59 protein-coding genes (2 of these 59 cut by a window edge) are annotated in these 57,671 nt (G+C 38.5%); 30 read left to right on the forward strand and 29 right to left on the reverse strand.

What is annotated here, in order from left to right; translation table 11 throughout:
• Both DBR40_RS13780 and DBR40_RS13785 read left to right on the forward strand, forming a co-directional pair.
• On the forward strand, positions 1-1,751 hold the 3' portion of the coding sequence (locus tag DBR40_RS13780; RefSeq protein WP_124560329.1) for a DUF3857 domain-containing protein. Its footprint begins 217 nt before the window's first position; 1,751 of the gene's 1,968 nt are visible here — the last part of the coding sequence; its start codon lies beyond the left edge, outside the window; it ends in the stop codon at positions 1,749-1,751.
• Between the two features lie 6 nt (positions 1,752-1,757).
• Positions 1,758-3,665 carry a DUF3857 domain-containing transglutaminase family protein gene (locus DBR40_RS13785; RefSeq protein WP_124560330.1) on the forward strand — a complete coding sequence of 636 codons (1,908 nt, stop codon included), beginning with the start codon at positions 1,758-1,760 and terminating at the stop codon, positions 3,663-3,665.
• Here the strand turns inward: DBR40_RS13785 and DBR40_RS27130 are convergent.
• The gene (locus tag DBR40_RS27130; protein ID WP_255420107.1) at positions 3,649-3,771 is read right to left on the reverse strand and encodes a hypothetical protein; all 123 of its coding nucleotides are present in this window, start codon (positions 3,769-3,771) and stop codon (positions 3,649-3,651) included. The genes DBR40_RS13785 and DBR40_RS27130 overlap by 17 nt on opposite strands.
• A gap of 394 nt (positions 3,772-4,165) precedes the next feature.
• On the opposite strand from DBR40_RS27130, the gene DBR40_RS13790 reads away from it, so the two are divergent.
• On the forward strand, positions 4,166-4,951 hold the full coding sequence (locus DBR40_RS13790; RefSeq protein ID WP_124560331.1) for a murein L,D-transpeptidase catalytic domain family protein: 786 nt from the start codon (positions 4,166-4,168) through the stop codon (positions 4,949-4,951).
• Here the strand turns inward: DBR40_RS13790 and DBR40_RS13795 are convergent.
• Entirely contained in the window at positions 4,948-5,391 is a 444-nt protein-coding gene (locus DBR40_RS13795) for a hypothetical protein (protein WP_124560332.1), read from the reverse strand. The two genes, DBR40_RS13790 and DBR40_RS13795, sit on opposite strands and share 4 nt — an antisense overlap.
• A gap of 415 nt (positions 5,392-5,806) precedes the next feature.
• Between DBR40_RS13795 and topB the strand changes: the two genes are divergently transcribed.
• Positions 5,807-7,660, forward strand: a complete 1,854-nt coding sequence (gene topB, locus DBR40_RS13800; RefSeq protein WP_124560333.1) for a DNA topoisomerase III — start codon at positions 5,807-5,809, stop codon at positions 7,658-7,660.
• A gap of 163 nt (positions 7,661-7,823) precedes the next feature.
• Here topB and DBR40_RS13805 read toward each other — a convergent pair whose 3' ends face one another.
• The 9 genes from DBR40_RS13805 to DBR40_RS13845 form a co-directional block, all read right to left on the reverse strand.
• Positions 7,824-8,033, reverse strand: a complete 210-nt coding sequence (locus DBR40_RS13805; RefSeq protein ID WP_124560334.1) for a response regulator transcription factor — start codon at positions 8,031-8,033, stop codon at positions 7,824-7,826.
• 243 nt (positions 8,034-8,276) lie between these two features.
• Positions 8,277-10,190: an AAA domain-containing protein gene (locus DBR40_RS13810; protein ID WP_124560335.1), complete on the reverse strand. Its 1,914-nt coding sequence runs from the start codon at positions 10,188-10,190 to the stop codon at positions 8,277-8,279.
• Positions 10,191-10,315: 125 nt separating this feature from the next.
• On the reverse strand, positions 10,316-10,699 hold the full coding sequence (locus DBR40_RS13815) for a DUF3037 domain-containing protein (RefSeq protein WP_124560336.1): 384 nt from the start codon (positions 10,697-10,699) through the stop codon (positions 10,316-10,318).
• Positions 10,677-11,468, reverse strand: coding sequence for a HipA family kinase (locus tag DBR40_RS13820; RefSeq protein ID WP_124560337.1), 792 nt, complete (start codon positions 11,466-11,468; stop codon positions 10,677-10,679). The genes DBR40_RS13815 and DBR40_RS13820 overlap by 23 nt, the downstream gene beginning before the upstream one ends.
• 178 nt (positions 11,469-11,646) lie before the next feature.
• Complete coding sequence (locus DBR40_RS13825; protein WP_124560338.1) at positions 11,647-11,835, reverse strand: hypothetical protein; 189 nt, start codon at positions 11,833-11,835, stop codon at positions 11,647-11,649.
• 367 nt (positions 11,836-12,202) lie between these two features.
• Positions 12,203-12,745 (reverse strand): isopentenyl-diphosphate Delta-isomerase, encoded by a 543-nt coding sequence (idi, locus tag DBR40_RS13830; protein ID WP_124560339.1) that lies wholly within the window; start codon positions 12,743-12,745, stop codon positions 12,203-12,205.
• A complete protein-coding gene (locus tag DBR40_RS13835) occupies positions 12,746-13,582 on the reverse strand; it encodes a phytoene/squalene synthase family protein (RefSeq protein ID WP_124560340.1) in 837 nt (278 codons plus the stop codon).
• Positions 13,566-14,483: a MerR family transcriptional regulator gene (locus DBR40_RS13840; protein ID WP_233603891.1), complete on the reverse strand. Its 918-nt coding sequence runs from the start codon at positions 14,481-14,483 to the stop codon at positions 13,566-13,568. Before DBR40_RS13840 ends, DBR40_RS13835 begins: the two co-directional genes overlap by 17 nt.
• A gap of 155 nt (positions 14,484-14,638) precedes the next feature.
• Positions 14,639-14,917: a hypothetical protein gene (locus DBR40_RS13845; RefSeq protein WP_039472406.1), complete on the reverse strand. Its 279-nt coding sequence runs from the start codon at positions 14,915-14,917 to the stop codon at positions 14,639-14,641.
• A 293-nt stretch (positions 14,918-15,210) separates the two neighbouring features.
• On the opposite strand from DBR40_RS13845, the gene DBR40_RS13850 reads away from it, so the two are divergent.
• The 9 genes from DBR40_RS13850 to DBR40_RS13890 all read left to right on the forward strand — a co-directional run bounded on the left by DBR40_RS13850 (position 15,211) and on the right by DBR40_RS13890 (position 21,909).
• Positions 15,211-15,951 carry a LytR/AlgR family response regulator transcription factor gene (locus DBR40_RS13850; RefSeq protein WP_124560342.1) on the forward strand — a complete coding sequence of 247 codons (741 nt, stop codon included), beginning with the start codon at positions 15,211-15,213 and terminating at the stop codon, positions 15,949-15,951.
• Positions 15,952-16,052: 101 nt separating this feature from the next.
• Positions 16,053-17,150, forward strand: a complete 1,098-nt coding sequence (locus DBR40_RS13855; protein ID WP_158674052.1) for a sensor histidine kinase — start codon at positions 16,053-16,055, stop codon at positions 17,148-17,150.
• A gap of 148 nt (positions 17,151-17,298) precedes the next feature.
• The gene (locus tag DBR40_RS13860; protein ID WP_124560344.1) at positions 17,299-18,054 is read left to right on the forward strand and encodes a LytR/AlgR family response regulator transcription factor; all 756 of its coding nucleotides are present in this window, start codon (positions 17,299-17,301) and stop codon (positions 18,052-18,054) included.
• A gap of 110 nt (positions 18,055-18,164) precedes the next feature.
• A complete protein-coding gene (locus DBR40_RS13865) occupies positions 18,165-18,527 on the forward strand; it encodes a response regulator transcription factor (protein WP_124560345.1) in 363 nt (120 codons plus the stop codon).
• A gap of 10 nt (positions 18,528-18,537) precedes the next feature.
• Entirely contained in the window at positions 18,538-19,164 is a 627-nt protein-coding gene (locus tag DBR40_RS13870) for a hypothetical protein (protein WP_124560346.1), read from the forward strand.
• Positions 19,165-19,293: 129 nt separating this feature from the next.
• Entirely contained in the window at positions 19,294-20,667 is a 1,374-nt protein-coding gene (locus tag DBR40_RS13875) for an exonuclease domain-containing protein (RefSeq protein ID WP_124560347.1), read from the forward strand.
• 19 nt (positions 20,668-20,686) lie between these two features.
• Positions 20,687-21,025, forward strand: a complete 339-nt coding sequence (locus DBR40_RS13880) for an MmcQ/YjbR family DNA-binding protein (RefSeq protein WP_124560348.1) — start codon at positions 20,687-20,689, stop codon at positions 21,023-21,025.
• 99 nt (positions 21,026-21,124) lie between these two features.
• Complete coding sequence (locus DBR40_RS13885) at positions 21,125-21,448, forward strand: ArsR/SmtB family transcription factor (RefSeq protein ID WP_124560349.1); 324 nt, start codon at positions 21,125-21,127, stop codon at positions 21,446-21,448.
• 26 nt (positions 21,449-21,474) lie between these two features.
• Positions 21,475-21,909, forward strand: a complete 435-nt coding sequence (locus DBR40_RS13890; protein ID WP_124560350.1) for an SRPBCC domain-containing protein — start codon at positions 21,475-21,477, stop codon at positions 21,907-21,909.
• 48 nt (positions 21,910-21,957) lie between these two features.
• On the opposite strand, the gene bioA is transcribed toward DBR40_RS13890, so the two are convergent.
• The 3 genes from bioA to DBR40_RS13905 are packed head-to-tail and all read right to left on the reverse strand — an operon-like array spanning position 21,958 to position 24,678.
• Positions 21,958-23,247: an adenosylmethionine--8-amino-7-oxononanoate transaminase gene (gene bioA / locus DBR40_RS13895; RefSeq protein WP_124560351.1), complete on the reverse strand. Its 1,290-nt coding sequence runs from the start codon at positions 23,245-23,247 to the stop codon at positions 21,958-21,960.
• A gap of 5 nt (positions 23,248-23,252) precedes the next feature.
• Complete coding sequence (locus DBR40_RS13900; protein WP_124560352.1) at positions 23,253-23,705, reverse strand: NUDIX domain-containing protein; 453 nt, start codon at positions 23,703-23,705, stop codon at positions 23,253-23,255.
• On the reverse strand, positions 23,692-24,678 hold the full coding sequence (locus tag DBR40_RS13905) for a cation diffusion facilitator family transporter (protein WP_124560353.1): 987 nt from the start codon (positions 24,676-24,678) through the stop codon (positions 23,692-23,694). Before DBR40_RS13905 ends, DBR40_RS13900 begins: the two co-directional genes overlap by 14 nt.
• 112 nt (positions 24,679-24,790) lie before the next feature.
• On the opposite strand from DBR40_RS13905, the gene DBR40_RS13910 reads away from it, so the two are divergent.
• Entirely contained in the window at positions 24,791-25,987 is a 1,197-nt protein-coding gene (locus DBR40_RS13910) for a pyridoxal phosphate-dependent aminotransferase (protein ID WP_199748344.1), read from the forward strand.
• 288 nt (positions 25,988-26,275) lie between these two features.
• Here DBR40_RS13910 and DBR40_RS13915 read toward each other — a convergent pair whose 3' ends face one another.
• Positions 26,276-27,520, reverse strand: coding sequence for an ABC transporter permease (locus DBR40_RS13915; protein WP_124560354.1), 1,245 nt, complete (start codon positions 27,518-27,520; stop codon positions 26,276-26,278).
• Positions 27,521-27,720: 200 nt separating this feature from the next.
• Here DBR40_RS13915 and queA point away from each other — a divergent pair, with 200 nt between their 5' ends.
• Together queA and DBR40_RS13925 are read left to right on the forward strand one after the other, a co-directional pair.
• Positions 27,721-28,770, forward strand: a complete 1,050-nt coding sequence (queA, locus tag DBR40_RS13920) for a tRNA preQ1(34) S-adenosylmethionine ribosyltransferase-isomerase QueA (protein WP_124560355.1) — start codon at positions 27,721-27,723, stop codon at positions 28,768-28,770.
• Between the two features lie 75 nt (positions 28,771-28,845).
• Positions 28,846-29,514 (forward strand): 2-C-methyl-D-erythritol 4-phosphate cytidylyltransferase, encoded by a 669-nt coding sequence (locus DBR40_RS13925; protein ID WP_124560356.1) that lies wholly within the window; start codon positions 28,846-28,848, stop codon positions 29,512-29,514.
• 92 nt (positions 29,515-29,606) lie between these two features.
• On the opposite strand, the gene DBR40_RS13930 is transcribed toward DBR40_RS13925, so the two are convergent.
• From DBR40_RS13930 to DBR40_RS13955, 6 genes are all read right to left on the reverse strand, one after another.
• On the reverse strand, positions 29,607-29,765 hold the full coding sequence (locus tag DBR40_RS13930) for a lmo0937 family membrane protein (RefSeq protein ID WP_124560357.1): 159 nt from the start codon (positions 29,763-29,765) through the stop codon (positions 29,607-29,609).
• Between the two features lie 343 nt (positions 29,766-30,108).
• A complete protein-coding gene (locus DBR40_RS13935) occupies positions 30,109-30,330 on the reverse strand; it encodes a DUF2795 domain-containing protein (RefSeq protein ID WP_010603503.1) in 222 nt (73 codons plus the stop codon).
• An 86-nt stretch (positions 30,331-30,416) separates the two neighbouring features.
• On the reverse strand, positions 30,417-30,965 hold the full coding sequence (locus tag DBR40_RS13940; RefSeq protein WP_124560358.1) for a cob(I)yrinic acid a,c-diamide adenosyltransferase: 549 nt from the start codon (positions 30,963-30,965) through the stop codon (positions 30,417-30,419).
• 68 nt (positions 30,966-31,033) lie between these two features.
• Positions 31,034-31,792 (reverse strand): ABC transporter ATP-binding protein, encoded by a 759-nt coding sequence (locus DBR40_RS13945; protein ID WP_124560359.1) that lies wholly within the window; start codon positions 31,790-31,792, stop codon positions 31,034-31,036.
• A gap of 105 nt (positions 31,793-31,897) precedes the next feature.
• Complete coding sequence (gatC, locus tag DBR40_RS13950; protein ID WP_124560360.1) at positions 31,898-32,188, reverse strand: Asp-tRNA(Asn)/Glu-tRNA(Gln) amidotransferase subunit GatC; 291 nt, start codon at positions 32,186-32,188, stop codon at positions 31,898-31,900.
• A 1-nt stretch (position 32,189) separates the two neighbouring features.
• Complete coding sequence (locus tag DBR40_RS13955; protein ID WP_124560361.1) at positions 32,190-32,915, reverse strand: lysophospholipid acyltransferase family protein; 726 nt, start codon at positions 32,913-32,915, stop codon at positions 32,190-32,192.
• A 170-nt stretch (positions 32,916-33,085) separates the two neighbouring features.
• Between DBR40_RS13955 and trpS the strand changes: the two genes are divergently transcribed.
• From trpS to kdsB, 4 genes are all read left to right on the forward strand, one after another.
• Entirely contained in the window at positions 33,086-34,084 is a 999-nt protein-coding gene (gene trpS, locus DBR40_RS13960; RefSeq protein ID WP_124560362.1) for a tryptophan--tRNA ligase, read from the forward strand.
• Positions 34,085-34,161: 77 nt separating this feature from the next.
• Positions 34,162-34,776 (forward strand): deoxynucleoside kinase, encoded by a 615-nt coding sequence (locus DBR40_RS13965; protein WP_025144984.1) that lies wholly within the window; start codon positions 34,162-34,164, stop codon positions 34,774-34,776.
• Between the two features lie 40 nt (positions 34,777-34,816).
• Positions 34,817-35,017 carry a DUF5808 domain-containing protein gene (locus DBR40_RS13970; protein ID WP_124560363.1) on the forward strand — a complete coding sequence of 67 codons (201 nt, stop codon included), beginning with the start codon at positions 34,817-34,819 and terminating at the stop codon, positions 35,015-35,017.
• 1 nt (position 35,018) lies between these two features.
• Positions 35,019-35,774 carry a 3-deoxy-manno-octulosonate cytidylyltransferase gene (kdsB, locus tag DBR40_RS13975; protein WP_124560364.1) on the forward strand — a complete coding sequence of 252 codons (756 nt, stop codon included), beginning with the start codon at positions 35,019-35,021 and terminating at the stop codon, positions 35,772-35,774.
• 69 nt (positions 35,775-35,843) lie between these two features.
• Here the strand turns inward: kdsB and DBR40_RS13980 are convergent, their stop codons facing one another.
• Positions 35,844-36,797, reverse strand: a complete 954-nt coding sequence (locus tag DBR40_RS13980) for a bifunctional helix-turn-helix transcriptional regulator/GNAT family N-acetyltransferase (protein ID WP_124560365.1) — start codon at positions 36,795-36,797, stop codon at positions 35,844-35,846.
• Between the two features lie 88 nt (positions 36,798-36,885).
• Between DBR40_RS13980 and DBR40_RS13985 the strand changes: the two genes are divergently transcribed.
• The 8 genes from DBR40_RS13985 to DBR40_RS14020 all read left to right on the forward strand — a co-directional run bounded on the left by DBR40_RS13985 (position 36,886) and on the right by DBR40_RS14020 (position 50,012).
• Complete coding sequence (locus tag DBR40_RS13985; RefSeq protein WP_124560366.1) at positions 36,886-37,446, forward strand: DUF3575 domain-containing protein; 561 nt, start codon at positions 36,886-36,888, stop codon at positions 37,444-37,446.
• 42 nt (positions 37,447-37,488) lie between these two features.
• Positions 37,489-38,031 (forward strand): hypothetical protein, encoded by a 543-nt coding sequence (locus tag DBR40_RS13990; RefSeq protein WP_124560367.1) that lies wholly within the window; start codon positions 37,489-37,491, stop codon positions 38,029-38,031.
• 139 nt (positions 38,032-38,170) lie between these two features.
• Positions 38,171-40,942 carry an outer membrane beta-barrel protein gene (locus tag DBR40_RS13995; protein WP_124560368.1) on the forward strand — a complete coding sequence of 924 codons (2,772 nt, stop codon included), beginning with the start codon at positions 38,171-38,173 and terminating at the stop codon, positions 40,940-40,942.
• Between the two features lie 6 nt (positions 40,943-40,948).
• Positions 40,949-41,710 carry a GLPGLI family protein gene (locus DBR40_RS14000; RefSeq protein WP_124560369.1) on the forward strand — a complete coding sequence of 254 codons (762 nt, stop codon included), beginning with the start codon at positions 40,949-40,951 and terminating at the stop codon, positions 41,708-41,710.
• A gap of 161 nt (positions 41,711-41,871) precedes the next feature.
• Complete coding sequence (locus DBR40_RS14005) at positions 41,872-43,488, forward strand: CTP synthase (RefSeq protein WP_124560370.1); 1,617 nt, start codon at positions 41,872-41,874, stop codon at positions 43,486-43,488.
• Between the two features lie 20 nt (positions 43,489-43,508).
• Positions 43,509-45,308 (forward strand): membrane protein insertase YidC, encoded by a 1,800-nt coding sequence (yidC, locus tag DBR40_RS14010; RefSeq protein WP_124560371.1) that lies wholly within the window; start codon positions 43,509-43,511, stop codon positions 45,306-45,308.
• Positions 45,309-45,661: 353 nt separating this feature from the next.
• Positions 45,662-48,514 (forward strand): prolyl oligopeptidase family serine peptidase, encoded by a 2,853-nt coding sequence (locus DBR40_RS14015; RefSeq protein ID WP_124560372.1) that lies wholly within the window; start codon positions 45,662-45,664, stop codon positions 48,512-48,514.
• Between the two features lie 217 nt (positions 48,515-48,731).
• Complete coding sequence (locus DBR40_RS14020) at positions 48,732-50,012, forward strand: nucleoside recognition domain-containing protein (protein WP_124560373.1); 1,281 nt, start codon at positions 48,732-48,734, stop codon at positions 50,010-50,012.
• A gap of 74 nt (positions 50,013-50,086) precedes the next feature.
• Here DBR40_RS14020 and DBR40_RS14025 read toward each other — a convergent pair whose 3' ends face one another.
• From DBR40_RS14025 to DBR40_RS14035, 3 genes are all read right to left on the reverse strand, one after another.
• Complete coding sequence (locus DBR40_RS14025) at positions 50,087-50,329, reverse strand: hypothetical protein (RefSeq protein WP_124560374.1); 243 nt, start codon at positions 50,327-50,329, stop codon at positions 50,087-50,089.
• 100 nt (positions 50,330-50,429) lie between these two features.
• The gene (locus tag DBR40_RS14030) at positions 50,430-50,870 is read right to left on the reverse strand and encodes a PaaI family thioesterase (RefSeq protein WP_124560375.1); all 441 of its coding nucleotides are present in this window, start codon (positions 50,868-50,870) and stop codon (positions 50,430-50,432) included.
• Positions 50,871-51,083: 213 nt separating this feature from the next.
• Entirely contained in the window at positions 51,084-53,540 is a 2,457-nt protein-coding gene (locus DBR40_RS14035) for a TonB-dependent receptor (protein WP_124560376.1), read from the reverse strand.
• A gap of 188 nt (positions 53,541-53,728) precedes the next feature.
• On the opposite strand from DBR40_RS14035, the gene DBR40_RS14040 reads away from it, so the two are divergent.
• Together DBR40_RS14040 and DBR40_RS14045 are read left to right on the forward strand one after the other, a co-directional pair.
• On the forward strand, positions 53,729-53,932 hold the full coding sequence (locus DBR40_RS14040) for a KOW motif-containing protein (RefSeq protein ID WP_124560377.1): 204 nt from the start codon (positions 53,729-53,731) through the stop codon (positions 53,930-53,932).
• 183 nt (positions 53,933-54,115) lie between these two features.
• Positions 54,116-54,964 (forward strand): hypothetical protein, encoded by an 849-nt coding sequence (locus tag DBR40_RS14045; protein WP_124560378.1) that lies wholly within the window; start codon positions 54,116-54,118, stop codon positions 54,962-54,964.
• A 66-nt stretch (positions 54,965-55,030) separates the two neighbouring features.
• Here DBR40_RS14045 and DBR40_RS14050 read toward each other — a convergent pair whose 3' ends face one another.
• The 4 genes from DBR40_RS14050 to DBR40_RS14065 all read right to left on the reverse strand — a co-directional run.
• On the reverse strand, positions 55,031-55,852 hold the full coding sequence (locus tag DBR40_RS14050) for an SDR family NAD(P)-dependent oxidoreductase (RefSeq protein ID WP_124560379.1): 822 nt from the start codon (positions 55,850-55,852) through the stop codon (positions 55,031-55,033).
• A 151-nt stretch (positions 55,853-56,003) separates the two neighbouring features.
• Positions 56,004-56,585: a TetR/AcrR family transcriptional regulator gene (locus DBR40_RS14055; protein WP_124560380.1), complete on the reverse strand. Its 582-nt coding sequence runs from the start codon at positions 56,583-56,585 to the stop codon at positions 56,004-56,006.
• A gap of 88 nt (positions 56,586-56,673) precedes the next feature.
• Positions 56,674-57,375: a DUF2461 domain-containing protein gene (locus tag DBR40_RS14060; protein WP_124560381.1), complete on the reverse strand. Its 702-nt coding sequence runs from the start codon at positions 57,373-57,375 to the stop codon at positions 56,674-56,676.
• A gap of 71 nt (positions 57,376-57,446) precedes the next feature.
• Positions 57,447-57,671, reverse strand: the 3' portion of a protein-coding gene (locus tag DBR40_RS14065; protein ID WP_124560382.1) for a sensor histidine kinase. It continues 1,041 nt past the right edge of the window; the window shows 225 of its 1,266 coding nt (coding positions 1,042-1,266); the start codon falls outside the window, past its right edge; the stop codon is at positions 57,447-57,449.

The following is a 57,671-nucleotide window of genomic DNA, read 5'->3' on the forward strand; positions in this document are numbered from 1 at the left end:
TAAAAATGAAAATCTACAATAAAGAGGGTTTTAAAGAAGCCAATATTGTGATTCCAATGTATAAGGATGACAGCCGCGAAGAAACCATCAGCGATTTAAAGGCCTCGACCTTTAACTTAATCGATAACAACTTCGTTGAAACCGTAATGGAGAGAAAAGCTGTTTTTACCGAAAACCGATCTAAATATACCCGCTTAACCAAATTTACCCTTCCCAATTTGAAAGAAGGCTCGGTAATAGAATACAGTTACATTTTAAAATCGCCAAACCTTTTCAATTTTAAAACCTGGGAGTTTCAGGGCGATATCCCTAAAGTAAATAGCGAATACCTGGTTTATATTCCCGGAATTTATAACTATAACGTTTCGTTACGCGGTTTTCAAAAACTTACCGATCAAAAAGTAGAGCTGAGCAAAGAATGCCTGCGCTTATCCGGTGCCGCTATTGATTGTTCAAAAATCACCTACCTCATGAAAAACATTCCTGCTTTTATTGAGGAAGATAACATGACGGCTCCGAGTAATTTTAAATCTGCTATTTATTTTGAGCTTTCCGATGTACAGAATTTAAACGGAGGCAAAACTTCTTATACCAAAACCTGGAAAGATATCGATCACGAGCTATCAACCGATAAATCGTTGGGTTCTCAAATGAAAAGGAAGGATCTTTTTAAAGACCTCATTCCAGTAATTACCAAAGGCACAACAGACGAGCTCGAAAAAGCAAAAGCTGTTTTTAATTATATCAAAAAACAAATTAAATGGGATAATTATTACGGAAAATACTCGGTCGATAACATTAAAAAGGCACTCGAAACACGTTCGGGCAACGTAGCAGATATCAACCTGAGTTTAATTGCAGCGCTTTCTGCCGCTGATTTAGATGCCGAAGCCGTTATTCTTTCTACGCGCGATAACGGAACGGTAAATAAACTTTATCCGGTAATGAGCGATTTTAACTATCTGGTTGCCAAAGTAAATATTGGCGATAAAAGTTATCTGCTGGATGCTACTGAGCCACTTTTACCATTCGGACTATTACCATTAAGGTGCATTAACGATCAGGGCCGTGTAATTAACCTCAAAAAACCTTCGTACTGGATCGATTTAAAAGCGAGCATGAAATCGGTTACCAATTATATCCTTTCGGGAAAAATGACTACCGATGGCAAAATTGTAGGCACGCTTACTACCCATTCAATGGGCTACTCTGCCTTCAATAAAAGACGCGATATTTTACGTTACACATCGCCGGATGAATATGTAGAAAAACTGGATGAACGCTTAACGCGGATTAAAATACTGGAACACCAGATTTCGAACCTGGACAGTGTAGAAAACATGTTAACAGAAAAATATGAGGTTGAGTTTACCATAAACGATGGTTCTAATCAGAACCAGTTTTACTTTAGTCCATTTTTTATCAATCCGGTTTCTAAAAATCCTTTCAACTTAAATGAACGTACTTATCCTGTTGATTTGGGTGCCGGATCGGACGAGCGCATTACCATGAATATTACTTTACCGGCCAAATACCAGTTACTGGAAAAACCAAAAGACATGGCTATTGCCTTACCAAATAATGGCGGCAGGTACTTATTGCAAAGCAAATTAGAAGAAGACAACATTAGCTTAAGCCAGATTTTTCAGTTTAACAATGCCATTTACCAGCCAGATGAATATCTTTTCCTGAAAGAGTTTTACAGCAGAATTATCCAGAACCAAAAGACTGAATTTTTATTAAAGAAGTAACCTAAAATGAGAACTTTACTTACCTTTTCGCTTTTACTACTAACTTCTTTTACTGGTTTTTCCCAGGATAACTATGATTCTGATCTTGTTCCGGCCAATTTACGTAACCGGGCCAATGCCTGCATCCGAAACGATGAAACCACCATCGATATGCGCTCGCCAGATAATGTGATCATGAGCGTTAAAAAGGCCATAACTGTTTTTAATGAGAATGGTGAAGATGAAGCACGTTTGGTAGTCTTTTATGATAAGAACATCTCTATAAAAAGCATAAAAGGCGAAGTTTACAATGCTGTAGGTAAGTTAACCAACAAGTTTACTCAGAACGATTTTATAGACGCCAGTGCCGCTGATGGCTTTTCGCTTTTTGTAGATAGCCGCGTGAAACATTATTTGCCATCAGTAAGTCAGTACCCTTACACTGTGGTTTACAATTATGAAATCAGGAATAAACAAAACCTGCTTATCCCCGACTGGACACCCAAGCCTGCCAACGATGTTTCGGTAGAAAAAAGCAGCTACACTTTTATTAGCAAACCTACCGATCAAATAAGGATAAAAACACAAAACTATAGTGGCTCACCTGAGGTGATAACAGATGAAAAGCAAAAGAAAACCACCTGGAAAATAAGCAATGTTTTAGCAGTAAGAACCGAACCTTATAGTCCTGATCCCGAAACTTACCGCACCAGCATTCAAATTGCACCACAAGAGTTTTACTATTATGGCCACAAAGGCAATTATACCAGCTGGCAAGACCTTGGCAAGTGGATTTATGATGATTTGTTAAATACCCGCACAGCATTACCGCCAGCTACCCTACAAATGATAAAAGACCTGGTAAGAGCTGAAAAAACAGATAAAGATAAAGCCCGTAAAATTTACCAGTACCTGCAGGAAAAGACAAGGTATATTAGCGTACAGATTGGTATTGGAGGTTTTCAACCTATTGCAGCCAGCGAAGTAGACCGTTTGGGTTATGGCGATTGTAAAGCACTGGTTAATTATATGCAAAGTTTGTTAAAAGCCGCCAACATTGATTCGTATTATTGCGTAGTAGAAGCCGGATCGGAAAAGAAAAGCCTTAATCCGAATTATGCGAGTATGGCTCAGGGCAATCACATCATTTTATGTATGCCCCTAAAAGGCGATACCACCTGGCTCGAATGCACCAGTCAGAAAATACCATTTGGCTTTTTAAGCGATTTTACTGATGACAGGTTGGTGCTTGCCTGTACCGCAGATGGTGGCAAATTATTGCATACCCCAAAGTTAACCACAGCCGAAAACCAGCAAATCAGAACAGCTAACCTTACTATAGAAAGCAACGGAAGTGTTTCCGGTAAAATGAATACCATTTATTCAGGCGCGCAATATGATAACCAGGAATCGCTGATTGGCAAATCGGTAACAGAGCAACATAAACTACTAAAAGAAGCCTACAATATCGATAACATAGATTTTGATGCCGTTGTTTTGGCACAAAAGAAAGATGCCGATCCAAAATTAACAGAAGAAGTGAGCCTTAACATCAGAAATTATGCACCAATAAACGGGGATAAGATGTTTTTGCAGCTCAATGCCTTTAACATTAAAAAATCGGCACCCGAAATCAGGAACAGAACCCTGCCTGTTTATATTAACCGTGGTTATACTGATGAAGACACAATTATTTATACACTACCCGATGGCATTAATACAAGCTTAATAGCAGCGCATGATAAAAGCTTTAAGAGTGTTTTTGGTCAATACACCAGTAAAACCAGTATTAGCGGCAATAAACTTACTTACTACCGTAAATTTGTGTTAAACGATGGCACTTTTCCGGCAGCGCAGTACGAAGAATTTTCGAAGTTTATTAATGATGTAAATGGAGCCGATTACCTCAAACTGGCACTTAGCTTAAAAAAATAATCCCAAGTGCAATACCGATAATCATGATCAGGTACATTAAGATTTCGGTAGAAGCAAATCTTTTGTATTTGGTCCAGAAAGAATAATCGTTTTCTTGGTTTGGCATGAGTTATAATTATGCGGCAAAAATAGGGAATTAGATTTAAAGATTTGTTTATTGCTTTTGCTTACGGAATAGATATAAATATAATCTGCGTCTTTTTCTGCGAAATCTGCTGGAATAACAAAGCGCTATATATTCAATTATTTTCCCTCGGATTTAAGATGATTAGTGCAGAATAATAGAACCCAATACATCAGCGCCTTCAGCGAAATCTGTGGAAACCATAAAGCATAAACACCACATTAAAACCAATCAACCCCCTATTCCTCAAAGCTATATCACGTCAGTTTAAGTCACAAGAGTGTAAAACAACCGCCATTTCAAACCGCATATCTCCTATCCGGGCAACATTCTAGCTAAACAGCCGTATAAATAACTCATTATCAAACAATACTGAATGAAGAAACAAATCCTTGGCATTGCTGCGATTTTTTTAGTGGGGATGAGCATTGTCGGAACAAGTTGGAAAGCCGTGGAGCTTCCACAAACACAACAACAGGCGGTAAAAAACATTGCTGCCGATAGCCTCTACAATCAATTTATTACCAATCTGTACCATACCGTTCATCTCGATTCTGCCGGATTAAACGAACAGGTTTTCGAAAAGGCACTAACCGGTTTCTATAACATGAAATATTCGGGTTTGTTAAGTGCCAAATCCATTTTAACCATAGCCGATTTTGATCAGGAAAGCACCAAAAAGCGACTGTATATTATCGATTTAGCGCAGAAAAAACTGATTATGAATACCTGGGTGGCACATGGACAAAACAGTGGCGGCGATAAGCCAGCACATTTCTCTAACAGCGTAAGCTCCAACCAGAGCAGTTTGGGGTTTTATGTTACCGGCGAAATCTATTACGGCAAACACGGTCGTTCGCTTAAATTAGATGGCATGGACCAGGGTTTTAACAACAAAGCACGAGAAAGATCAATTGTGGTACATGGTGCAGACTATGTTTCGCAGCGAACCATAAATGAACTTGGTCGCTTAGGTAGAAGTCAGGGTTGCCCTGCGGTTTCAGCTAAACTAGCCGATGAGGTAATTAACAACATCTCCGATCGCACGGTATTGTTCATCAATAACTCCGATCAGTTATACCATTCTTCCTTTTTAAACGAAACATTGGCCGCTAGCGTAGCCTTAAACCAGGAAGGCGTTTTAGCTGCACAGGTTGATTAATGGTGCTTAATATTTTTTGCATTCATATTTTTGGGCAGGAGTTTGATGAAAACAGGTGTGCATGGAGCGAGTAAATCCCATACCCATCTGTTACTATCCGCCTCCTTCTCGCCGCAATCTACCACTTCGGCTCGTTTCAACAGCTTCTTAACCAGGCTTTGAATCCACTTTACCTTTACCAAACGGTTAAAAGACAAACCAAGGTAATCGCAATACACGTGTACCAAAATCTCTACAATTAACGAGCGGTTACTAATGGCAAGCATTTGCCCAAACTCAGTTTCATAATCAGCTTTAATAGTATCTACAAGTTGGTTAAAACGAATATCTGGCCTAACACTTAAGTATTGCCATAAAGCAGCATTACTATACACCCTGATAATTTTCGGTTCGAGGCCTACTTTAATCAGTTCTCCTTCAAGTTCGTAAGTTTTATCCATTCAGGCTTAATCTGTTTTTATAATTAGAGTAAAATACTGGCAATTTGTTAATCCCATTCATATTAAATCTACAACATTGACAAATACCCCCTCTTTTGTTTGCTTACAATGCGTAAAGCCTTAATAAGCTTAAATTGTCCATTTTACTTTGAAACCTCCCTGCAGTGTGCAGCGACAAATCAAAGTAAAATGATCATTTCAGCATTATTGCTCAATTAAATCTATAAGCTGTAACGCGCTTTTTTTTGATAGAGATAACTGACACCCAAAAAACGGCTGTAAACCTTTGACATTTAACCAAATCCATACCAGGCCATTACATTAACAGCAACCTGCGGCGTATTGTGAGTAATTTTATTGAGCCCTTTGCCATTATTTTAAGCATATTTGAGGTTTGAAAAGATAAGACTATTTAATGAAGATTGTAATTGCAGAAAAGCCATCTGTTGGCCGTGAGCTTGCCAAAGTTTTCGGAGCAACCACCAGAAAAGACGGATATATTGAGGGTAAAGGCTATTCTTTTACCTGGGCGTTCGGGCATTTGCTACAATTAGCACCTCCGCAAGATTATGGTTTTATTGGTTGGCGCAAGCAACATTTGCCCATGCTACCACAAAAATTTAAACTGGCTATCCGTAAAATTAAAACCAAAGATGGCTTTGTTGATGATCCTGCCGTAAAAAAGCAGCTCGATACCATTAAAAAACTTTTTGATGAGGCTACAGAAATTATTGTAGCAACGGATGCCGGGCGTGAAGGTGAACTCATCTTCAGGTACATTTATTATTTTTTAAAGTGTAAAAAGCCTTTTAAACGCCTGTGGATTTCTTCTCAAACTGATGAGGCCATAAAAGATGGTTTCAGGAATTTAAAACCCGGAACCGACTACGATACTTTATTTAATTCAGCCCACTGCCGCTCTGAATCGGATTGGCTGGTTGGTATGAATGCCACGCAGGCCTTAAGTATTTCGGCGGGCAACCGCACAGTACTTTCGCTGGGCCGGGTACAAACGCCTACCCTAGCCATGATTTGTGCACGTTATCTGGAGATTAAGAACTTTGTACCGCAAACCTATTATCAAATCGCTATCCTGTTAAGCAAAGAAGAACAGGTTTTTAAAGCCATATCTACCACTAACTACAAGGATAAAGAAGAAGTTGAAAAACTATTTGCACTGGTAGAAGATGTGGCATCGGGTTTCCCTACCGGAGGTAATATTACTGCAGTGGAGGCCAAACCCCGAAAAGAACCACCACCGCTATTGCATGATTTAAGTAGTTTGCAACAGGAAGCCAATAAGAAAAAAGGCTATACAGCCGATCAAACCCTTAACATTTTACAGAATTTATACGAGAGCAAGCTCGTTTCTTACCCACGTACAGGCTCGCGCTATATTGGCGACGATGTATATGCGGGAGTGCCAGATTTGATTGCTAAATTTACCGATCACCCTGATTTTGGAAAACAGGCACAGTTTTTACAAACCGTAGCGTTGAACAAACGGAGTGTTAATGCCAAAAAAGTAACCGATCACCATGCGGTTTTACCTACAGGCGAGCAAGCTTACGGACTTAGTCCCGATAAACAGGCAGTGTACGATATGGTAGTTGGCCGGATGATTGAGGCTTTTCACCAGGAATGCCTGAAAGATTTAACCAAAATCACCATTCAATCGGGTGTTACTTTCGTTGCCAGCGGAACAGTAATCCGTTCGGCTGGATGGCGTGCAGTATTTAACGACCCTGAAGATGATAAAAAGGACGAAGATAACGCAGCACTGCCCAAAGTAGCAGTTGGTGAACTTTTACCGATTAACGAAAAAACGCTTTTAGAAAAGCAAACCAAACCCAAATCGATGTACAATGAAGCTTCACTGCTGAAAGCCCTCGAAACCTGCGGTAAAGAGATTGAAGACGAAGAGCTGCGCTATGCCATGAAAGATAGTGGCTTAGGCACTCCTGCAACGCGTGCATCGATTATAGAAACCTTAATTACACGCGAATACATTACCCGCGAAAAACGAAATCTGGTACCAACCAATAAGGGCCTGGCAGTATATGAGGTGGTGAAGGATAAGCAAATTGCACAGGCCGAGCTTACCGGGCAATGGGAAAAAAGGCTCGAGGAAATCCGTTCGGGCTCATCAGTAAAAGATTTTAAATCGGAAATTACCGAATATACCAAAATGATTACCAACGAACTGCTGATTGCTGGTGCATCTATATCGGGCAAAATTAACGAAGAAAAAAACCTGGAAAAAGCCTAATTAAAAACCTTTTTAATTACCTGTTCTACTGCAAACCCCATGTTTTCATCTTTTTGGATAAAACCAATGGCTCCTGCTTCTATGTAACTTTGTTGGAGAACCGTTTTGTCATTGCCGCTAAACATGCACACTTTAATATCAGGTTGAATATCTAAAATTTCCCTTACCGTATTGGAGAACTGTCTCCTTTGGGCATATTGATATCCAACAATACAAAATTAAAGGCTTCCTGTCTGAGCAGCTCGAGTGTATCGGGCAAATTACCCCTTTCTATAACAATTGGCGAGTTTAGCCATTTAGAAAAAATTCGTTTCATTAAGAGCCGCATCAGCTCACTATCATCTGCAATTAGAATTTTTATATTTTCTACCATTCCAGGAAATGTATTTTACATGTAGCTCATCCCTGCAGTAATTAGCTTAATACTGCAAACCGTGTTATGCTGATCATATATTTATAGGGAATTAAGATGGTTTTAGTAAAAATAATAATTTCAGTCTGAGTTCTTAATTATTTCATTGTAACAATTGTAAAACTTAAAATCAGCGTACTGGAATAAGTGCTTTTGAATGAAAACATACACATACTACCAAATACATTCAATCATTATTTCATCCTACAGATCCATATATTCCCATGCGCTGTGGTAAGCATCCAGTTTTTCAGCATATTCAATAAAACCGGCATAAAACGTCGATTTTGATAAGGTTGCGCTATCACCAATTACCACCAGTTTTTTCCGCGCCCTGGTCATCGCCACATTCATTCGCCGCGTATCGGCCAAAAAGCCAATAGTCCCATCCGCATTGCTTCTGGTTAAACTAATGTACACCACATCGCGTTCCTGTCCCTGAAAACTATCTATGGTATTTACGGCAATGTGATTACGATAAGGTGCCAAAACATCGTGATCTTCGATCAGGTTTTTTAAAATCTGAACCTGCTGTTTATATGGCGAAACAATAGCGATTGAAGGAAAAGAATCGGCATTATGACCAGCCTGTAAATTACCAACCAAATCCGTTAAATGTTTAACCAAAAAGGCAGCCTCATCAGGGTTCGTGGTGCTTGTTCCGTTTAATTTTTCTTCAAAACTACAGCCTGCCGTATCAATAAAGTTAATCGGGGCATCATGGGCAAAAAGCAACCTGTCGGCTACCGAATGATGTGCCTTTAAAGCATCTTTATAAAACACTTTCGATGAATAACCCATAATATCCTTATGCATGCGGTATTGCTCGCTTAAGAGCACAACCGATTCAGGATGAAGACCAGCAGTTTTTTCGAGCAAGGTATTGCCTAAACCGTTCTTCGATGCCTCGTTTGATTTTATAGTAGGCGAAAGCTGAAAATGGTCGCCGGCCAAAATTACCTTCTGTGCCTTTAAAATCGGGATCCAGCAGGCAGGCTCAAGCGCTTGTCCGGCTTCGTCAATTACAATGGTTTGATACGTTAAGTTACGTACGGTATAATGGTTTGCGCCCACCAAAGTTGCTGTAATAATCTGTGCTTTGGTAAACAGATTATCCATAATATACTGTTCTGTTTTTTCTACCTCCCGACCGATTTTATGGGCTTCATCAAATAAGGCTTTCCTTTGGTCGCGTTCTGCTTTACCAAAACTGCGCTTATATTTATGGGCCATATTTTTGTACTCGCTGGCCTGTTTTTTAAGCGCTTTAATGGTTTTCATATCCGGGTGACCAGCCATTTGATGATCAAGAGTGGCTGCAAGCAACCTTTCTGATACCCTTGCCGGATTGCCTACCCGAATTACTTTTAATCCTTCGGCAGCTAATTTTTCGGTCAGCAAATCTACTGCGGTATTGCTGGGCGCTACAACTAAGATCTTTTGATCGCTGTGCTTAGCCAGCGATTTGATGGCATGCACCAGCGTGGTTGTTTTTCCGGTACCCGGTGGGCCATGTACTATTGCCAAATGATCGGCCGAAATAATTTTATTAACCGCTAGCTGCTGCGATTCGTTTAAAGTGTTAGGAATAATAAATTTCTCCTCGCCCCGAAAGGAAGGCTTATCTCCCTGCGTTAAAATGCGGATTAGTTTATTTTCAGCTTCATTTTCGGCTAAATGGGTAGCCTGTTTCAGTGCAGCCTGCATTTCATCATAACTGTTGTTATCAAACAACAAATCAACACCTAGTTTTCCGTCTCTCGTCCAGTCGGGCAGTTCGTCTTCCCTGAAACTGATTTTCATCCTGCTACCGCTCTGATGTGTAATTACGCCCTCTATACGATCCGCTTTAGCATCGTGATTAGAAAACAACACCACAGATGATCCAAACCTGAACTGGTGAGAAAAATCCTGATGTGTAGTGCGTTCAAGTTCAACCGTAAGATAATCGCCCCTACCTATCTCCGTATTTCTGAGGGCTATTGGATACCAGGTTAAGCCCAATGCCCTCCTATCGGCCGCAGAAGTATTTTCGGTAAGTTTTAAATAAGATTGTAAATCTTCTTCGCGCTCTATATCAAGCAAATGCTGAAGTTGTTTAAAATATTCTTTTGGCAAAGGGGGTTGAATTAATTGTATGAATTGATTAATTGTTGGATTGCTATATGTTTGGTTAATCGGTTAATTGTTTGAATTGGTTAACTGATCCCAATACGCATAACGCCAGGCGCTATACGCTCCGCCTACAGCACCAGCTCCTGGTGTAACCTCAATAGTGTTTCTTCCGCATCGGTACAAAGTCCGGGGTGTACTTTAGAACATTGCACAACCGTGCTCCGTGTAGCGGTAAGCCACCTGAAACGTGAAGCCTGATCGTACTGGCCAATCGGCCCCGATCCTTTTGCGGCAATGCTTATCCTTTCGAAAGCACAAAGGTTGGCTTTCAGTTCGTCTAAATCAATTTTAGGCGAAAAGGCAAGCATTCGGGCTTCATCTACAGCAAAAATACTCTTTAAAAATTTCTGCTTCGCGCAAAACAGGATAATGCCCACATTAATAAATTCTTCGCGTTCTACCCTTGGCATCACGCGGATCACAGCATACTCAAATAAGAACTTCTCTTGCATGTTGTGCTTCCTTTATAATGGTATCGGCATGTAATAACCTGGTGGTTAAAAAATGCTCGTAAGCTTTACGGTGATCGGTGGTATTGCTAAAATTAGTTTCGCCTTCAAGCCAGGTATCCGGGATTAAAGCAATCACTGCTTCAATTTTTTCGGGCGTTAGTATGGCTTTAAAAGTTTCATTTACGGTTTCTAATTCAGTTGCCCATGGCAATAGTACATGATCTTTAACCAAATAGAATGGCTTAATGGCCTGTTCTTCCCAATTTTGCCAGGAATGGTGAAAATATAGCGAGGCACCGTGATCGATTAACCAGAGTTCTTTATGCCACACCAACATATTGGTGTTTCTACAAGTGCGATCCATGTTGGTTAAAAAGCAATCAAGCCACACAATTTGCGAGGCTAAGGTTGCATCAACAGTGGTTACCGTCGGATCGAAGGTAATGGCACCAGATAAGTAATGCAAGGCCAGGTTTAGCCCAACGCTCGCTTTTAACAAATCCTGTATTTCTTCATCAGGTTCTGTACGGCCAAAAGCTTCGTCCAGATTGGCAAATACAAGTTCTGGTACGCGCAGCCCTAAAATCCTAGCAATTTCACCGCCAATTAATTCAGCAATGAGCGCTCTTGGCCCTTGTCCGGCCCCACGGAATTTCAGTACATATAAAAAGTTATCGTCGGCCTCGGCAATGGCAGGCATAGAACCTCCCTCGCGCAATGGCGTAACGTACCTGGTTACATTTACTGTTCTTAGTTGTAAATCGTTCATAAATACGGATAGAACGACATTTTATTTATGGAATGTAGCATTCTAAACTTGCGGCAAATTTAACAGAATTAAAGCAATTATTTGGTCAAAGTTTAGTCAGCCAGAAATGCTTAAAACTTTCCGGCGAGTATTTTATTGATCTATTTTTGAGAGAAGATGTGCTTCAGGCCAGATAAGGTTAATCGTGACCAAGGTATTCATTCCCTGTTGGGGTCATCGCCGCCGACCATTGTACCGATTCGCGGTTAATTTTGATTAGGCCCAGGCTTTCCAGTTCTTCATAATCTTCTTCCATGCCGCCCAGAATAGAGGAACTCACCTGTTGATTGATTACCTCTAGTAGAGATATGATTTCTGATCTTTCCATAACAGTTAGCGATTAAATACATTTTGATTAACATAAATATAATAAAAATGTTTCCTGCTCAACCAAAATGCAACCCGGAAAAATAATTTATTTTTTCAAAAATCACCAACCTGTACTGAACAACAAAAAACGGCGATTAGGTTAAGTCACTAAAAACTAAATATATAGGTAAAACTATCTTAAAAAAAATAGTTTAGTCAGCTTAAAACATAAACTCCTCAACGTTAAGCGCTTATTTTTAAGAAAAGGCTCCAATTGAGCATTCAAGTATAATCTTAAAGTAAAAGAAATGTTAAAACTATTGCAATTTTCTAAACTACTCCTATATTTGTCCTCGAGAGCGTTAATTTAGATACGGGTATATGGCTTAGGCTGTATGCCCGTTTTTTGTTCTTGCGGTTGAGGCATGCCTTACAACTTTATCTAAACAAATCCTTAACCAGGGACTATAAGCCTGAGGATTGAGATTAATATCTTCTTTTAACGACACTAAATCCATATACTTAAAATCTTCTACTTCTTCCCGATTGATAACCGGCTGCTCATCTGTCATTCCGAAAAAAACATGATCTACCTCGTGTTCCGTTAAGCCGTTGTCAAATTCAGCCTTGTAAGTAAATTTAAAAAGATAACTAATCTCACATTCCATTCCCATTTCTTCTTTAAGTCTTCTTTTGGCCGCATGCACATTGCTTTCGCCAATTTTCGGGTGACTACAACAGGTATTGGTCCATAAACCTCCTGAGTGATATTTGCTTTTGGCCCTTTGCTGTAGTAGCAATTCGCGTTTAAAATTGAAAATAAACACAGAAAAGGCACGGTGTAATGCCCCCTCTTCATGCGCCTTCATCTTTTCCATCTGCCCCCTCGGCACATCCTCACTATCTACCAGTATAACATGTTCTTCCATTTATATTACATTTAACTTATTCCTGATGATTGAATCAAACATCAAACCAATTTTTCGCGTGTTTGAAATCCTAATCCTTTCGGTCATGATTTTTTCGGCACTTAGCCGCTTTATTTTTGTAAAAAGTTTTTTATAATAGATATAGGTTAAATACACCCCATTCCGCGAACTTGGAGGCAAAAGCTTAATACCTGCAAGTGCTGCGTCAAATTCTTTTTCTATTTCAGTTTCTATCTGTTGTTTCTGGGTATCGCAAAATGCGGCCAGGTTCACATTCGGAAAATAATTACGCTTTAAACCCTGATGATCAGCCTTTACATCACGCAGAAAATTCACTTTCTGAAATGCTGAACCTAGTTTCATTGCATAAGGCTTTAATCTTTCATAATCGGCACTATGGCCATTGGTAAATACTTTGAGGCACATTAAACCCACCACTTCGGCAGAGCCTAAAATATATTCGTTATACAATGCCGCAGTATATTTGGTTTCCGAAAGATCCATCTCCATGCTCTTCAGAAAGAGAACGATCAGTTCGTGATCTATGGTATATTGATTAACAATTTTTTGAAATGAATTTAAAATTGGATTTAAGCTAATTCCCAGGTTAATTGCTTCAAAAGTATCATGTTTAAATTTCTCGAGCAGTTTTTTTTTGTCGTAATGATGAAAACTGTCTACTATTTCGTCAGCCAAACGTACAAAACCGTAAATGGCATAAACAGGCAAACGCAGATCCCTACCAAGCATATAAATGCCGAAAGAAAAACTCGTACTATATCTTTTGGTAGTTAGCCGGCTGCAATCGGCAGATAGCTGATCAAAAATTTCTTTCATTTAATACTGGGGATTGGATAGATAGTTCAAATTCATCAAGCGTTCTAAAGCGGTTGATGTGGTCAATATTTTTTAATTCATCAATTACCTGATTATTTCCAGCCAGGTGAATCTGGGCTGAAGTACATATAGCCGATAACTGATTGATGTATTGCTGGGCTTTTACAGTTGGCTGCGTTTTCACCATAAAAAGCAATACATGATCAACATTTAAAGTATGGTAAACCTTAGCAATAGCATTTAAGGGTACTTTACTGCCTAAGAAAATAACTTGTTGCTGGTAAATCCGCAATATGTAGCTAGCAAAAAGCAGACCGATATCGTGATCTTCATACTCTGGTAAAAAAAGCAGCCACTTTTGGCCCGTCATTTTCTGAACAGCTAAATTATTAATATGGGTAAATATTTTCTGACGGATAATGTTTGCTAAAAAATGTTCATGTGCGGGACAAATATCGTCTTTACGCCACATTAAACCGAGACGTACCAGCAAGGGATAAATAACCTTACGGTAGCAGGTTGATAATCCTAAGCAATCAATACTTTCATCTAACAGGCGATGAAAAGAATATTCATCGAAAGCAATACCATGTTTCACCAACTGAGAAATACAATATTCGCTGTGGGCATCATCAGACACCGGATTAAATTCCTGATCGAGCAGCCGGTTCATTTCCCTATCAGAAAGCAAGCAGATTTTTGAAATCTTTAGTCCACTTTTAATTAAACTTACAATATTCAGCAGCCTCCTTAACTCATTATCGTCGTACAACCGGGTATTCCCCTGCGAACGCGCAGGGCTTAAAGCACCATAGCGCCGCTCCCAAATTCTTATGGTGTGCGCATAGATACCCGAAAGTTGTTCCAGATCTGAAATAGAATAAGTCATTATTTTGTTCAAATATATCGCTTAAAACTTAAACAAAAGTCAGATCCTTATTTATTTTTTTAGCACAGGCTGAAGCTATAGGATAAATCAATATCCATTAAAATTTAAACCAGGAAAAAAGAGCGGAAAGTTAATTGAAACCTAAACAATAAATATTAAGCAGGCGCTTATTTAAAGGCTTCTTCGGTAAGCAAAACTCCTTTTTCGCCATTACCAGTTTCTATTGTGTGTACGTGTTTATACGAATGGCTAAACAAGTCGTATCCATGTTCCATTTGTTTAATAGATACAGCACTTAAAGGATACTTAAAATTAGTTTGCATGCAAAGCAGGTTATTATTTGCCAATAACAAGAAATCACAATCGTAACCTCTTTCTTGCAATTCAATAACCTTTTTGGTAATTGATACATTCAACCTGTTGGTTGTACGGATTTTGTTTTTCATGAGATTTTGTATTTAGGTAATTCCGGGGATGAAAATTCGCTAATTAAATATATCTATTAATTATTACGATTCAAAATATAATATATTGTTTTACAACGAATTAAATCACACTCCTGTGTGTTTTACAATACCAAAAACGTGAAGACTACGCAGCATAAATCCGCAATTTTGATTCACATAACAAAGTGTATCATATTTATTACAAAAAGTGTTAAAAAAGGTTACGCTCCCAAAATTAATTTCTATAATTAAAAAGCATGCTTAATTTAGCTCTACTAACACACACGCACTTAATGAAACTAACATGTATCGTAATCGATGACGATATTTATGCCGTTAACGGTATAATTTCGTATATCGATGCACTGGCTAATATCCAGTTAATCAAATCGTACACAGACCCATTGCTGGCTTTAAATGAAATTACAGCTGGTGAAGCAGTCGACATTATCTTTATGGATGTTGATATGCCACTTATTTCGGGACTGGAACTTTCCAAGGTGATCAGGCACAAAACCGACAAACTGATTTTCACCACGTCGCATTCTAAATACGCATACGAGGCTTTTGAAATGTACGCCAGTGCCTACCTCTTAAAGCCTTATACCTTTGCGCGCTTTGCCGAAACCATCAATATGCTTTTTCCAAAAAGGCCAACTGCCCCACACGTAAGCCTTAAGCAAGACGATGATTATTTCTTTGTAAGAAACAAAAATGACAACAATAACCTCATAAAAGTGAGATATCTGGATATAGTTGCAGTCGAAAGTCTTCAGAATTATGTCAGAATTTTTACATTAAATGAAACCATAGTCGCATATATTGCCTTGTCCGAAATTAAAGTGATCCTCCTTAATTATGCCAACTTTGCACAGGCACACCGTTCGTTTATTATTGCAAAAAACTACATTGAAAAGGTTGAAGGCCATACGCTGAAGATGATTAATAACCTGACAATTAACATTGGCAGCAACTACCGCGACAGTATCCAAGACTACATTAAGGAAAAAACCATTAAAACTAACCGCTCTTAACGTTAAATTTTTGTTATTTTCGTATCACTAACCAATAAGCTTCGGGCTTTTTTTGGATGGTGATATATTTGCCGTTCCCCAATTTACAAGTCGTTTACCAAATGAGACTAACAAAACAAAACGAAAAAAAGTGGCCTGTTTTAAGCTGGATCATCAGTAAAAAACTCCATATTATTATCTGGCTTGTCTTTATCTTTTACGAAGCCATAATTGTGGGCTTAATTAATGGAAAATTTGGCCGTTTAGCTCCCTATGTTTTATACTATACGCTCAATATTACCACGTTTTATGTACATGCACATCTGATATTAGCCCTGGGCCTTAGCAAGCCCAAGCAAACTGCCTGGAAGTTACCTTTATTACTGGTAGCTGAAATTATTGCCTATTTCAGTATTTCAATCTGTCTTGATTATATTATTATCCACTATACCAACTACACCGGATCGAGAAGAATTACGCTCGACCTGGTATATTTCTCTGCACCGTTATACCGATGTGTTTATTTCATGTGCTTTTCTACCGGTTATTATTTTTTAATCCGTTATATTAAAGAGCGCAAAAAGACGGAGGAGTTAGAAAAACAGCGACTAAATAATCTCATTCAGCTGGCAAAATCAGAAAATGCTTTTTTAAAGGCCCAAATACAGCCGCATCTGTTGTTTAATACTTTAGATTTTATTTATCAGAATGCCCGCGAATCATCGCCCGTTGCTGCCGAAACTATTCTGTCGCTTTCCGAAATGATGCGTTATTCGGTTGACAACAACAAGGACAAGGATTTTGTACTGCTTACCGAAGAAATTAACCAGGTGGAAAACCTGATCAACCTACACCAGTTGCGCCAAAACCATGGGATTGGTTTACGTTTTTGGTACGATGATGAAATAAGGGGGATTAAAATTATTCCCATGGTAGTGATTACCCTGGCTGAAAACATGTTTAAACATGGCGACCTGTTAAAGGAAGCATCGCCAGCTGAAATAAGTATAAAATTAGGCCAGGGAAAGCTAATTATTGAAACTGCCAACCTCATTAAAGAAGTTAAAGATAACTCGGGCCTACATTCAGGTTTGGAAAACATTAAAAAGCGCCTTAATTACACCTACGGTAACGATGCAGCCTTTGAATATGCCACAGGAGCTGATCACTATTTTAGAGTAACATTATCGATCATAATCCGAAAAGATAACCAGCTTTAGTATTTTTACTTGAAAATTGTGGATTTCGGTACAATTTTAAAAGAAAAGTTAATTTTCCTTGCTGAATACATAAAAATAAGATAGGATTGTTAATTTTTTCCATTTTAATGACTGAAATTGTAATTTGCAGCATCTAAACCTATTAAAAATGTCAATAAGTTGTATCGCTATCGATGATGACCCCCATTCGTTGGAGAATCTGATAGCTTATATGGATAAGCTTCCTGATTTGAAACTTATCCAAACTTTTACAGAACCCATCCAGGCTTTGGCAGAGATTTCTGCATCAAACCCTGTTGATATTATTTTCCTCGATGTAGAAATGCCTTCCCTATCCGGTATTGAACTGGCTGGTTTGCTTAGGCAAAAAACGAAACACCTTGTTTTTACCACAGCCCATGCCCGTTATGCGATTGATGCCTTTAAAGTAGAAGCAGATGCTTACCTGCTAAAACCTTACTCTATTTTACATTTCACCAAAACCATCAATAATTTATATCCAACGGGCAAAAAAGCAGTTAACTCCTTCTCTATTTTTGAAGAGAATTTTTTTTACCTCCCATTACAGGGTGATGACGGCAACCTTGTTAGAATTGACCTCAATGAATTGATTGCAGTAGAAGATTTTGATCACGATGTTCAGTTTAAAACCACAATTAATACCTTTTTAAGTTCAAGATCAAACTTCACCAAAATGCTTAACATGCTCAAAAAGCATTCGGCATTTATTCAGATCAGCCCAACAGTTATTATTGCCAAACAACACATTAAAAGCGTATTAGGTAATAGCGTATTGTTATCTAACGAAACTGCATATACCATTTTTGATGCTTATAAAGAGCAGTTTGCAGGCTTTGTAAAAAGCAATCACCCTGGAGAAACTCCGAAGCAAGACACCCCATAATTATCTAAATTTCTGTACGCCTCTCTTTCCCACTTTTTATTTTCTTTAAAACATTACCTTACGAATTTTGTATTAGGATAGTCTATTTAATAATTTATTGATTATCTGTTTTGAAAAAAGTATTGGTTGTGGATGATGATCCAGATGTATTAGAGGTTGTGCAAGAGGTATTAGAAACCGAAAATTATAAAGTTTATCCGCTCTTATCTCCACGGTTTATATTTAAGGCCGTTAGGGATTTCAACCCTGACCTGATTATTCTGGACATTATGTTGAACGGAATGGATGGGCGTGCCGTATTCAAAGAGTTAAGATTAAACGCCGAAAGCAATAACATACCGGTTATGCTTACCTCAGCCAGGTTCGATGAAAGTTATGTGGTATCGCAAAGCTACCATCCCGACGATTATTTACGCAAGCCTTTCACAATAAGCAGTTTATTACAAAAAGTAGGCACACTGACCGAAAACTAAAAAACCACATATGAATTTAAGATTATTAATTGCAGGCTTTTTACTATCCGCTACAGTCTCTACGCAAGTAAAAGCACAAAACAGACCCGATAAACTATATTCGATGAGTGGCATCGGAATGGCTTTCCCAATGGGTGAAACTTCTGATTATTTTAAACCTAAATTTTCTACTTCGTTAGGACTAAATTTAGGCCTGGGCGATGGTGGTTTATTCCTCTACCCTAAAGTGAGTTTGCACGCTTTTACTTTCAATCAGATTACCCCAGATGCTGGCTATACCTACACTTTGCAAAAAGGGAGATCTACTACTTACCTTTTAAATGTGGCATTGGGGTACCGTAAAATCGTAGATAAATGGGCGTTTTATGGCTTTGCAGGTGCCGGAGGAGGAATTATCCTTACCCCTCAGGCTGGCGTTAACACAACCACACTGCAAGTTACACAATCTAATAAATCAAATGGTTTAGGCATTGCCGAAGCTGGTGCCGGCATTGAGTACAATCTGGGCGGCGCCAATTTATTTGTAGAAACCAGCTATATGTACGGTTTTGGTAAAATACAGAACCGAACTTTTAACACCCTCCCAATTACTGTGGGTATTAAACCTAATTTGAGCAAATTACTTAACAAACTATAATTGCCCCCACATACAAAATACAGCAGCGGTTACATTAAATAGGTAACCGCTTTTTTTATGCTAAAGAAATAATCAAAATTATTTTTATACTAATTATTTTAGTATAGATTTGTAATCAAAATACATTTCATGTTGTACGCAGTTGTAGATATAGAAACCACTGGTGGTCATGCCTCAGCAAATGGCATTACCGAAGTTGCCATTAACATTCACGATGGTAATGAAATGGTAGAATCTTATACCACATTGATTAACCCCGGCATAGCTATTCCGGCTCACATTACTGCGCTTACAGGCATTGATGATGCCATGCTGAAAGATGCCCCTGTTTTTGAAGATGTGGCCTTACAAATTTACCAGTTGTTACACGATAAGATTTTCGTAGCACACAATGTCAATTTCGACTATTCGTTCTTAAAACACCATTTAGCGACAGCGGGCTATGATTTACAATGTACTAAACTGTGCACAGTTAGGCTCAGTAGAAAATTAATTCCGGGCAAGGGCTCTTACAGCTTAGGCAAGCTTTGTACAGCACTTGAAATTCCCATATACAACAGGCACAGGGCTGCCGGCGATGCCGATGCAACCAGTATTCTTTTTAATCTGCTGTTGGCGAATGATGACAAGGGAATTATTGCAGAAATGCTTAAAAAGACCTCGAAAGAACAGGCGCTACCGCCCCATTTAGATAAAGCTTCGATTTTAAGGTTACCTAATCAACCCGGTGTTTATTATTTTAAAGATAGTAAGGGAAAAATTGTTTACGTTGGTAAGGCGAAAAACCTTAAAAAAAGGGTCACCAGCCATTTTACCGGCAATAACGCAAATCGCCAGCGCCAGGATTTTCTGCGCACCATACACCATGTCGATTTTGTGGTATGTGGTACCGAGTTAATGGCCTTAATTTTAGAGGCTAATGAAATTAAACGCCTTTGGCCCGAGAATAACCGCGCCATGAAACGCTACGAACATAAGTACGACCTGTACGTATTCGAAGATCAAAACGGTTACCTGCGCCTGGCGATCGATAAACATAAAAAAAACAACCGTGCATTTCAGAGCTTTAATAATCTGCTGGAAGGTTATAGCTTTTTAAACCAGATGGTTGATAAATACCAGCTTTGCGCCAGGCTCTGTTACCTACAAAAAACAGCAACCAAATGTTATGCACACGAAAACGGACAATGTTTTGGGGCCTGCAGTGGCATAGAAACCGTTACGGTTTACAACAAAAAATTAAACGCGGCACTGGCAGATATACAAAAACAACAGCCTAGTTTTGCACTGGTTGATGAAGGCCGGGATGTCAACGAATTTAGCTGCCTGGTAGTAGAGAAAGGCCAGTTTTACGGCATGGGCTATTTTACCGATACCAAATACCTCTCGGATGGATTAGCACCAATTAAAAATGACTTGTCCATCTATCCATCCAACAGTTATATTTTGAACCTGATTTTAACACACGCAGCACAATACCCGCAAAAAATGTATAAATTGTAGTTGATGTAAACCTACCTTTATGAACACTTCAACTTTTTGCGTGCATTGCCTTTCATTCGAAGAAGTTGTTGAAATGCCCCATTTTGAGAAAACTTCTTTCCGGGTAAACAAAAAAATATTTGCCACCTTAGATCTTCAGTATAACCGGGCTACATTTAAGCTGTCAGCAATTGACCAATCCATTTTCTGCGATTACAAGCCCGATAAAATAAGGCCCGCAACCGGAGCTTGGGGCAAGCAAGGTTGGACCACTTTCGAAATAACTGATCTTCCTGATGAAATGGTTACTGATGCACTTACCCTTTCCTATTGCAACGTGGCACCGCCAAAACTAGCGGTGAAGCACAAAAGAGACTAATTTTCGACATACAGAAACAGATTAATACTAAAAAGTAGTATAAAAATTTGCGTAAGTGATTACTTACACTTATATTCGTAAGCAATTACTTACATAAATATGAGAAGAGATGTATTTCAAGCCATTGCCGATCCAACACGAAGAGAAATTATTAACCTCATTGCCCATAAAACACTAAACCTGAATGCCATTGCCGAAAATTTCGAGATGAGCAGACCTGCTATTTCGCAGCATATAAAAGTGCTTACGGAATGTGGTTTAATTGAAATGAAACAGCAAGGCCGGGATAGATATTGTTATATCCAGTTTCAAAAACTGGCAGAGGTAGCACAATGGTTAGAGCAGTACCGCACCTTCTGGACCAATAAATTAGATGCATTAGCGGTACACCTATCAAAAGACCAACAACCTGAACAGGAATAAAAATTAGAAACTAAAACCCTATAAAAATGAAAAACGAACCAGTTATTGTAGAACGGGTATACAATGCCCCTATCAGCAAAGTATGGAAAGCTTTAACGGATAACAATGAAATTAAACAATGGTACTTCCAGTTAGCAGATTTTAAACCCGAAGTTGGTTTTAAATTCGAGTTTACAGGCGGACCGGATGATGGACCTCAATACCTGCATCTGTGCGAAATAACCGAAATTATTGAAGGCAAAAAACTTGTTTACAGCTGGCATTATGATGGCTACCCGGGAAACTCGCTGGTAAGCTGGGAGTTATTTGAAAAAGGCGACAAAACCTTGCTAAAACTAACCCACACTGGCATTGAAAGTTTTGCTTCAGCAGGATCTGATTTCGCAAAAACAAGCTTCAATGGTGGCTGGAACTACTTTGTTAACGACGCGCTTAAAAATTACCTTGAGTCAGCGGCTTAGCTAATCCTCAAATTATACCGGGCATAATTAATACGCTCGGTATAATCGTTAAATTTCTGCTAAAGCTTGCTTTATAGCGTCATAAATATAATCTAGGTCAACATCGCTGATCACATAAGGCGGCAAAATGTAAATGATATTGCCCAGAGGCCTTAAAATAATTCCTTTGTCTAAAAAGTAAGCGTACAGTAAGTTGCGCAGGTTACTTAAATAAGAAGTTTCGTCACCTGTTTCCCATTCTATGGCAATAATAGTACCTGTTTGCCTTACCGCTTTTACCTTAGCATGTGCTTTTATTTCCTGTAAAAACACAGCATGTTTAGCCTCTACCCGCTTAATATTAGCCAGGGTTTCTTCCTTCAGTAAAATATCTAAACTGGCCAGCGAAGCTACGCAAGCTATTGGGTTTGCTGTAAATGAATGTCCGTGGTAAAGTGTCTTTAATTTATCCTCGCTTAAAAAGGCATCAAATATTTCATCGGTACAGGTAGTGATTCCTAAAGGCATAGTACCTCCGGTTAAACCTTTACTTAAACAAATAATATCAGGTTTCTGGTTCAGTTTTTCGCAGGCAAAATACGTGCCTGTCCGGCCAAATCCAGTCATTACCTCGTCGGCGATAATTAAAATACCGGCCTTTCTACAAGCTGTAACCAGTTCATCAAGGTATTTTGCTTCATACATCAACATACCACCCGAACCTAAAATTAGTGGTTCAAAAATAAAACAAGCGGTATCTGTAAGATTAGAAATGTAAGCTGTGAGATCTGAGATATTGTCTTCGTTGGGTAAGTCGATAAAATCGACATCAAACAACAAACTGTTAAAAGCATCCGTAAAAATGCTGCGTCCACTAACAGACATGGCACCAAAGGTATCGCCGTGGTAAGCATTTTTAAAGGCCAGAATCCTGGTTTTAGGTTTACCTTTATTATCCCAGTATTGCAGGCACATTTTAAGCGCTACTTCTACTGCTGTAGAACCATTATCGGTATAAAAGACCTTATCTTGCTTACCCGGCAAAATAGGCAAAAGCCTCTCAGCCAGCAAAACAGCCGGTTCGTGGGTAAAGCCCGCAAAAATTACATGTTCGAGTACATTGAGTTGCTCAGCCACCTTTTGTGCAATGTAAGGGTGCGCATGGCCATGGATATTTACCCACCACGAAGAAACTGCATCGATATACTTTTTACCGTTTTCGTCGAAAACATAAACACCCTCTCCCTTCACAATCGGAATGTGGGGTAAAGCATTTTTCATTTGGGTATAAGGATGCCAGATTACTTTTTTATCGCGTTCGGCTAAATTTAAGTTAGTATCTGGAGAAGTATCTGACATAATAATTAATGATTTACAGAATATTGATCTTTTAAAAGCTGTGCCACGGTTTTATCTGTTTTAAAGGTAATTTCATCGATGGCTAAATTCTCAATCTTAACCCACCTAAAAGCCTGAAGAATTTCACCTTCCCCGTCGAAATCGTAAATTTCAGCTTTAAAAGCTAATTTTAAGGGAGCTTTTTCCTTAACCAGATAATATACACTAATTACCTGACTATCGTTAAACGATGATTTTTCATAAAAATCAGTAGTGTAAAAATGAGATAGCACATCAATTTCAGCTTCGCATTCTTCTACAAATTCACGCTTCAATCCATCTATCAAACCTTCGCCTAATTCTAAGCCACCACCCGGGAATTTACTGAAACGGAAGCCATATTCTTCTTCATCACTTACCAAAACCTCGTTATTGTGGTTAATTAAGAGCCCGTATACGCGGACATTAAAGTAGCTCATTTTCGAAATGCTTTTTATTTTTAATTACAATTTCAGGTGTCCAAACAATTTCTTTTCTAAATGCTTCCGATCGTACCGGGCACTCGCTCATGTGGCAGTAGTGGCAACATTCGGGCAAACAAGGGTCGGCATGAATAAAAAGCTCGGCCTTGCGTACACCGTTTGAATTGATGAGTTCATCAATCTGCGAAATTTCGCGGTGTACTTTATTTAAATCGAAATAATAAGGTAAAGTTACATGGCAATCGATATGAAATTCAGGGCCATACTGTTGCGTACGCAGGTTGTGCACATCTATCCAGGGATTATGACGATTTTTCTGCAATACTTCTACCACTTCTTCTACCAAGGTAAAATCACTTTCATCCATTAAACCACCAACCGAACCACGCGTAAGTTTATAACCCGAGTAAACAATATAAAAACCTACCAAAACAGAAAGCAAACTATCCAGCCAAATAATATTTGTTAGCTGGATCAGAATCAATCCTACTACAATAGCCGCACTGGTGTAAGTATCGGTTAACAAATGTCTACCATCAGCCTGTAGTGTAATAGAATGCTGATCTTTACCCACATTAATGAGGTATAAACCAACAATCATATTAACCAGGCCGGTAATACCGATAATCAGCGTTCCTTCTAATAACTGTCCTACTGAATGAGGGTAAATAAGGTTGTAAGACGATTTAAAGATAATGATAACGCCGGCAATCAGGATCAGGATTCCCTCTACAAATGCAGAGAAAAACTCTACTTTACCATGTCCATAGGGATGGTTTTCATCGCGAGGCTGTGTACTGAGATAAATACTGTAAAAAGCAAAGCTTCCGGCAATTACGTTTACAATACTCTCGGCTGCATCAGTTAAAATCGAGTTAGAACCTGTAATAAAATAAGCTGCAAACTTGGCCAGCATCAATAAAATGCTCACCACCAACGATAGTATAATTGCTTTTTTCTTTACCGACACAGTGCTTTTTTGTACAAAAATACGCTTATCGAATAAATTAAATGAGAAAAATATCTGTTTTTTAGTGCAGAATAATATTTGGTTTATATATTTGCGCTCAAAGTAATTAACCATGAGCACCTTATCGAAAAGAATCAACAGCCTGTCAGAATCTGCAACCCTTAAAATGACCAAACTTGGCCGCGAACTAGCGTCAAAGGGCATTAATATAATCAGTTTAAGTGTTGGCGAACCCGATTTTAACACGCCAGACCATGTAAAAAATGCTGCAAAAAAAGCATTAGATGAAAATTATACACGCTACTCGCCGGTTCCGGGATATCCTGAGTTGCGCCAGGCGATCGTAAATAAACTTAAAACAGAAAATAATCTAGATTACGATATTTCTCAGATCGTGGTTTCAACAGGTGCCAAACAATCGTTATCGAACGTAATTTTAACCTTAATTGATCCTGATGATGAAGTAATTATCCCTACTCCTTATTGGGTTTCTTACTCAGAAATGGTTACGCTTGCCGAGGGTAAATCAGTTTTTATTGATACGGACATTGAAAGCAATTTCAAAATTACACCTGCACAGTTAGAAGCGGCAATTACCCCAAAAAGTAAACTGTTTATGTTCTCTTCGCCATGTAACCCAACTGGTTCGGTTTACAGCAAAGAAGAATTGGCAGCTTTAGTGGCGGTTTTCGAAAAACACCCTAATATTTACATCCTTTCTGATGAGATTTACGAGCACATCAATTTTGTAGATAAACACGAATCAATTGCTCAGTTCGATAGCATTAAAGACCGTGTAATTATTGTAAACGGTTTCTCTAAAGCATTTGCAATGACTGGCTGGAGATTAGGGTACATTGCTGCAAACAAAGAAATTGCTGCTGCAAACGATAAATTACAAGGACAAACCACATCGGGTACTTGCTCTATTGCACAACGCGCAGGTATTGTGGCTTACGAACAAGGCTTAGAAAGCGTTTTAGTAATGAAAGAAGCCTTTTTACGCAGAAGAGAACTGGTTTATAACTTGTTAAACGAAATTCCTGGTGTAAAAACAAACCTTCCTGATGGTGCTTTTTATTTCTTCCCTGAAATCAGCTCGTTCTTCGGCAAAAAAGACGCTGACGGGAATGTAATTAAAGATTCGGCTGACTTAGCTTTATATTTACTAAATGTAGGTCACGTAGCAACTGTAGGCGGCGATTCGTTTGGTAACAACAACTATATCCGCTTATCTTATGCAGCATCAGATGAGAGCCTGGTTGAAGCATTAAGAAGAATTAAAGAAGCTTTAGGCAAACTATCCTAATCAATTAACAGTTAGCAATTTCCAGTTAACTATATAACAACAAACCCCTCGTTAATTCAGTTTAACGAGGGGTTTATATTTTTATCCGGTACTTGGTATCACACCGACAACCAAACTGTATCTTTTATATTTTGAAAATGAAAGCCAGTATTTCATGGTAACATTGGTCCTTCTTTCCGTTACTAGTCCGCACCCGGTGAAAAACCGGCTTTGCGGGCTATCCACTTCAATAAGGTTTATTAACTGAGGCAGCTACATAGCACTCCACCCTGCAAACTGGCGACTAAACTAACTTCTAATCGCTTCTACCGGGTCTAATCTCGAAGCCGAATATGCTGGCCAGAATCCGGAAATTGTACCGATAATAATCGAGATCCCGATTCCTAAAGCAATATTATTCAAGCCCAATATGATATGGAAATCTGTTGCAGCCCCAATCCCAAGCGCAAACAGATACACGAGTAACAGCCCGAGCAACCCACCCAAAATACAAAGGGAAATAGATTCAAATATAAACTGTAGCAATATGAAATAATTTTTAGCGCCCAACGATTTTTGAATCCCGATAATATTGGTCCGTTCCTTAACCGAAACGAACATAATATTGGCAATACTGAAACCACCTACCAAAATAGAGAAGCCACCAATAACCCATCCGGCAATATTTACCATTTTAAACATCGAGTCTAGCTGGTTCGATAAAATGGTGGTTTTATTCAGCGCAAAATCTTCTTCCTGTCCAGGCCTTATGCGGTGAATAGAGCGCATTAAGCCTTTAAGCTCGCTTTCTACTTCTTCTAAACTTACATTATCGTTGCCACGTACAGTGATTTGCGGTCCGTAACGTTCGCTCTGAATATCCAGTACACCCTTGGCAAAATTAATGGGAATATTTACGTTTTTATCAAGTGAAGTGCCAAGCATATCTTCGCCCTCTTTTTTAAAAACACCTACAACGGTTAACCTTCTACCTAAAATCTGAACCTGTTTTCCTACAGCTCTATCGCCATCAAAAAGGCCGTCTGAAATATCAGAACCTAAAATACAAACCGGTGAACCATTTTTACTCTCATTTTCGGTAAAGTAACGACCATCCTGCAGTTCAAAATTCCACGTTTTATTAAAATCATGTGAGGCCGCCCAAACAGAAATTCCTTCAACAGAACTGCTCCGGTATTTAATGGTCCGGTCGTTAGTCGATATTTCGAAGGTTACGCCTTGTGCATTTTCAATTCTTTCGCGTAACGCTTCAAAATCACGCATAGAAGGCTGTGGGCGGTTCATGTATTTCCACCAGGGATAATTATCGCCAAAGCTCCAGGGCCATTTTTGCACATAAATAGTGTTCGAGCCCAGTTTATCAACGCTCGACTGGAGTTTACCTCTGAAGGTATCCACAGCAGAAAACACCGCTATAATGGTAAAAATACCAATGGTTATAGCCAAAAGCGATAACATGGTACGCAATTTATTCTGGCGCAACGCATCAAATGCAAAACGGAAACTCTCGCCTATTAGCCTAAAAATTATCATAATTAGAGGTTAGATGCAAAGCCTGTTAAAAGGTTACAGCATATCTTCAAAACTAATTAATTTTTATGGCTACAAGGCAATTACAAGCCGTATAATTTAACTTAAAATGAAGTAAAACATAATATAATCAAATGCGTTTGATAAAATACCGAAAAGAAAAATTAAATTCGTATTTTTGCACCTCAAAAAATTCATCAGGAATGAAATTATCACAATTCAAATTTAACTTACCTGAATCATTGGTAGCCAATAATCCGGCTGAAGAACGCGACGAAGCTCGCCTAATGGTTTTACACAAAGACAGCGGTAAAATTGAACATAAAATTTTCAAAGACGTTTTAGGTTATTTCGACGACAAAGACGTAATGATATTAAATAACACCAAAGTTTTTCCTGCCCGTTTATACGGTAACAAGGAGAAAACCGGTGCTACTATCGAAGTTTTCTTATTACGTGAATTAAATAAAGAACTGCGTTTATGGGATGTTTTGGTTGATCCGGCCCGTAAAATCCGTGTAGGCAATAAATTATACTTTGGTGATGACGATTTGTTAGTTGCTGAGGTGGTAGATAACACTACTTCACGTGGCCGTACCATTCGTTTTTTATTTGAAGGCAGCGACGAAGAGTTTAGAAAAAACGTTGAAATTTTAGGCGAAACACCACTTCCTAAATACATTAAACGTAAAGCTACCGCTGAAGATAAAGAGCGTTACCAAACTATTTTTGCTAAGCACGAAGGTGCTGTTGCAGCTCCTACCGCAGGTTTACACTTTAGCCGCGAGTTAATGAAACGCCTTGAACTTAAAGGTGTTGATTTTGCTGAAGTAACTTTACATGTTGGTTTAGGAACTTTCAGAACGGTTGAGGTTGAAGATCTGACCAAACACAAAATGGATTCTGAGCAGTTTATTATCGAGCAAAAAGATGCTAACATTGTAAATAAGGCTTTAGAAAACAAAAGAAAAATCTGTGCTGTAGGTACTACTTCTATGCGTGCTATCGAATCGGCTGTTTCTGCTAACAGAACTTTAAAGGCTGCTAACGATTGGACCAGTAAGTTTATCTTCCCTCCGTATGATTTCAGCATTGCAAACTCGATGATTACCAATTTCCACACACCAGAATCTACTTTATTGATGATGGTAAGTGCTTTTGGTGGCTACGAAAATGTAATGAATGCATATGAGGTTGCAGTTAAAGAAAAATACAAATTCTATAGCTACGGCGATGCCATGCTGATCATATAGATTTGAGTAATGAGATATGAGATTTGAGTTAAATCAGATCTCATATCTCAAATCTATCATCTCATATCTCCTCCCATGAAAAATTACGCTATAATTGTAGCAGGCGGTTCTGGCAATCGGATGCAGACAGAAACCCCAAAACAATTTTTATTGCTCAAAGACCTCCCGGTTTTAATGCATACCATAAAAGCTTTTGCCCAAAGCGAGTCCCAACCTAAAATTTTATTGGTTTTAAATAAAGATCAGCAAGGTTACTGGCGCAGGTTATGCGATGAATTTAATTTTCGCATTCCACATCAGGTTATTGATGGTGGCACAGAGCGTTTCCATTCGGTTAAAAACGCAGTATACACCATTCAAGAAGAAGAAAGTGTTGTAGCCATACACGATGCCGTACGTCCATTGGTTTCGAAAACACTGATTGACAATTGCTACCGGGCAGCCGCACAACAAGGCAATATTATTGCTGCAGTACAATCGAGTGATAGTGTACGTTTGTTCAGAAACGAAAAAACATCGGCACTAAAGCGCGATGAAATCTATCTGGTACAAACACCTCAAACATTTAACCTTAAAGTACTTAAAGAGGCATATAATCAAGAATTCGATAGTAATTTTACCGATGATGCCAGTGTGGTAGAATCCATTGGCCACAACATTAATATTATTGAAGGAGAACGAAGTAATATTAAAATCACCTACCCGATCGATCTCGAACTAGCGGAACTATTGTTAAAACCATAACAATAAAAAAGGAGCTTCATAAAAATGAAACTCCTCTTATCTTTCTATTTTTAGCTCAGGCTTAAAAACAGAGTATATCCAACTGATATATTTTACGTGGCCCTACCAATAATTTTAAGCAGGATTGCAATAACTGCGATAACCAATAAAACGTGGATTATACCACCAACATCGCCGAAGCCGTGAAATATAAATCCGATGACCCAAAGTATTACCAATACTACTGCGACTAAATACAATAAATTTCCCATAGTGTTAATTTTTTAGTAATGTAAATTATTGCAGTATTAACACCTGATTTTTCGCTTTTGTTTAAAAATTGTAAATATTTATTAGTATGGTAGATATTTACCCACAAATTTAATAGAATCAAGACAAATTAAATTAATGGCTTTTACCTGCACACATCGCGAAGTCAGTGGGAAACAAACCTTAATTATTCTCCCGCAGATTTAAGGTGATAAACGCAGATACAATAAACAGTTTAATCAGCGTATTCCATGAAATTAGAGGGAGAAGAAAGAAGCTGTTCTTAAGTATGAGAAGGGCATAAAAAAACCTCCCGTTTATACCGGAAGGTTCCTTATCTTATTCTTAGTATTCGTCCTCGTTAAAGAAGAAATCTTCTTTAGTTGGATAATCTGGCCAGATCTCCTCAATAGTTTCATAAGGCTCGCCATCATCTTCTAATGCCTGTAAGTTTTCAATAACTTCTACCGGGGCACCAGAGCGGATACCGTAATCAATTAATTCATCTTTAGTTGCAGGCCATGGTGCGTCTTCCAGGTGCGATGCTAATTCTAATGTCCAATACATATCATCAATTCAATTAAATTCGTATTCCTTTATTATGCGCAAAGTATATTAAAATTTTTGAGCAAAACAAACTTATTTTTCAACTATTAAACCCGCGGGATCCAAATATTTTCTTCCGCCTTGAAATCCATCGTCAGTTTTCGTGCCAAAACAAACAAATAATCACTTAAACGGTTCAGATAAATCGTTACGTGCTCATCTACAAAGCTATTTTCTGCAAGCTCCACTGTAAGCCGTTCTGCCCTTCTGCATACACATCTGGCCAGATGGCAGTAAGAAACGACAGTATTTCCTCCAGGTAATACAAAGTGTTTTAAAGCTGGCAAGGCTTCATTCATCTCATCCATCTCATTTTCGAGCAGTACAATATCTGTATCATGTAAATCAGGGATTTTCATTTTCGATTTCTCAGGGTCGGCCGCTAATGATGCACCTACTGTAAATAAACGATCCTGAATCTCTTTTAACAACTGTTTATAATGCGAATTAATATCCTGGCACATAATTAAACCGATGTAAGAATTGAGTTCATCAACGGTTCCGTAGGTTTCGATACGGTGATGAAATTTAGGCACACGGGTACCACCAATAAGTGATGTTTGCCCCTTGTCGCCGGTTTTAGTGTAGATTTTCATATGAAAAGGTTAAAGGCGGGAGATTTAAGGTTTTAAAGCCTTATCCCCTATGCCTTACAGCATCAACCTTAGTTAATTTTCTCCCAGTCGCTGCCACTCTCTTTTAAAGCCTGTAAGCGCGGCGAAACGTTCTTCACTTCGGTGTTTAAATAATCGTTTTCGATCAATCCGTCACGCATACGCACAATCCGATGGGCATGTTGGGCAATATCTTCTTCGTGCGTTACCAGAATAATGGTGTTGCCTTTGCTGTGAATCTCTTCTAACAAACCCATAATTTCGATTGAGGTTTTGGTATCTAAGTTACCGGTTGGCTCATCGGCAAGAATGATAGAGGGATCGTTAATGAGTGCTCTTGCAACAGCTACACGCTGGCGCTGACCACCCGAAAGTTCGTTAGGTTTATGATCCATACGGTTACCCAAACCAACATTTTCTAAAGCTTTGGCAGCCCTAGCCTGACGATCTTTTTTACTGCTTCCTGCATAAATTAAAGGTAAAGCCACATTATCAAGTGAAGTTGAACGCGGCAATAAGTTAAAGGTTTGAAACACGAAACCAATCTCCTTGTTGCGTACTTCGGCAAGCGCATCATCACTCATGTGGCTCACGTTTGTACCGTTTAGTACGTAAGTGCCGCTTGTAGGAGTATCTAAACAGCCTAAAATATTCATCAAGGTTGATTTACCCGAACCAGATGGTCCCATCAGTGCTACAAATTCGCCTTTATTGATATCTAAAGAAACTGATTTTAAAGCGTGAATCACTTCAGATCCAATAACATATTTACGGCCAATTTCCTTTATAGTAATGAGTGGTTTCTCCATGTTTTTTCTTTTTTAGACAAGGGCAATGGCAGGTATGTTACAAGAGTTTAAAAATTTCATTATAAACATTGCTTAAATTCATACCTATGGTTATATCAATAACGGCTATTTCTCGATTATTTTAGGTACCATAAAAAATTCGTCGCTATGTTTAGCTGCGTTTTTTAAACCCTCTTCAGTAGTAATTTCCTGTTCCACCACATCTTCGCGCCAAACATTAACCGATTCGTTCATATAAACCAAAGGTTTTACATTAGCGGTATCTAACTCGTTTAATTTTTCCATGAATGATAAAACTTTATTCATTTCCGGAATGAGTACATTCACTTGTTTTTCATCAATATGAATTCTGGCCAGGTCGGCTATTTTATGGATGGTTTTTGCGTCTAAATTCATATTATACTAATTTACTATCAATCAATTGGTAAACCTGCTCTTTTAATGCGTCCGAATCGTCGGCACTCATTGCAGCAGTATTTATGGGTTTGTGGACGTAAATATCGCAAATTCCCGGCTTACTTCCATACTTTGCTCCATCATCCCAGTTAATTTGCCAAATATTGGCTAAACTTACTGGTACCAGTGGGATATTTTTATCGATGGCTAAACGAAAAGGACCGTTTTTAAATTCACCAAGTTTTGGCGGATAATGATCATCGATCTTTCCTTCGGGAAAAATGATCAGACTCATTCCTTTTTCTAAATTCTCGCCTGCCTTTTTAAAAGCCCTGAAAGCAGAAATTTTACTATCGCGCTTTACAGCTATATCAATTGTTTTAAAAAAAATGCCCAGCACCGGATTATTCAAGAGCTCATCTTTTCCCATAAAATGATACCTGCCATGCCCCATGATGCAAAAAATCATGATATCGAGATTAGAGCTATGGTTGGCACAATAAATATAAGTTTGATTCCTATCTAATTTCTCTTCATAATGATAAGAGAAAAATACGCCTGCAAAGAAACTGCATAGAAAACTGTTGGCTTTTCTGAAAAAGTTTAATACGCCATAATACTTTTCGTTGCGGGAAGTTAAATAGTAAAAAGGATAAAAAAGCGCAAAAAAGAATATGATGCAGAACAGAAACCATACGCGGTGCAGCTGACGAAGAAATTTAATCATAGATGCACCAAAAATATAAAATAGGTTGACATATTTAAGTTTAGTTTACGGTATTTTTTCAATACCATAAGGAGTGGAAAACATAGACACTATATTGTTGAACCTAAATTGATATAAAATTGATCACATGTTATACAATGCTTGTATTTTATTTTTAATTTCGTGGCATTATGAAAGAAACAGTGGTGAGTGGCATCCGCTCAACAGGAAAATTACATTTAGGTAATTATTATGGTGCAGTAAAAAACTTTGTGCAAATGCAAAATGATTACAATTGCTACTTTTTTATTGCCGATTTACACTCTTTAACAACACATCCTACCCCGGCCGATTTGCATGGCAACATTAAACATGTGCTGGTTGAATATTTAGCCAGCGGTATAGATCCGGAAAACAGCACCATTTATATACAGAGCGATGTACCTGAAATTGCAGAGCTTTATTTATATCTGAATATGAATGCTTATATGGGCGAACTGGAGCGCAGTACTTCATTTAAAGATAAAGTGCGTGCCAACCCTGATAACGTAAATGCAGGCCTATTAACCTACCCGGTTTTAATGGCAGCCGATATTTTGATCCATAAAGCCACCAAAGTACCTGTTGGTAAAGACCAGGAGCAACATTTAGAAATGGCCCGTACATTTGGTAACCGTTTTAACCGCTTGTACAATACCGAATATTTCCCTGAGCCTTATGCGTTTAGCTATTCGGATAAACTGGTTAAAGTACCAGGTTTAGATGGCAAGGGTAAAATGGGCAAATCGGAAGGTGAAGCCAATGCGGTTTACCTATCTGACGATCCTGAAACCATCCGTAAAAAAGTAATGCGTGCGGTTAGCGATGGCGGCCCGACTGAAGAAAACCAGCCAAAGCCAGAACCTATTCAAAATCTGTTCGATTTAATGAAAGTGGTTTCGAGTGCAGACACGCACCAGCATTTCGATGAGTTATACAACAAAATGCAAATCCGCTACGGTGATTTTAAAAAACAACTGGCCGAAGATATGATTATTGCCACTGCCCCGATGCGTGAGCGTATACAGGACATTGCCAAAGACGATTCTTATTTACGTCAGGTAGCCAAACACGGAGCATTAAAAGCTCGCGAAAGCGCACAAAAAACCATTAGGGAAGTTCGTAGTTTAATTGGGTTTAAAAGTTTTTAATTAATATTGCGATAAGCGCTTAGCGTTTGGCGAAACAACGCCTCCCGCAAAACGCCGAACGCAAAACGCAAGAACATATGCATATAGCAATTGTAGGGAATATTGGTGCTGGTAAAACTACTTTAACTGGCCTTTTGGCAAAAAATTACGGATGGGAAGCTTTGTATGAAGCTGTAGACAATAATCCTTATCTGGAAGATTTTTATAGCGACATGAAGCGCTGGAGTTTTAACCTTCAGATTTATTTCCTGAACAGCCGTTTTCAGCAGATTACAGATATTGAAGTTAACAAACGCAACGTAATACAAGACCGGACTATTTACGAAGACGCCCATATTTTTGCAGAAAACCTGCACGATATGGCTCTAATGACTACTCGCGATCACGACAATTACCGTGCAATTTTTGATAACATTACCTCGTTTATTAAACCACCTGATTTATTGGTTTACCTGCGTGCGTCGGTGCCTACTTTGGTTAACAATATCCAACGCCGTGGTCGCGAATATGAAGCAGGAATCAGAATTGATTACTTGTCTAAACTGAACGAAAAATACGAAGCCTGGATAAAAGGTTATAACCTGGGTAAATTATTGATTTTAGATAAGGACAAATTGGATTTCACCAATAACCCTGAAGATTTAGGAACGGTAATTCAATCTATCGAGGCCGAAATTAACGGTTTATTTTAGCCTGAATAAATATTTTGCTTAAAAATAATTAACACATAAGATGGGCAAAGATTTTCAGCACGAAAACCCAGTGAACTGGAAGTGGGGAATCATTTATTTCAATAAATCAGATTCACGCATAATTGTTCCGAAGCGCCATAAAATACTGGGCTGGACACTCAACTTTGCCCATCCTGTTTCTTATGTAGTTTTGTTACTTATTTTCGGTGCAGTTATCTTATTAAGAACCTTAAATAAATAGTATGTCTAAAATTATCGGAATTATTCCTGCACGTTACGCCTCTACCCGCTTTCCGGGAAAACCTTTGGTTGATATTGCCGGAAAAACGATGATACAATGGGTGTATGAACAGGCTTCAAAAGCTGAAAGTTTATCGAAAGTGGTTATTGCTACCGATGATGAACGGATTGCCGATGAAGTAAAAAGATTTGGTGGTGAATTTGTATTCACAGCAGCGCACCATCAAAGCGGAACCGATAGATGCGCAGAAGTAAGTGAGCAATTACCCGGGTTTGATATTGTAATCAACATTCAGGGCGATGAACCTTTTATAGAACCTGCACAAATTGATTTACTGGCCAGCTGCTTTACCGAAGAAAAAGTAGAGTTGGCAACCTTAATTAAACCAATACAAAGTCAGGAAAGTATTTACAACCCAAACAGCCCCAAAGTGGTAATTGATGTAAATGGCAGGGCGATGTACTTTAGCCGTAGCCCTATTCCTTTTATCAGAAATGGCGAGCCGGGTGTTTGGGCAGAAAAGCATCAGTTTTACAAACACATTGGCATTTATGGCTATAGAACAGAAGCACTAAAAGCCATTACTAAACTGGCTCCATCTTCATTAGAAATTGCCGAAAGTTTAGAGCAGCTGCGCTGGATTGAAAACGGCTTTTACATTCAGACAAAAGTTACTGATCTAGAAACTGTTGCCATTGATACACCCGAGGATTTATTGAAGTTGAATAAGTTGCTGAAGGCACTGAAGCTGGAGTAATATTTGGTTTAAACGGTTAACTGTTTAAATCGGTTAATCGGCTCCAAACTTACTACTCCAGACTCCAAACTATTTTATAACTAATTCCATCTGAATATTGCACCTCGTATAAGGAGTTGGTTTTCCGGCCACTTTTTTAAAACCAAGTTTATGATACAGGTTAATGGCTGGTTTTAATATGGTATTGCTTTCTAAATAGATTTTAGCTGCACCAAATGACCGGGCTTTTTCTACAATAGCCGAGGCCAGTAAAAACCCAATATTCTTACCTTGCGCTTTTGGCGAAACAGCCATTTTAGCCAGTTCGAAATCATATTCGCCATCGTTCATTTTAATTAAAGCGCAAACACCCAGCGGTTCACCATCAAATAAAGCAACCAAAATATAACCTCCCTGATCTAAAATATAACTCTGCGGATTATCCAGTGCCTTATAATCAGATTCTTCCATTTCAAAATAAGTAGAAATCCACTCCACATTTAAAGTCCTGAATACTTCTTGATATTGCGGTGTATAGGCTACAATTTCAACTTTCGAACTGTCGCGTTCCTTTTTCTTTTCCATCACCCGTCTTAATAATGTTTTCGATTCCAACAAAAACTCCCACTCGCCTATTGCTTCCCATAGTTTATTTTGTGTTTGTGCAGAAAGCTCTTCAATTGCCGCATCCACATCAATCAGCTGGTCTTTAATTTTATAAGCAACCTGCATACCGATTTCAGACAAGCTGATTACATTTCTTCTACCATCCTCTTTATCCTTGCTCTCTTTTACGTACCCCTTTTTTAGCATTTCGCCTATAATTTTACTCACCGAGGGATGCGAGTGGCCAATTGCTTTAGCCAGTTCGGTTATGGTTTTCTCCTCTCCCTGCGATAAGGAATAAAAAACCGGGAACCACTTGGGTTGCATATCTATATTATAAAGCTGATAAATATTAGCAGCATCTTCTGTTACCTTATCTGTTAGCATGCGCAACCTGCTGCCTATTGCCACTTTTCCTGTTTGTTCGAAAAAATCCATAAATAATTAATTACGTAATCAGTTACGCAAATATAACTAAATATTGCTATATTCAAAAAATTAATGCGCTACCTCAACTCATTACACTATGAAAAAAGTTATCCTCATGATGATATTTGGCACTTTCACACTCGTTGTCAAGTCTCAGGAACGGATCGGATTATTAATTAAAACCAATGCACTTAATGTTTTAGCTAAACGTCCGGCAATATCGGTTGAGAAAACTTTCGATGATAAATATGGTTTAGAGCTTTCTTATACAAGCGGAGAATTAAACTGGGGCAGAAATTATAAGTTTAATGGTTTCGTGCTGCGTGCAAAAATCTATGCTGACAAGATCGAAGCTAATACCTTAATTCCCTTTTATGGTTTATACGTTGGAAATTTAGAAAAGCGGATTTTTTCTAGTGCATCAGTAGATAATACTGGTTTTGTTTCTATAGGTAGAAATAGAAATTTCGAAGCCAATTCTTTCCGGAGCGGTATAAATATTGGTTTTTTATTCATTCCCCAAAAACGTTTTATCCTCGAAGGAACTACTGCCCTCGGTTATGGTAAATATTTTAATGTAAAAAATTACATCTCCAAGCCTGCTCCAAAAGGATATCTCGATTTTCAATTGTGGCTATCTGCCGGATATTATTTTTAATAGCCAGGACCTTAATAAACCTAAAATTTGTAATTTCGGAACATGAGAAAACTATCAATCTTCATTATCAGCTGTTTAATTGTATTTTCTGCCTGCCAATCGAAACAGGAGAAGAAAGCCGGATCTGTTGAATTCAAAAACGTTAACCAAAGTATGGCCAAATCTTTCTCAGATTTAAAAACACTCGATACTTTTAAAATTGAGCTTACGGGCAGAAAACCCGAGGATATGGTATTGACTTTTACCATTAAAAGAGCCGATGGAAAAGAGATTTATAACACCAAAATAAAAGGGACAGAGTTATTGGGTAGTACCGACCCGAATATTGATTTAACAAAAGAGAAAGATCAGATTGTTTTCATCAAAACCATTGCCGATGATTTTTTTAGCGATGAAAACTTTCTTGAACCAGCAGTAATGCCCGAAGATAAAGCCGATAATTATGTTCCGGACAAACCGCTGTACGAAGAATTGAAAAAAACAGGTTTAAATGGTTTCAAATATCGTTTAGGTAAAGAAAACAACATTTATATAGCCTGGAGTGAGAAAGAACGGAAAGTTAAGATTTATTATAATTGTTGCTAACCAGATGCAAAAAAATTAGCATAAAATAAGCCTCTTTCCTATTCAAAAAAATATTGCAAGTATTTTAGCTAAACTAATCGAATAGTTGTATTTTCACGCCTTATAGCCAAACAACTATTTACCAACGTTTTCTCTGTACATGCTCAAAAATCTCCTCGCCGTTTTTATTTTTTCGGTATTGTTTCTTCCTGTGTTCGCCCAAAAGGCCACTATTAAAGGTATTGTGGTTGATACCGTCGAGAAAAAAAATCTTTCAAACAGCTCAATACTGCTTATTAGCAGCAAAGATTCTATCCTGGTTAAAGATGTCAGGGCTAAAGCCAATGGCGAATTTGAACTGACCAACTTAAAAAAAGGCAATTACACCTTGGTTATCACCTACCCTAAAATGGCAGATTATATCCGCGATATCCAGCTATCCGATACGGCGAAATTTAACCTGGGTAAAATTGCAATGGACAGCAAAGCCACGCTCTTAAACGAGGTAGTAATTAAAGCGCAAAAACAAGCCATTAGTATGAAAGGCGACACCATTACCTACCAGGCCGATAGTTTCGCAGTTAAACCCCATGCCAATGTACAGGAACTGTTGAGGCGCCTGCCCGGAATTGAGGTAGATAGAAACGGAGCCATAAAAGCTGGCGGTAAAGATGTAAATACCCTTTTGGTTGATGGGGAAGAATTTTTTGGCGATGATCCGCTACTTGCCGCTAAATACCTAAAAGCCAACGCCGTTAGCGAAGTACAGGTTTACGATAAAAAAACAAAAGACGAAGAACTTACCGGCATTAAAGAAGGCGATGCGAAAGAAAAAGTGATGAATATTAAGCTGAAAGAAAATGCAAAAAATGGTTACCTCAGTACCCTCGATGCCAATAGCGACCTCAGTCATTTTAAAAACCTGGGCGGTATGGCCGGCATTTATAAAGGCAAGTTAAAAACGGCAGTATTTGGTTCGACAACAAACCTGAACCAGGATTCGAAGGCGAGTCAGGCCATGAGCAAAATAAAAGGTAACGATTATGATGTGATTGAAGTTGGTGATGATGGCAGTTCAGTGATGATTAGTTACGGCGGTAGTGACGACGATGATTATTTTTCGCCCACAAATGGCCTACCTGACGTAACAAGCTATGGTGCTCATTTTTCTGATAAATGGAATGAAAACAAACTGAGTCTTAAATTAAACTATAAAGGTAATAACCGCAATGTTTTAGACCGGAACACCTCTAAAAACCAATCGCTATTGCCCAATGGAACAAATTTCTTTAGCGAGAGCGCCTCAAATAGCGATAATAAAAGCAGTGGCCAAAGCTTAAGAGGAAATGTAGAGGTTAAATTAGACTCATCTGCTACCCTCAAAATATCGTTTTCAGGTAGCAAGTCGAGAAATAGCAGCGAAGATATTAATACAAACGAAACCAGAAATGATGCAGGTGATTTAGTAAACAACAACAAGCAGCAAAACACAAGCGAAGGCAATAACAACCAGTTTAACGGCAATATTAACTACGCTAAAAAATTTGCAAAGAAAGGTCGTACCCTTTCTGTTGATGTACAGCCGGAAACCAAAAGAAACAGCGACACAGGCGAAAACCTGAGCACCACAAACTATTATGAAGCCGGAGTAGTAAGACCCGACAACCGAAATTATCTGAACGATAATTCAGGCAAACAGCATTCTTTTGCTACCCGGATATCGTACACCGAACCATTAAGTAAAAGATTATCGCTACAAACTGCCTATAGTTTTAAAACGATAGCTTCTAACAGTCATAAAATGGTTTTAGATAAAGACCTGAACAATACCCGTATCGATTCTTTGAGTAATAATTTCAATTTCAATAACTTTTCTAATATTGGTAAGGCCCTGTTGCAATACCGCGCTAAAAAGTTTTCAATTTCTGGCGGCATGGAAGCAACAGAAACCACATTTAAGTTAAACGACCTCGACAGAAAAAATCAATTCAACCGTAACTATATTAACTGGGCACCTCATACTAGTTTCGATTACAGGCTGGGTAAAAACGCCAATTTCTCAGTAAGTTATTATGGCAACACAGATCAACCTGATCTGGAGCAACTTCAGCCTATCAGGCAGGTAAACAACCCGCTTTACCAGGTGCTGGGTAATCCTAATTTAAAACCATCGTTTAACAATGGGGTAAGCTTTAACATTAACAGTTTTCAGCAAAAATCGCAGATGTACATGTATGCGTATGTAAGTTACAATTTTACCAAAAATGCAATTGTAAGTACCAGCACAGTCGATGAGTTTAACAAAACAGTTACCAGCTATACCAACTTAAATGGTGTAAATAGCTTGTATGGCAGTGCCAGTTTGCATAAGGGCTTTAGCAAATTGCATTTAAACACCAATTTAAATGTGAGTTATAGTCGTAACAGCTCACTTTCCATCCTTAACAACAAGCTTAACAAAAATGTGAGTAACAACATCAGCATCCGTCCGCGTATTGGTTATCATAGCCAGATTGTACAGCTTGAATACGGTCCTTCAATTACTTTTTCAAACAGCAGTTCATCTATCGGCGCCATAAACAATGGTAAAAGCTATAGCCATAATCACGATATACAGGGTACCATAAACTTACCCTACAGTACTGAATTTAGTACTAGCATCAACCTGTCATATCAACCAGCAAACAGTTCGTTTAGTACTCCGGTAAATGTTGCGATCTGGAATGCCTACTTATCAAAAAAAATGATGAAGGCGGAAGAGCTGGAATTTAAAATATCTGTATCGGATATTTTAGCCGAAAAAATAGGTTATAGCCGTAATGTTGGCGGTAACAACATCAGCGAAAATACCTACAGCTTTATTCCACGATATGTATTAATTGGTGTAACCTACAACTTAACTGGTAATTTCATTAAAGAAGATAAAAAATAATCAGGCATGAAAAACGCATTCTTAACGCTTATAATGATTTTAACTGTTGTGCTGGTTAAAGCTCAGACGGTTTTTATACAAAGCGCAAAAATAACTTTTGAAAAGAAAATAAACCAGAAACAACAACTTGCAGACAACGACTGGATATCGGATGATGCAAAGGATAAAATGAGCAAATACCGCACGTCGAACTGGGAATATCATTTTAACGACAGCACCTCTATTTACCGTTCGAAACCTAAAGAAACGTTAAACGATAGTCAATTCTTTTTCTTTTCGGGTGAAAATACCAGCGAGATCTTTACTGATTTCAGTAAGAAAAGCCGGGTACTGAGAAAACCTATAAATGGCGAAGATTTCATACTTAAAGATACCATCCCCCATTTAAAATGGAAAATTATGCACGATGTGCGCAAAATTGCAGGTTATGAATGTCGTAAAGCTATTGCCATTATAAATGATACCGTTTCGGTGGTTGCTTTTTACACAGACGAAATACTGCTACACGGCGGTCCCGAAGGTTTTACCGGTTTACCGGGCATGATTTTAGGCCTTGCCATACCAAGATACAATACTACCTGGTTTGCCACCAAAATAGAGGCAAAAAATGTACAGATATTAGCCATTGCTGCGCCAACCAAAGGGAAAAAGACCGACAACGAAAAAGATTTTAAAAAACTGATCGATCTTTACACCCGTTACGACGATAAAAAGAAGCCCAGAAAAACAGAAGACATCAAAAAAGAGATCTATAATCTGCTATTGTAATTTTATTCATCCGATAAATCAGTCAATATCAACCATATAAAACCCTCAAAAAATATTCTGGTTACAACTTAAAACCGGCGATAATTTTTCGTACCTTTGTATCCCGTACAAAAGCAATTAACCAGTGATTAAAAACTGATTGATTTCACAAATTATCAAACATGACTAAGTATATTTTTGTTACGGGCGGTGTTACTTCCTCTTTAGGTAAGGGCATCATTTCCGCATCTTTAGCTAAACTTTTACAGGCACGTGGCTACCGTGTAACCATTCAGAAATTCGATCCATACATCAATATCGATCCGGGAACTTTAAACCCTTACGAGCATGGTGAATGTTTTGTAACCGAAGATGGTGCTGAAACTGATTTGGACCTTGGTCATTATGAGCGTTTCCTTAATGTTCCAACCTCGCAGGCTAATAATATTACTACCGGCCGTATTTACCAGAATGTAATTAACAAAGAACGTAAAGGCGAATATTTAGGTAAAACTGTGCAGGTGGTACCCCACATTACCGATGAGATTAAACGCAATATGCGCATCCTGGGCGAAAGCGGTGAGTACGACATTGTAATTACCGAGTTAGGTGGTACCGTTGGCGATATCGAATCTTTACCATTTATTGAAGCTGTACGTCAGTTTAAATGGGAAGAAGGCAATACGAACGCTATTGTAATTCACTTAACGCTGGTGCCTTACTTAGCTGCTGCTGGTGAGTTAAAAACCAAGCCTACGCAACACTCTGTTAAAGCATTATTGGAGTACGGTATTCAACCTGATATCCTGGTTTGCAGAACAGAGCACCACTTAAGTTCAGATCTGAGAAAAAAAATCGCCTTATTCTGTAACGTTAACATCAATGCGGTAGTCGAATCGATGGATGCATCTACTATTTATGATGTGCCATTGTTGATGTTAAAAGAACAATTGGATAAAACTGTTTTATCAAAATTAAAACTGCCTACCAAAAACGATCCGGATATGGAAAGCTGGAAAGATTTCTTAGGCCGTTTAAAAAACCCAACTGCCGAGGTAAGAATTGGTTTGGTGGGTAAATATGTAGAATTACCTGATGCCTATAAATCAATTATCGAATCTTTTGTACACGCCGGTTCGAAAAATGAATGCAAGGTAAAAGTAGAGTATATTCACTCTGAAGGTATTTTTGCTGATAATGTAAAAGAAAAACTAGGTCACTTACAAGGCGTTTTAGTAGCGCCTGGTTTTGGTAGCCGTGGTATTGAAGGTAAAATTGATACCATTAAATATGTTCGTGAGAACAATGTTCCTTTCTTTGGTATTTGTTTAGGTATGCAATGTGCAGTAATTGAGTTTGGACGTAACGTTTTGGGCTTAAAAGATGCGCATACTACTGAAATTGAAGAAAACACTGCAAATCCGGTAATCAATATGATGGAAGAGCAGAAAAAAATAACCAATAAAGGTGGAACTATGCGTTTAGGCTCATACCCTTGCGACATTAAAAAAGGTACAAAGGCTTATGGCATTTACGGCAAAGCACACATTAACGAGCGTCACCGTCACCGTTACGAATTTAACAATGAATATTTAAAGCAATACGAAGAGGCAGGAATGATTGCTTCGGGTATTAACCCACAAACCAATTTGGTTGAAATTGTGGAGCTTAAAAACCATCCATTTTTCGTTGGCGGACAGTTTCACCCCGAATTAAAATCAACAGTTGCTAATCCTCACCCACTTTTTGTTAAATTTGTCGCCGCTGCGATGGAGTTTGCGAAAAAGAAAACGAATTAAAAGCAGTACAGACACAAATAATGGATAGAAATACCTTTACAGGATTGTTCCTGATTATGATCATTTTGGCAGGATCATTCTACTTTTTGAAGCCGAATGAGGCTGAAATGAAAAAAGCCAAAGAAACAGAACGTTTAGATTCTTTGAAAAAAGCTGGCGTTTCGCCTATACAAAAAGATACAACAAAAACTGCAGTTATTAACCCAGCTGTAGATTCTTTAGCTTTAAAAGGCCCTTTTGGTACTGCGATAACCGGAACTGAATCGAGCACTGTTTTAGAAAATGAGAATTTGTTGATCACCCTAAGCAATAAAGGTGGTAAAATTTCATCAGTTGAAATTAAAGGACAAAAAACATTTGCAGGTGAACCTTTGGTTTTATTTTCTGGCAACCAGAATAAATTTGGTTTAAGCTTAAATGCAGCTGGTAAGGTAATTAACACCAACGATTTATACTTTACACCAACTAAAACGGGTAATACGGTTACCATGCGTGCAAACTATGGCGCCAATGCTTATGTAGAGTATGTTTACGACTTAAAAGCATCAAGTAACAAAGTTGCGTTCAATATTAATCTGGTTGGTTTACAGCAGGTAATTGCGGGTAACAATATTGGTTTAAATTGGCAAACAACCCTATTGCAACAAGAAAAATCAATTGAGAGCGAGCACCGTTATTCTGCACCTTACTACAAATATTTAGATGGCGATGTAAACCATTTAAGTGTTTCAAAAGATGAAAAAGAAGAACTTGCTAAAGGAAAAATCCAGTGGTTCTCTTTCAAACAACACTTTTTCTCGGCTTCTTTAATTGCTAAACAAGCTTTCGAAAAAGGAAGTTTAGAAGTTAAAATCCCAACAGCACCTGGTCAGGTTAAGTTTTACGATGCCAACATGCAATTGCCTTATGCGCATACTGCAAATCAGGCTTACGAAATGGAGTTCTACTTTGGTACCAACAAATTCTCTGCTTTAAAAGCACAGGGATACGATTTAGAACAACAAGTTGATATGGGCTACTGGCCATTGAAATATATTAACCGTTTCATTGTATTACCTGTATTTAATTTCTTAAACAGCTTTGGCTGGAACTACGGTTTAATCATCCTGGTGCTAACCATTTTGTTAAAAGTAGCTTTATCGCCACTTACCTACAAGTCATACCTATCAATGGCTAAAATGCGTGTATTGAAACCAGAAATGGATGAGATTAAAGCTAAAGTAGGTGAAGATAACCCAACATTGGTTCAGCAGGAATATTTAAAGCTTTACAAAAAGGCTGGTGTAAATCCATTAGGTGGTTGTTTACCAATGGTACTACAGTTACCACTGGTTATGGCTTTCTTCTTCTTCTTCCCTAACTTGTTCGAGTTACGTGGCGAGAGTTTCTTGTGGATGAAAGATTTATCAACTTATGATGAGTTTATCCGTTTCGGTGTTAAGCTACCTTTCATTGGCGATCACTTAAGTTTAATGTGTGTATTGATGACCATCTCTACATTGATTATGACTTATTTCAACAACCAGGTTTCGGGTGCTACCGGTCAGATGAAATATATCGGTTACATTATGCCAATCATTTTCTTAGGGGTATTAAATAGCTATCCTGCTGGATTAAACTATTACTACTTCTTAGCCAACTTAATGACTTTCGGTCAGCAGTTCCTAATCCGTAAAATGGTTGATGATGATAAAATCCACGCTTTAATTCAACAGAACAAAGCGAGACCAGCTGATGAGAAAAAGAAAAAATCTAAATTCCAGCAGCGTTTAGACGATTACATGCGTCAACAACAACAGCAACAACAAACTAAAAAATAGTTTCTCGTCTCTATACGAAAACCCTCAATTGCTTTAAATAATTGAGGGTTTTTAGTTTAAAGGAGCATGGAGCAATGTGCGTAGAGCATAGCATTAAAATAGAAAATCGTCATCTCGACTAAAGCTCAGCGGAATGCCTGCCCGGACAGGCGGGGAGAGATCCGTTTAATAGATTTCTGACTTGGTTGCACTCCGCTCGAAATGATGGTATGTTGAGAGGGTTATATGTTTTTCAGACAATCACAATAAAACCCTTACAATTGTAATATTTGGCATACAAGTTTCCTATTAAGCTAAAATTTTCCAATTTTAGAAGATTAAATCTCAACCAACAAATTAATTAACTTATTAAAATGCATAAGAGACTAACACTTATTCTGTCTTTCGTTGTCAGCTTAACCTACGCGCAAAAGAAGCCATTAAACCATAGCGTTTATGATACCTGGGAATCGGTAGGTTCAAAGCAGTTATCTAACAATGGTAATTGGGCTATGTATAGTATTTTGCAACAAGAAGGCGATACACAACTTTACCTCAATAACCTTAAAACCAATTCTAAATTAAATATTGCCCGCGGTCTTAATGCTCAGTTTAGCAACGATTCGAAATTTGCGGTGTTCAATATCCGTCCTTTCAATAAAGATCTGCGCCAGGCTAAAATCAAAAAAACGAAAGCAGATGAGCTGCCAAAAGATTCATTGGGTATAGCCAACTTAACAACCAATGCCATTACAAAGGTCGCAAGGGTAAAATCGTTCAAATTCCCTGAAGAGGGCGCAGGTATTTTAGCTTATTTAAGCGAAAAACCAGATACTGCAAAAAAAACAGTTAAACCTGTTGAGAAAAAAGATGGTGAAACCGATTTTGCAGATGATGAACCTGCCGGAAAAGGTAAAACTGATGAAGGAACTGATTTAGTGGTAAAAAACCTTATTACCGGAACAGATAAAACCTATAAATTCGTTACTGATTATTATTTCAGCAAAGATGGTAAGCAATTGGTGTTTACCTGTAGCGGATCTAAAAAGGACAAGACTGCCCCTCAAGGTGTATTTTTACTAAATACTGAAAAAGGCATGCTTAAAACGCTTATAAAAGGCAAAGGAAGCTTCAAAAACTTCACTTTTGATGAGGAAAATGAACACGTAGCCTTTGTTGGAGAACAAAGTCCGGAAAAGAAAGAAATTAAAGATTATAATGTTTACTATAACTCTTTAACATTAGATACGGCCCAAATACTGGTTGACTTTGATATGCCAGGCCTACCTGCAAAATGGACAGTTAATGGCGATGGTAAAATTACTTTTAGCAAAGATGGCAAGAAATTGTTTTTCGGCATCTCTCCTATTAAAAAAGCAAAAGATACCACCATTGTAGATTTTGAAGTTGCCAAAGTAGATGTTTGGAATTATAAAGATGATTATCTGCAGCCTATGCAACTAAAAAATGTAGATAGAGACAGTAAGAAAAGCTATTTATCAGTAATTGATGTCTACAGCAGCGATCCTAAGGTAATTCCTTTAACCGATTTAACCCTGCCAGACGCCAGTATAATGGCTGATGGCGATGCTGATCTGGTTTTAGCATCAACTGATTACGGCCGCAGAATTGAATCGCAATGGAGCGGTTCAACCAGCAAAGATTATTATCTGGTAAATGCCAAAAATGGTCAGCGCAAAAAGATTATAGAAGGTTTAAATGGTTACGCCATAGCCTCTCCTGGTGGAAATTACGTGTTATACTTTGATAGAAAAGCAGGCAGCTGGAACACCTATGCTGTAGCTACCGGAAAGGTAACTACATTAACCACAGGCTTAAATGTAAAGTTTGTAGATGAAGAGAATGATGTGCCTGATCTTCCTTCGGCATATGGTTTAGCCACCTGGACTGAGGGCGATAAAGCTATTTTAATTTACGACAAATACGATATCTGGTCATTCTCTCCGGATGGTAAATCGGCTGCAAAAAATATCACCGCAGGTTTTGGAAGAGCAAACAATCTGACTTTCCGTTACCAAAAAGTACAGCAAGATAGATCAGAAAGAAACGCCGATAAATTTGTTAAAGCAAATGAACTGGTTTGGCTAGATGCTTTTAACAATACTACCAAAGAAAACGGTTTCTATCGCACCAATGTAGGTTCAGCTAAAGCCCCCGAACTGGTGATAATGGCTAAAGCAAAATATTCGACCCTGACTAAAGCCAAAGATGCCGATTTATATATTTATGATAAAGCCAGCTATGTAGAATCGCCAAATGTTTACCTAACCGCAGATTTTAAAACGGAAACTAAATTAAGCAACACCAATCCACAACAACAAAACTATAACTGGGGAATAGCTGAGCTTGTAAAATGGACTACGCCTAAAGGTTACAAAGCAGAAGGTATTTTGTACAAACCCGAAAATTTCGATCCGAACAAAAAATACCCAATGATTGCTTATTTCTACGAGAAACTTACAGATGGTTTGTATGGTTACCAGGCGCCTGCACCTACTCCATCGCGTTTAAACATTTCATATTTTGTAAGTAACGGTTACCTGGTTTTTGCTCCCGATATTAATTATGAAACTGGTCATCCGGGTAAATCAGCTGTTGAATACATCAATTCAGGTGTAGAAAGCTTAAAAAAAAACAGCTGGGTTGATGGCAGCAAAATTGGTATCCAAGGTCAAAGCTGGGGCGGTTATCAGGTTGCTTATTTAATTACGCAAAACAATATGTATGCAGCTGCCTGGGCTGGTGCACCAGTAGCCAATATGACTTCAGCTTACGGTGGTATTCGTTGGGAAACCGGTATGAACCGTCAGTTCCAATACGAAAAAACACAGAGCCGCATTGGTGCTACCCTTTGGGAAAAACCTGAGTTATACATCGAAAACTCACCTTTATTTATGTTCCCTAAAGTAAATACACCTGTAGTAATTATGGCAAACGACGCTGACGGAGCTGTGCCCTGGTATCAGGGGATTGAAATGTTTACGGGTCTGCGTCGTTTAGGTAAGCCAGTTTGGATGTTAAACTACAACGGTGAAGCGCACAACCTGGTTCAACGTCAAAACCGTAAGGATATTCAAATCCGCGAGCAACAATTTTTCGATTATTATTTAAAAGGAACGAAAGCACCAATTTGGATGACTACCGGAATTCCGGCAACTGAGAAAGGAAAAACATGGGGCTTTGAGTTAACCGACGATAAGCCATAACTAATCAGGGGTCTTAAGTCCTTAGTCTAAAGCCCATATTCAATAGTAACGCACTATTGGCTATGGGCTTTTTAGGTTAATAGTGTATAGTTAATGGCTTATCGTCAAAACAACTATCAGTTATCGGCCATTAACCATCACGAACCAACTTTACCCCTAACTTGGCACTATGGGTTAAAAAAGCTATTTTCACGCAACAAAAAACTAAACACATTCAATGGCATTAAGCAGAATCTGGTCGGCATTTATTATTGTAGCTATCGTTGTAGCGGGTATTAAATGTATTTTCTTTGGGCAAAGCGATATTTTTAACTGGATGGTGATTGGTAAATCATCCGATCCGTTAAACCCTTTAAAGCTTGATGGTATAATTGAAACCTGTTCAATCGCCGTAAAATTATGTATTGAACTGGTTGGTACCCTGGCCTTATTTATGGGTTTTATGAGTATTGCCGAAAAAGCTGGCGGTATCCGTTTATTATCTAAAATTATTAGTCCGTTTTTCTCAAAACTTTTCCCTGAAGTACCAAAAGGACATCCATCTATGGGGCACATGATTATGAATTTCTCTGCCAATTTATTGGGTTTAGATAATGCTGCCACCCCATTTGGTATAAAGGCTATGGAAAGCCTTCAGGAGTTAAACCCCAAAAAAGACGTAGCCAGCAACCCACAAATTATGTTTTTGTGTTTGCATGCTGCAGGATTATGTTTAATTCCGGTGAGTGTAATCGCCATCCGTTCTACCCAAAATGCCTCCGATCCTACCGATATATTTATTCCCTGCATGATTGTTACCTTTGTTGGTACAATGGCAGCTATGCTGATTGTTTCCTTCAAACAGAAAATCAATCTACTACAGCCGGTAATATTAACCTGGGTTTTAGGTATTTCTATAGTAATTGCGGCTATAGTATGGTATGTAAGCAGCTTAAACGCCGCAGGAGTAACCTCTTTTTCGGGCCTGCTTAGCGGTGGATTGATCTTATTAATTTTCCTGCTTATTGTACTGGGTGCACTCTATAAAAAGATAGATATATTCGATTCTTTTGTGGCCGGTGCAAAAGGCGGCTTCGAAACGGCTATAAAAATTATCCCGTACCTTGTTGGTATTCTGGTTGCCGTTTGTATGCTTAGAACCAGCGGAACTTTCGACGTAGTGATGAACGGCATTAAACACATATTTCTATTTTTTGGCGCCGATACCCGCTTTGTTGATGCCCTGCCAACTGCCTTAATCAGACCTTTGAGCGGTGGCGCTGCACGCGGTATGATGGTGAGTACCATGATCACCAATGGCCCGGATTCGTTTGCAAGCCGATTATCAGGCGTATTTCAAGGTGCCTCTGACACTACTTTTTACGTAGTAGCTGTTTATTTTGGTTCAGTGAGCATCAGAAATACACGTTACGCCATTGGTTCAATGCTCCTGGCCGATTTAATAGGTGTAATTACAGCCATTACCATGGCCTACCTGTTCTGGCCAACGTTAAAATAAAAGCATAAAAAATCCTTGTTTGATTAAACCAAACAAGGATTTTTCCTTATGAGCTTTATTTTTATAAAAATCTTTTAAGAAACCGAAGCCGGCAAACAAATTCTGCTGATAATTTCATCAATGGCATCAGGATCTATGGCTGCGTTTTTAGAAGCACACCATTTTTCGCTCTTGTTATCTAACCAGATACAAAAAGAATGGTAACCATCTAAAACAACAGCGTAAGTTTCATGAAAATCATCTTGAATACGCATGCAAAATCCTTTAAAAATTTTGCCTCTAACAATGAATTGCAAGGTTGAATAATTTTCTAACATGGCTCATTATATTTTTGGTTAATTTATAACACTTTGTTAACGAGAATGTTTTGTTAATTTTAAGGAATTAATAATTTTTTTCGTTATCGTTAAAAAAGACTTAACCTATGTTTAACATGTTGGAATAGCCTTTAGCTATTAAACGCTTTTTCGAAGGTAAAAATATCTCGCATTGCAAATTTAAAATGGTCCTGCCTCTTTTTACAATCGCTGTTTCGGCTATAATTTCATCTCCTTCACTTGCAGTAGCAAAATAATCAATGTAGTTGTTCACCGTGGTATATCTGTCATTCAAACCCATGGTATAAACGGTGGCACCAATCAGATCGTCGATAATACCTGCCGTTACGCCTCCATGTAAAATCTGGTATGGATTGGTCATTTCTTTGCGCACCGTATACTGGCAAACTAAAATACCAAACTCGGCCTTTACCAAAACCGGGGCGAGCCAATTCATAAAATTAGAAGGCGACGAAGTAATGACTTTGCCTATTGATTGCCTTAAGAAATTTAGTCTTTTTTCGCTTAAAGATTCTTCCATGAGGTATAATTTAATGTAATACGGATTTAAATATATGAAAATAGGCAATGAGATGAAAAACAGAAGGGTTTGATAAAAAGCAAGCGGAAGATGTTTGATACCTCCCGCTTACTAAACGAAACATTAAACCTCAGCACATAGCTGTAAGCCGTTCAGAAGTAATTGTCACAGCAATTAACCATAATCTCTATTGCCCACCTAATTTTACTACTATTAAATCGGGATAATCACTTTAAAGCTCATATTTCTGCCCATATTGTAAATCCCGGAGCGGCCATTTGGTGAAGCAGTATAATACTCGAAATACTTTAAACGATTTAAATTGGATTGATAAGCTTTGTTAAAAATATTATCAACCTGGATAAAAACATCGAATAAAGTTTTGTCTTTCCGGTTTACAATCGTTGATCCGATGCCACCATTAATTAAAGTATAGCCTTTGGTAAAGGTTTCGGTATCATCTAAACCATAAAACTTATTTTGATCGGCAAAAATAGCCGCATCAATTTTAACATAAGGTTTGCTTAAAAAGCCAATGGCATGCTGTGCCGTTGCTTTAAGCTCTGACCTGATTTGCAATGGCGGGATAAACGGCAGGTATTTTGCTTTATTGCCCTGCTTAGCCAAAAGTTCTTTATTTTGGTTTAAGCCAACTACATAAGCCATGCTATTGTTAAAAGTTAACCATTTAATTGCTGCCGGATGAAGGTTAGCAGCTACTTCAGCACCATACAATCGCGCTTTTGATTGCTGATACTGGTAGGTTAAATTACCCGGTACAATAACCACCGGATTGCCATTTGCATCGGTTAAGCGCGATTGATAAATGTAATTCTGAATATTGTTGTTAAAAAGCTCCAGACTGATATCAGCATCCTTTAAGTAAGCAATTAAACCAATATCTTCCTGCAGGTTAAATTCCGGTTTAAAAGTCCTGTTACCCAAATAAACAATGTGCGCACCCGGATCTAAACCGTTTGAGCCAATTTCGGTAATATTTGGTGCACGGTAGCCCCGGGCAATATTGGCTTTAATTAATAACTGCTCAGAAATATTATAGGTTAAGCCTAAACTCCCTGATACACCGTAATAGTTTTTGCTAAACGAGGGGAATTGCAAGTTTGCACCTGAAACAGCTGCATTTACCTGCTTACCGAAACCGGTTTGTGCATCAGTACCTACGTAAAAATCGGCCCAGTTAATGTTTCTCCTGTCCAGTCTGATTCCGCCCGAAATATCAACCTTACCAAAGGTTTTCTTGGCAAAATAGAAAGCACCAATATCAAAGAGATCGTAATCCGGGATAGGAAAATCGGTAGCTGCCTTGCTCCTGTTGGCCTGGTACATACCATTCACACCAATTGTACTTTCAATCCCCGAGAAATCAGGCAAGTTGTATTTAAGGTCGTAATTAAAAGTATTTAATACTACATAAAGTCCGGCTTGCTGAGGTACAGTTGGGTGATTATATTCACGGCGCACGCTTTGTTGACCGCCTAAAAGGATGTTCAGGTCGCTGTTGCCAAATTTAAACTGGCTGGTATTGTAAAACCTATAATGCTGAATGTGCTGATGTAAAGGGTTTATGCCATAGGTATTCAGTTCATTATCGGGCACAATGGGCCTTTTTTTGATATCATCGCCATCATCCAGTATCTGGCGCGTAAATTTCCTCGAAAGTGAATCCCTGCTCCCATCGGGTATTTCCATTAAATTATCGTAATAGGTTACAGCAGTTTTCGAAAAACCCCAGTGTTTATCTACACGGGCTGATGCCGAGAAATTATATTCTCTGAAAGCTGTTCCATAAACCAAACCATCTATTTTATTTTCATAGTTGTGTGCTGTTTTTCCAGTTCCCCTGACGGTAAATTTCCAATCGTTTTTAATGAAGGCTAATCCCAGCGAGGAACCGATCATACCGTTATTGGTTTGGTAATTGGTTGTAAAATCGCCTTTCAACTTTCCATTTGCGAAATTCGGACTATAGGGAATCATATTGATAACACCAGCCAATGCATCAGAGCCGTAAGTTAAACTGGCTGGTCCTTTTACCACTTCAGCTCTTGCAATTCCATACTCATCCACCTCAATACCATGCTCATCGCCCCATTGCTGCCCTTCCTGCCTCAATCCATCGTAAAGCGTTAAAACCCGGTTATAGCCCAATCCCCGAATAAACGGCTTTGAAACATTCGGGCCTGTAGTTACCGCTGTAACCCCTGGTACTCCTTTTACAATAGCTTCAATCAGGTTGGTATTAACGTTCTGATCCATCGCTTTTTTAGCAAGTACAGCAATAGGTACAGGGCTTTTACGTAACTCAGTAGCCCGATTTACGCCGGTAATAACCACATCCTTTAAATTAGCTTCCATCGAAATCAGATCGACATTAAGGAAAGTAGTATCGTTATTTACTGTGATTTTAATTTTTTTGTTCTGATGCCCAACACCAGAGAATAAAACATCGTAGCTACCCGAAGGGATATCATTAAAGTGATATGCACCAGATTGATTTGATTTGGTAGCTTTATTTAAACTAAGAATTTTAACGGTAATATTTTCTGTCGGACTATTTTGAGAAGTAACCAGACCTTGCAATACGGTTTGCTGCCCCCTGGAAACGAGGCCAATAAAAAGAAAAGTACTAAGGAGTATAAAAGCTTTCATCAATCTTTATTTGTCTAAATATAATTTTAGACAAATCTAAATTTAAATTTATACTTATCAAATAAAATATTTAGATATTATTTATAATCCTATTTTTTTTTGCTGCTTAATCTTTATTATATATATCTTAGTGAGGGATTTATTCCAATTAAGCTTATCCCAGAAAACTAGAAATCAACATATAGAATATGGACAATCAAAACCCAGCGCTATTAAAAGATGGCGACCAGTGCCTGGTAGTTGCCGGTACACATAAAGGGAAATCGGGTACGGTACGTGATATTAATACCAGCAAAACTGGTCACATTACCATTACTGTGGTGCAGGAAAATACGGTACGTTTTAAAACCCTTGGAAAAAATGTGGTAGTTAGCCAACCAGCAGGCAATTAACTGACATTTTTGGACTGTTAAATCGGTATAATTTCTATAGACAATTACAGCGAAACAATAATCCTTAAAACCAAACTCACTAGCATACAGACACTTTCAGGTATTCGTATCTAAAACTTACACTATCGTGATTTGGGTGTCTACAAATGGCATAATTTTTATAATTTTAACGGCAATATGCCGATGTCTTTAACCCCGCTTTCCGAAGCAGATTTGTTGCAGTTTGAAGATCAACTTACTGACCAGGAAAAGTCAGTTCACGAAAATTTCACAAAACTGATTCAGCTATACCAGCGCTTTGAATTAAATGAGCAATCGCTGAATAAGTTTGAGCATATGGCTTCGGCTACGCGGATTAAAAGCGATTATGAGTTAAAGAAAACACATTGGGACGGCGAATTGGTTGAATTAAAAAAGCAATTCAAATTACTTGATAACCGGATTACCGCTGCAGAGCAAAAAATGTCGCGGGGTATACCAGACGACCTGCTGATTATGGAAAAAATGATTGCCGAACAGGAACTCATTGTAGCCGACCAGGAAAAACTAAACCAAGCCGAAGCAGCATTAATCAGTCATGTGCGCGAGATCGATATCGAATATGGAAAGCAACAGGAAAAACTGAACCAGCAACGTTTACAGCCTAAAACGGAAAGCTTAACCAATATTACCGAAAAACTGGAAGAGCTGCGTACGGCAGAGCAAAAAACAAAACTTAAGGCAAACTTAATTGCCCTCTTGCCTATTCTAGGCATTCCCTTGTTGTTCGATTACCTGACTAAGAATTTTGGCTTGTTAAGTACTCAGTCTACACATTCGCTTATAACAGGGCACTTTATTTTTCTAATCGTTTTAATTTTGATTGAAATATTTTTAGCCGATAAAATCCGGAAAAAGGTTTCTGTTTACCTGGCCTCAGGCTATCTGAAAGCACAACTAAACCACTTAAAGCAGTACGCTGCAGAAAACCAGCAAAGCGTTAACAGGATCGAAAATACCTATAAAATTAAGCTGGCAGATATTAATGCGTAAAAACATTAATTACAATAAATGCCCCATAAAAGACCGATCGGTCTTTTATGGGGCAAAAAAAAGGGATTAGTTTCCGTGAGCAGCCTCAGATACGGATTTCCAGGCTTCGAAAGTGTTTAAACGCTCTCGATAAATTTCTGTTACAGCAGCATAGGCAAATTTACCGAACAGTACACGCAAAGGTGGATTGCTGTCATCAACCAAATCGAGTATAGGTGCAGCAGTTGCCTGCGGATCGCCAAAAATACCCGGAGCTGACGCAGCTTCCTGAAAGCCTTGTTTTACCGGATGATAAGCTTCAATAGCTGTAGTTTGCACTGCTGAAGCTCCTGCCCAATCAGTAGTATAACCATTTGGTTCAATCAGGGTAACGTGTATCCCGAAATCTTTTACCTCAGAGGCGAGTGTTTCACTCAACCCTTCAACTGCAAATTTCGAAGCGTTGTATATACCCAATACCGGCAAGGTAACCAAGCCTAAAAAGCTCGATACCTGAATGATATGACCGCTCTGTTGCGCACGCATTACTGGCAATACAGCCTGCGATAACCAAAGTACGCCAAAGAAATTCGTCTCCATTTGGTTGCGGGCTTCTGCTTCGCTCGTTTCTTCTACTGCACCAAACAAGCCATAACCTGCGTTATTAATCAGCACGTCGATCCGTCCAAAATGATCGACAACGGCCTTTACTGCTCCAAAACTTGCATCCCTGTTGTTTACATCAAGCTGCACGGGCAATAACTGGTCGCCATATTGCGCTTTCAACTCCGTAAGCGATTCTAAATTTCTTACTGTTGCGGCTACTTTATCGCCACGTTTTAAAAATGCTTCAGTCCAGATTTTTCCAAACCCGCGTGAAGCTCCTGTGATTAAGATTACTTTTGACATTTTATTTATTTGTTAGTTCAATAGTTCATTGGTTAATAGTCTATAGCCAAGCACTTAACACTGTCCTATCCATGAACTGTTGGTTATTTGTATTTTGGTTATTGGTTATTACACAAAATATACCTATCGGTTTATTTTAGATCAAAAAAAATTAAACTAGGTATGATTCAAAATCAGCTTTGATGCTATCCATAATGATGTTCATTTGCTCATTGGTTTCCAGCACTTTACTACATAAAATGGCACCTTCAATCATGGCGAATGTTTTGATACTAAAGTTTTTGGCGTTCATATCTGTACTTAGTTCTCCATCTTCTACACCATCGCTCACAATATTGAAAATCCTTTTTTGCGCTGAACGGATTCCTTTTTTTACGTATTCTTTAATGCTGTCGTTGGTGTCATCGGCTTCGGTGCCAAAATTTAGCAAGGGACATCCTCCCTCATCACTTTTAATACTTTTATAGGCTTCAATCAGGTTAAAAAGTTTCTCTTTTGCCGTTCTTCCCTGCGCCACGGCCCTATCCAGCGAATTGGCCAGCGTGGTGGTTAAATAAAAGAAAGATTCTTTACAAATCTCGTCCTTGTTTTCGAAGTTTCCGTAAATGCCACCTTTAGTTAATTTAGTCGCCTCCATAATATCGCTTAGCGAAGTTGCAGCCATTCCCTTCTTGTTGATAATGGTGGCTGATTTTTCTATAATAAATCTTCTGGTGCGCTCTGCTTTATTCATGATCGTAGATTCAAGGCTCAAAATTAAACCATTTGGTATATTTTAAAGAATGCATTTCAAAAAAAGACTTTTAAATTACTTATGCTTTTTATTCCGTTTCGCCATTGGCATCGCCCGTTAGTACTGCGCTCATGTAATCAAAAAACGGTCGCATGGCTGCGAAGGTTTGTCCTGCATGCTGCAAAAAACCTGGATCAAGCACTTCCTCATCATCAAATTTCCGGACCAGCAAAAACTGTTTGTAGCGTAACAAATCAATTTCGGGATCATTTTTAGCAAAACCTTTTGGCGCTGTGGCCAATTGCTCGCCTTTTAGTGTACCAAAATTAGCTACAAATTCTTTGCTGCCTATAATTTTCCTCAAAGGCGTCCCGTCAAAGGCAATATCTTCTCTAATCAGCTTGATATCTGCCGGCGAGGGTGCCCAGAATCCGCCTGCCACAAAACTGTTGCCTGCCTCGATATGAAAATAATAGCCACCTCTCCTCTGTTTCGATGCACGTTTAAAACTGCCACTCCAATGCGATTTGTAGGGGGTTTTGTCTTTAGAGAAACGGGTATCGCGGTAAATCCGGTACAAGCTCTTTTTGCCGCTTTGGGTTTCAATTACATCAGTTAAATTCAGTACACCCAAAAGTGCAGATGCAAATTCTTCAATATAAGTTTGTTGTGCTATAAACTCTTCTTTATGGGCGTTAAACCATTCTCTGGTATTATTTGCCTTTAATTGAGTAAGAAATTCGATACTTGATGCCGGTATCGTAGTTACTTCAGCGCTCTTATTCTTCATTTTTCAGGGTTAGAAATTGAATCAAATATAGCGAGGAAAAACTTTGATTTTCTTATTTTTTTTAACCACTACTACATCAACCTGATGGTAAAGCGGGTATCTTTTTCGCCGAAGGTTTTTAATGAGAATTCGAAGCCGTGGTTTAGCAGAATTTCCCTTACGAGGGTTAAACCTATGCCCTGTCCGTCTTTTTTGGTGCTAAAAAACGGGCTAAACAATTGTCCGATATTTTCCTTGGCTACGCCCTTGCCCGAATCCGTAATTTCAAGTATCTTCTTATTTACATCGATAGTAAA

Source organism: Pedobacter sp. KBW01 (assembly GCF_003852395.1).
GTDB lineage: Bacteria > Bacteroidota > Bacteroidia > Sphingobacteriales > Sphingobacteriaceae > Pedobacter.

Coding starts and splice junctions, on each gene's coding strand:
- DBR40_RS13785 (WP_124560330.1), top strand. CDS start 1,758: ATGAGAACTTTACTTACCTTTTCGCTTTTACTACTAACTTCTTTTACT.
- DBR40_RS27130 (WP_255420107.1), bottom strand. CDS start 3,771: ATGCCAAACCAAGAAAACGATTATTCTTTCTGGACCAAATACAAAAGA.
- DBR40_RS13790 (WP_124560331.1), top strand. CDS start 4,166: ATGAAGAAACAAATCCTTGGCATTGCTGCGATTTTTTTAGTGGGGATG.
- DBR40_RS13795 (WP_124560332.1), bottom strand. CDS start 5,391: ATGGATAAAACTTACGAACTTGAAGGAGAACTGATTAAAGTAGGCCTC.
- topB (WP_124560333.1), top strand. CDS start 5,807: ATGAAGATTGTAATTGCAGAAAAGCCATCTGTTGGCCGTGAGCTTGCC.
- DBR40_RS13805 (WP_124560334.1), bottom strand. CDS start 8,033: ATGGTAGAAAATATAAAAATTCTAATTGCAGATGATAGTGAGCTGATG.
- DBR40_RS13815 (WP_124560336.1), bottom strand. CDS start 10,699: ATGCAAGAGAAGTTCTTATTTGAGTATGCTGTGATCCGCGTGATGCCA.
- DBR40_RS13820 (WP_124560337.1), bottom strand. CDS start 11,468: ATGAACGATTTACAACTAAGAACAGTAAATGTAACCAGGTACGTTACG.
- DBR40_RS13825 (WP_124560338.1), bottom strand. CDS start 11,835: ATGGAAAGATCAGAAATCATATCTCTACTAGAGGTAATCAATCAACAG.
- idi (WP_124560339.1), bottom strand. CDS start 12,745: ATGGAAGAACATGTTATACTGGTAGATAGTGAGGATGTGCCGAGGGGG.
- DBR40_RS13835 (WP_124560340.1), bottom strand. CDS start 13,582: ATGAAAGAAATTTTTGATCAGCTATCTGCCGATTGCAGCCGGCTAACT.
- DBR40_RS13845 (WP_039472406.1), bottom strand. CDS start 14,917: ATGAAAAACAAAATCCGTACAACCAACAGGTTGAATGTATCAATTACC.
- DBR40_RS13850 (WP_124560342.1), top strand. CDS start 15,211: ATGAAACTAACATGTATCGTAATCGATGACGATATTTATGCCGTTAAC.
- DBR40_RS13855 (WP_158674052.1), top strand. CDS start 16,053: ATGAGACTAACAAAACAAAACGAAAAAAAGTGGCCTGTTTTAAGCTGG.
- DBR40_RS13860 (WP_124560344.1), top strand. CDS start 17,299: ATGTCAATAAGTTGTATCGCTATCGATGATGACCCCCATTCGTTGGAG.
- DBR40_RS13870 (WP_124560346.1), top strand. CDS start 18,538: ATGAATTTAAGATTATTAATTGCAGGCTTTTTACTATCCGCTACAGTC.
- DBR40_RS13875 (WP_124560347.1), top strand. CDS start 19,294: ATGTTGTACGCAGTTGTAGATATAGAAACCACTGGTGGTCATGCCTCA.
- DBR40_RS13880 (WP_124560348.1), top strand. CDS start 20,687: ATGAACACTTCAACTTTTTGCGTGCATTGCCTTTCATTCGAAGAAGTT.
- DBR40_RS13885 (WP_124560349.1), top strand. CDS start 21,125: ATGAGAAGAGATGTATTTCAAGCCATTGCCGATCCAACACGAAGAGAA.
- DBR40_RS13890 (WP_124560350.1), top strand. CDS start 21,475: ATGAAAAACGAACCAGTTATTGTAGAACGGGTATACAATGCCCCTATC.
- bioA (WP_124560351.1), bottom strand. CDS start 23,247: ATGTCAGATACTTCTCCAGATACTAACTTAAATTTAGCCGAACGCGAT.
- DBR40_RS13900 (WP_124560352.1), bottom strand. CDS start 23,705: ATGAGCTACTTTAATGTCCGCGTATACGGGCTCTTAATTAACCACAAT.
- DBR40_RS13910 (WP_199748344.1), top strand. CDS start 24,791: ATGAGCACCTTATCGAAAAGAATCAACAGCCTGTCAGAATCTGCAACC.
- DBR40_RS13915 (WP_124560354.1), bottom strand. CDS start 27,520: ATGATAATTTTTAGGCTAATAGGCGAGAGTTTCCGTTTTGCATTTGAT.
- queA (WP_124560355.1), top strand. CDS start 27,721: ATGAAATTATCACAATTCAAATTTAACTTACCTGAATCATTGGTAGCC.
- DBR40_RS13925 (WP_124560356.1), top strand. CDS start 28,846: ATGAAAAATTACGCTATAATTGTAGCAGGCGGTTCTGGCAATCGGATG.
- DBR40_RS13930 (WP_124560357.1), bottom strand. CDS start 29,765: ATGGGAAATTTATTGTATTTAGTCGCAGTAGTATTGGTAATACTTTGG.
- DBR40_RS13935 (WP_010603503.1), bottom strand. CDS start 30,330: ATGTATTGGACATTAGAATTAGCATCGCACCTGGAAGACGCACCATGG.
- DBR40_RS13940 (WP_124560358.1), bottom strand. CDS start 30,965: ATGAAAATCTACACTAAAACCGGCGACAAGGGGCAAACATCACTTATT.
- DBR40_RS13945 (WP_124560359.1), bottom strand. CDS start 31,792: ATGGAGAAACCACTCATTACTATAAAGGAAATTGGCCGTAAATATGTT.
- gatC (WP_124560360.1), bottom strand. CDS start 32,188: ATGAATTTAGACGCAAAAACCATCCATAAAATAGCCGACCTGGCCAGA.
- DBR40_RS13955 (WP_124560361.1), bottom strand. CDS start 32,915: ATGATTAAATTTCTTCGTCAGCTGCACCGCGTATGGTTTCTGTTCTGC.
- trpS (WP_124560362.1), top strand. CDS start 33,086: ATGAAAGAAACAGTGGTGAGTGGCATCCGCTCAACAGGAAAATTACAT.
- DBR40_RS13965 (WP_025144984.1), top strand. CDS start 34,162: ATGCATATAGCAATTGTAGGGAATATTGGTGCTGGTAAAACTACTTTA.
- DBR40_RS13970 (WP_124560363.1), top strand. CDS start 34,817: ATGGGCAAAGATTTTCAGCACGAAAACCCAGTGAACTGGAAGTGGGGA.
- kdsB (WP_124560364.1), top strand. CDS start 35,019: ATGTCTAAAATTATCGGAATTATTCCTGCACGTTACGCCTCTACCCGC.
- DBR40_RS13980 (WP_124560365.1), bottom strand. CDS start 36,797: ATGGATTTTTTCGAACAAACAGGAAAAGTGGCAATAGGCAGCAGGTTG.
- DBR40_RS13985 (WP_124560366.1), top strand. CDS start 36,886: ATGAAAAAAGTTATCCTCATGATGATATTTGGCACTTTCACACTCGTT.
- DBR40_RS13990 (WP_124560367.1), top strand. CDS start 37,489: ATGAGAAAACTATCAATCTTCATTATCAGCTGTTTAATTGTATTTTCT.
- DBR40_RS13995 (WP_124560368.1), top strand. CDS start 38,171: ATGCTCAAAAATCTCCTCGCCGTTTTTATTTTTTCGGTATTGTTTCTT.
- DBR40_RS14000 (WP_124560369.1), top strand. CDS start 40,949: ATGAAAAACGCATTCTTAACGCTTATAATGATTTTAACTGTTGTGCTG.
- DBR40_RS14005 (WP_124560370.1), top strand. CDS start 41,872: ATGACTAAGTATATTTTTGTTACGGGCGGTGTTACTTCCTCTTTAGGT.
- yidC (WP_124560371.1), top strand. CDS start 43,509: ATGGATAGAAATACCTTTACAGGATTGTTCCTGATTATGATCATTTTG.
- DBR40_RS14015 (WP_124560372.1), top strand. CDS start 45,662: ATGCATAAGAGACTAACACTTATTCTGTCTTTCGTTGTCAGCTTAACC.
- DBR40_RS14020 (WP_124560373.1), top strand. CDS start 48,732: ATGGCATTAAGCAGAATCTGGTCGGCATTTATTATTGTAGCTATCGTT.
- DBR40_RS14025 (WP_124560374.1), bottom strand. CDS start 50,329: ATGTTAGAAAATTATTCAACCTTGCAATTCATTGTTAGAGGCAAAATT.
- DBR40_RS14030 (WP_124560375.1), bottom strand. CDS start 50,870: ATGGAAGAATCTTTAAGCGAAAAAAGACTAAATTTCTTAAGGCAATCA.
- DBR40_RS14035 (WP_124560376.1), bottom strand. CDS start 53,540: ATGAAAGCTTTTATACTCCTTAGTACTTTTCTTTTTATTGGCCTCGTT.
- DBR40_RS14040 (WP_124560377.1), top strand. CDS start 53,729: ATGGACAATCAAAACCCAGCGCTATTAAAAGATGGCGACCAGTGCCTG.
- DBR40_RS14045 (WP_124560378.1), top strand. CDS start 54,116: ATGTCTTTAACCCCGCTTTCCGAAGCAGATTTGTTGCAGTTTGAAGAT.
- DBR40_RS14050 (WP_124560379.1), bottom strand. CDS start 55,852: ATGTCAAAAGTAATCTTAATCACAGGAGCTTCACGCGGGTTTGGAAAA.
- DBR40_RS14055 (WP_124560380.1), bottom strand. CDS start 56,585: ATGAATAAAGCAGAGCGCACCAGAAGATTTATTATAGAAAAATCAGCC.
- DBR40_RS14060 (WP_124560381.1), bottom strand. CDS start 57,375: ATGAAGAATAAGAGCGCTGAAGTAACTACGATACCGGCATCAAGTATC.